Origin of the sequence: Bradyrhizobium sp. McL0616, assembly GCF_049993385.1 — a bacterium.
Classification (GTDB): domain Bacteria; phylum Pseudomonadota; class Alphaproteobacteria; order Rhizobiales; family Xanthobacteraceae; genus Bradyrhizobium.
Map to the genome: position 1 here is coordinate 1,298,273 of NZ_CP188255.1, position 57,364 is coordinate 1,355,636.

Sequence of the window (57,364 nt, forward strand, 5' to 3'; positions counted from 1 at the left end):
CGGAAAGATCGCGGCATCAAGTCGGAGATCGCGGACGCGCTGTGCGAAGCCGGCCGCTTCGGCCAGAAGACCGGCAAGGGCTACTACAAGTACGAAGCCGGCTCGCGCTCGGCGCTGCCCGATCCGGAGGTCGAGAAGCTGATCGACGAGACGCTGCTGCGCCTCGGCCGCAAGAAGCGCGTCGTCAGCGACGACGAGATCCTCGAGCGCATGATGTATCCGATGATCAACGAGGGCGCGAAGATTCTGGAAGAGGGCATCGCGGCGCGCCCGTCCGACATCGACGTGGTCTGGCTCTACGGCTATGGCTGGCCGATCTACCGCGGCGGCCCGATGTTCTGGGCCGACACCGTCGGCCTCAAGCACATCGCCGACCGTCTGGCCTTTTACGCCAAGGAGACCAACGATCCGAGCCTCGAGCCCGCACCGCTGCTGAAGAAGCTCGCGGCAGAAGGCAAGACGTTTGCGTCGCTGGCCGCGGCGTCGAAAGCGGCGTGATCGAATTGGGTGCAGTGGCCGCGATGACTCGTTCTGGGCAATACTCTCTGCGTTCCCTCCCCCCCTGCGGGGGAGGGTCAGGGAGGGGGGTAGCCCCGAGCGAGATCAGTGTTTGTGGCCACCCCCTAACCCTTCCCCGCGAGGGGAAGGGAGCCCAGCCGTCCGTGCCCGCCTTACGTGGAATTGCTGCCTAGGCAGCGCAGAGTAGCTACCTAAATGACCCATCCCGGCGAACAGTTTTATCCTGAGGGCGTGCATTGGGACGACACCATCGTCCAGGGCACGCTGCCCGACCTCTTGGCGCAAGCCGCCGCCGATTACGGCCCGCGCACTGCGCTGGAATTCCGCGATCGTCCGATCAGCTACACCGAGCTCGCCGGGATGGCCGAACGCGCGGCCGCGGCCTTCCTGCGCGCCGGCTATGGCAAGAACACCTCCGTCGCGCTGTTCCTCGGCAACTCGCCCGATCACCCCGTCAATTTCTTTGGCGCGCTGAAGGCCGGTGCCCGCGTCGCGCATCTGTCGCCGCTCGACGGCGAGATCGCGCTGACGCACAAGGTCTCGGATTCCGGCTCGCGCGTGCTGGTCACCTCGAACCTCGCGGCACTGCTGCCGACCGCGCTGAAGTTTCTGGAGAAGGGCCTGATCGACCGTCTCGTCGTCTGCGAGGACGACAATTGGGGCAAGGTCGGCACGCCGCAGGCCGCGATTCCGAACGATCCCCGCATCGTGACCTTCAAGATCTTCGTCGAGGGTGCCACGCTGCCCGCGCAATGGCCGCGGATGACGGCCGACGACGTCGCGCTGCTGCAATATACCGGCGGCACCACGGGCCTGCCCAAGGGCGCAATGCTCACGCACGGCAATCTCTTTTCGGCGGTGTCTATCTACGACGTCTGGGGCAAGCCGGCGCGCGCGACGCGCGGCGACGTCGTCGAACGCGTGATCTGCGTGCTGCCGCTGTTTCATATCTATGCGCTGACCGTCGTGCTGCTGTCTTCGCTCCGCCGCGGCAATCTGATCTCGCTTCATCAGCGCTTCGATGTCGAAGCCGTGATGCGCGACATCGAGACCAAGCGCGCGACCTATTTCCCGGGCGTGCCGACGATGTGGATCGCGATCGCAGCACTTCCCGATCTCGACAAGCGCGACTTCTCCTCGCTCAATTCCATCGGCTCTGGCGGCGCGCCGCTGCCGGTCGAGATCGCGAATTTCTTCGAGCGCAAGATCGGCAAAAAGCTCAAAAGCGGCTGGGGCATGACCGAGACCTGCTCGCCCGGCACCGGTCATCCGCCGGTTGGCCCCGACAAGCCGGGCTCGATCGGCCTGATGCTGCCCGGCATCGAGCTCGACGTCGTCTCGCTGGACGACCCGACCAAGGTGCTGCCATCGGGCGAAGTCGGCGAGATCCGCATCAAGGGCCCGAATGTCACCAAGGGTTACTGGAACAAGCCGAAGGAATCGGCGGAGTCCTTTACCGACGGTCGCTTCCTCACCGGCGACATCGGCTATGTCGACACCGACGGCTATTTCTTCCTGGTCGACCGCAAGAAGGACATGATTATCTCCGGTGGCTTCAACGTCTATCCGCAGATGATCGAGCAGGCGATCTACACCATTCCCGGCGTGCACGAGGTGATCGTGCTCGGCATTCCCGACCAGTATCGTGGTGAGGCCGCAAAGGCCTTCATCAAGCTCAAGCCGGACGCAAAACCGTTCTCGCTCGACGAACTGCGCGCGCAGCTCAGCGGCAAGGTCGGCAAGCATGAATTGCCGGCAGAGGTCGAGTTCGTCGAAGACCTGCCGCGCACGCCGGTCGGAAAGCTGTCGCGCCACGAATTGCGTCAGCAGCAGAAACCATCACAATCCACTCCACACGCATCAGGAGGTCGCTCTTGACCGACGCCGTCATCGTTTCCACCGCCCGCACCCCGATCGGCAAGGCCTATCGCGGCATGCTCAACGCCACCGAGGGCGCGACACTGCTCGGCCACGCCATCGGCGAGGCCGTTGCGCGCGCCAAAGTCGATCCGAAGGAGATCGAGGACGTCGTGATGGGCGCGGCGCTTCAGCAGGGCTCGACCGGCGGCAATATCGCGCGCAAGGCGCTGCTCCGCGCTGGTTTGCCCGTCACCGTCGCCGGCACCACCATCGACCGGCAGTGCGCCTCGGGCCTCCAGGCGATCGCGCTCGCCGCGCGCTCGGTGATCTTTGACGGCGTCGAGATCGCGGTCGGCGGCGGCGGTGAGTCGATCAGCCTCGTGCAGAACGACAAGATGAACGGCTTTCACGCCCAGGACCCGGCACTGCTCAAGATCAAGGGCGAGGTCTACATGCCCATGATCGACACCGCCGAAATCGTCGCCAAGCGCTACAACATCTCGCGCGAGAAGCAGGACGAATATTCGCTGGAGAGCCAGCGTCGCACCGCGGCTGCCCAGCAGGGCGGCAAGTTCAAGGACGAGCTGGCGCCGATCACCACCAAAATGGCCGTGACCGACAAGGCCACCGGCGAGGTCTCGTTCAAGGACGTGACGCTGTCGCAGGACGAGGGTCCGCGCCCCGAGACAACCGCCGAAGGCCTCGCCGGCCTGAAGGCCGTGCGCGGCGAAGGCTTTTCGGTCACCGCCGGCAATGCCAGCCAGCTTTCCGATGGCGCCAGCGCCTCCGTGATCATGAGCGACAAGGAAGCGTCCAAGCGCGGCCTCAAGCCGCTCGGCATCTTCCGCGGTTTCGTCTCCGCCGGCTGCGAGCCGGACGAGATGGGCATCGGCCCGGTCTTCGCCGTGCCGCGGCTCTTGAAGCGTCACGGCCTCAAGGTCGACGACATCGATCTCTGGGAGCTGAACGAAGCCTTCGCGGTGCAGGTGCTCTATTGCCGCGACAAGCTCGGCATCGACCCCGACAAGATCAACGTCGACGGCGGTGCGATTGCGGTCGGCCATCCCTACGGCATGTCCGGCGCGCGCCTGACCGGCCACGCTCTGATCGAAGGCCGCCGCCGCAAGGCCAAGTACGCGGTCGTCACCATGTGCGTCGGCGGCGGCATGGGCGCGGCGGGACTTTTCGAGGTGTTGCAGTAATCGTCGTTCCGGCCTTCGCCGGACCACACATTGACAGGAGGATCCGATGGATCTCGCATTCACGAAGGAAGAGCAGGCGTTTCGCGAGGAAGTGCGATCATTCTTCCGCGGTAACGTGCCGCCGGATACGCGGCGCAAGCTGGTCGAGGGCCGCCACCTCTCGAAGGACGAGATGGTGACGTGGTGGCGCATCCTCAACAAGAAGGGCTGGGGCACCAGCCACTGGCCGACGCAATATGGCGGAACGGGGTGGACCTCCGTGCAGCATTACATCTTCAACGAAGAGCTGCAGTCCTATCCGGCGCCGCAGCCGCTCGCCTTCGGCGTCAGCATGGTCGGCCCCGTCATCTACACCTTCGGCAACGAAGAGCAGAAGAAGCAGTATCTGCCGCGCATCGCCAATGTCGATGATTGGTGGTGCCAGGGATTCTCCGAGCCCGGCTCCGGCTCCGATCTTGCTTCGCTCAAGACCAAGGCCGAGCGCAAGGGCGACAAGTGGATCATCAACGGCCAGAAGACCTGGACCACGCTGGCCCAGCACGCCGACATGATCTTCTGCCTCTGCCGCACCGACAACAATGCGAAGAAGCAGATGGGCATCTCCTTCATCGTGTTCCCGATGAAGTCGAAGGGCGTCACGGTGCGCCCCATCCAGACCATCGACGGCGGCGTCGAGGTCAACGAAGTGTTCTTCGACGACGTCGAAGTGCCCTACGAGAACCTGATCGGCGAGGAGAACAAGGGCTGGGATTACGCAAAATTCCTGCTCGGCAATGAGCGCACCGGCATCGCGCGGGTCGGCGTCTCCAAGGAGCGGCTGCGCCGCATCCGTGATCTCGCCTCCAAGGTCGAGTCGGGCGGCAAGCCGATCATCCAGGACGCTGCGTTCCGCGAGAAGCTGGCGGCCTGCGAGATCGAGCTGAAGGCGCTCGAGCTGACGCAGCTGCGCGTCGTCGCCGACGAAGGCAAGCACGGCAAGGGCAAGCCCAATCCGGCCTCCTCGGTGCTGAAGATCAAGGGCTCCGAGATCCAGCAGACCACCACCGAGCTGCTGATGGAAGTGATCGGCCCGTTCGCCGCTCCCTACGACGTGCACGGCGACGACGGCTCCAACGAAGCCATGGACTGGACCGCCCAGATCGCGCCGAGCTATTTCAACAACCGCAAGGTCTCGATCTACGGCGGCTCCAACGAGATCCAGCGCAACATCATCGCCAAGGCAGTGCTCGGACTCTAGGTGTCATTCCGGGGCGCGACGAAGTCGCGAACCCGGAATCCATCGGGCCGCACAGGCTGAGGCGAAATGGATCCCGGGCTCGCGCGATGCGCGCCTCGGGATGACGAAGCAAAAATTCCGGGTACGAGGAACCTAAGAACATGGATTTTGATTTGACCGAGGAGCAGCGGCTCCTCAAGGACAGCATCGACGGCCTGCTGACCGATTCCTACGATTTCGAGAGCCGCAAGAAGTACATGAAGGAGAAGGGCGGCTGGAGCAAAGCCGTCTGGGGCAAGCTTGCCGAGCAGGGCCTGCTTGGCCTGCCCTTCGCGGAGGCCGATGGCGGCTTCGGCGGCGGCGGCGTCGAGACCATGATCGTGATGGAAGCGCTCGGCAAGGCGCTGGTGCTCGAGCCTTATCTCGCAACGGTCGTGATCGGCGGCGGCTTCCTCCGCCATGCCGGCACCGACGCGCAGAAGGCCGCGCATGTGCCGGGCATCGTCGATGGCAGCAAGACGCTGGCGTTTGCCCAGCTCGAGAAGAACTCGCGTTATGACCTGTTCGACGTCGCGACGACGGCGAAGAAGAAGGGTGACGGCTGGGTCATCGACGGCGAAAAGTTCGTCGTGCTCAACGGCGAGAACGCCGACACGCTTGTAGTGACCGCCCGCACCAAGGGCGATCGCCGCGACACCAGCGGCATCGGCGTGTTCCTGGTGCCCGCGAGTGCCAAGGGCGTCACCAAGAAGTCGTACCCGACGCAGGACGGCCTCCACGCCGCCGACATCACCTTTACTGGTGTCGAGGTCGGCGCGGATGCGGTGCTCGGCAATCCCGAGGACTCGCTCGCGCTGATCGAGCGCGTGGTGGACGAAGCCCGCGTCGCGCTCTGCGCCGAAGCTGTCGGCCTGATGGACGAGTCGCTCAAGACCACGGTCGAGTACATCAAGACGCGCAAGCAGTTCGGCGTCGCGATCGGCTCGTTCCAGTCGCTCCAGCACCGCGCCTCCGACATGTTCGTCGCCGCTGAACAGGCTCGCTCGATGTCGATGTTCGCGACCATGGCGGGCGAATTCGAAGACGCCAGGGAGCGCGCCAACGCCATCGCCGCGGCCAAGGTGCAGATCGGCAAGTCGCTGAAATTCGTCGGCCAGCAGGCGATCCAGCTTCACGGCGGCATCGGCATGACCATGGAGGCGAAGATCGGTCACTACTTCAAGCGCCTCACCATGATCGAGAACAGTTTTGGCGACACCGACTATCACCAGCGCCGCGTCGCGGATGGTGGCGGGTTGATCTGATAGCTCCACCGTCATTGCGAGCGAAGCGAAGCAATCCAGAATCTTTCCGCTGAGACAGTCTGGATTGCTTTGTCGCTTCGCTCCTCGCAATGACGGAGGCTGTTGACGCATCGAGGCAACAATAATGAAAAACACCCCGTTCGATCTCACCGGCAAAGTCGCAGTCGTCACCGGTTCCAGCCGCGGCATCGGCCGCTCTTCCGCCGAACTGTTGGCAAAGCTCGGCGCCAAGGTCGTGGTCTCGTCGCGAAAAGCTGACGCCTGCAAGGAAGTCGCCGACGGCATCATTGCGGCCGGCGGGGACGCCACCGTGATCCCATGCAACATCGCGCGCAAGGCCGAGGTCGAGGCGCTGATCGCCGGCGCCACAAAACATTACGGCAAGATCGACATCCTGGTCTGCAACGCCGCGGTGAACCCGTATTACGGCCCGCTGCTCGACATCACTGACGAGGCCTTCGACAAGATCATGGGCTCGAACGTCAAGAGCAACATCTGGCTCTCGGCGCTGGCGATCCCGCAGATGGCCGAGCGCGGCGGCGGCTCCGTCGTCATCATCTCCTCGATCGGGGGCTTGCGCGGTTCGACCGTGATCGGCGCCTACGGCATTTCGAAAGCCGCCGACTTCGCGCTGTGCCGCTCGCTCGCTGGCGAATGGGGCCCGAAAGGCGTGCGCGTCAACTGCATCGCACCCGGCCTCGTCAAGACCGATTTCGCCCGCGCGCTGTGGGAAGACGAAGCCAACCTCAAGCGCCGCACCGCCACCACCCCCCTTCGCCGCATCGGCGAACCCGACGAAATCGCCGGCGCAGTGGCGTATCTGGCCTCCGATGCATCGAGCTTCATGACGGGCCAGACCATCGTGATCGACGGCGGCGTGACCACCGCGTCGGTGTAGCCGCGACACCACTTGCAATTGCATCGGCGACAGCGCTCCTCTTGCCCTCCAGGGGAGGGTAAGAGAGAGCCACCTTGACCTCTCGGCGGCAATCCCGTTTGTTTGGCGCGACACAATGACCCCTCGCCGGGACACGCCAAGAAAACGTTAAGCAAACGCCAAGGGTGCTTCCATGTCTTTCGTCCTCGCCATCGATCAGGGCACCACCTCCTCGCGCGCCATCGTGTTTCGCAGCGACATCTCGATTGCGGCGCGCGCGCAGCAGGAGTTTCCGCAGCATTTTCCGGCGTCCGGCTGGGTCGAGCACGAGCCCGAGGATATCTGGACCTCGACCGTGATGGTCTGCCGCGATGCGATCGAGCGGGCCGGCATCACCGCCAAGGACATCGCCGCGATCGGCATCACCAACCAGCGCGAGACCACCGTGGTGTGGGATCGCGCCACGGGCCAGGCCGTGCACCGCGCCATCGTCTGGCAGGACCGCCGCACCGCCGATATCTGTGCCAAGCTGAAAGCCGACGGCCGCGAGCCCGTGATCTCGCAGAAGACCGGCCTGATCATCGATCCCTATTTCTCCGGCACCAAGGTGGCCTGGATCCTCGATCATGTCCCCGGCGCGCGGGGACGCGCTGCGCGCGGCGAGCTGATGTTCGGCACCGTCGATTGCTATCTGCTGTGGCGCCTCACCGGCGGCAAGGTGCACGCCACCGACGCCACCAACGCCTCGCGCACGCTGCTGTTCAACATCCATACCGGCCAGTGGGACGACGAGCTCCTGGAGATCATCGGCGTGCCGCGCTCGATGCTGCCCGAGGTGAAGGACTCCTCTGCCCATTTCGGCGAAAGCACGCCGGATCTGTTCGGCGGCACGATTGCGATCTCCGGCATCGCCGGCGACCAGCAGGCCGCTACCATCGGCCAAGCCTGCTTCCGTCCGGGCATGATGAAGTCGACCTACGGCACCGGCTGCTTTGCGCTGCTCAACACCGGCACCACGCCGGTGGCCTCGAAGAACAAGCTGCTCACCACCATCGCCTATCAGCTTGGGGGAAAACGCACCTACGCGCTCGAAGGCTCGATCTTCGTGGCGGGCTCAGCCGTGCAATGGCTGCGCGACGGCCTCGGCATCATCAAGCACGCCGCCGAGACCGGGCCGCTTGCCGACCAGTCCGACTCGATGCAGAGCGTCTATCTGGTGCCGGCCTTCGTCGGCATGGGCGCGCCCTACTGGAATCCGCGCGTGCGCGGTGCGCTGTTCGGCCTCACCCGCAACACCGGGCCGGCCGAGCTTGCGCACGCCGCGCTTGAAAGCGTCTGCTATCAGACCTTCGATCTCTGGGCCGCGATGCGCGCCGACTGGCCGAGCTCGGAAACCGCCAGCGTCGTGCTGCGCGTCGACGGCGGTATGACCGCGTCGGACTGGACCATGCAGCGCCTCGCCGATCTCCTCGACGCGCCGGTCGATCGCCCCGTGATCCAGGAGACGACCGCGCTCGGCGCCGCCTACCTCGCCGGCCTCCAGGCAGGTGTGTATCCCGAGCCGACAAAATTCGCCGACAATTGGCGCCTGGAGCACCGGTTCAAGCCGAACATGAGCCAGGCCACGCGCGATCGAAAGCTCGCCGGCTGGGCGAAGGCGGTGAAGGGCGTGCTGGCGAGCGACGAGGGCGAATAGCGGGCGCGCACGACGCGCCCCAATCAACAACAACGGGAGAAACGACAATGAACGCGGATTTCAACCGGGTCATCCAAAAACTCTTCGGCGCTGCGATCTGTGCCGCGCTGCTCACTTCGACCGCGATCGCGCGCGAGAAGGCGAACCCGCTCGGAAGCGCACGGCAGGTCAAGACCGACGTCGCCGGTCTCAACGCCCCCGCCCAGATCCTGGTCGATGTCTGGGGCATCCCGCATATCTATGCCGGCAATGAGCACGACCTGTTCTTCCTGCAAGGTTTCAATGCCGCGCGCGACCGGCTCTGGCAGATCGACCTCTGGCGCAAGCGCGGCCTCGGCCTGCTCGCCAAGGATTTTGGTTCTGCCTATGCGGAGCAGGACAAGGCGCTGCGGCTGTTCCTCTATCGCGGCGACATGACTGCGGAGTGGGCGGCTTACGGCCCCAAGGCGAAGACCTATGCGGACGCGTTCGTCGCGGGCGTCAACGCCTATGTCGCCGATGTGCGCGCGGGCAAGCGCCCCTTGCCGATCGAGTTCAGGATCGCCGGCACGATGCCGGATGCATGGACGGCGGATGACGTCGTCCGCATCCGCAGCCACGGCCTGACGCGCAACGTCGCCTCCGAGGTCAAGCGCTCGCTGGTCGCCTGTACGGCCGGTCTCGATGCCGATCGTTTTCGCGTCAAGCTGGAGCCTGCCTGGACGACGAAAATCCCCGAGGGTCTCGATCCCTGCAGCGTGCCCAAGGGCGTGCTTGCAGCCTACGATCTCGCCACGCGCCCTGTCGCCTTCGCGGCGCCGAAAGATCGCCAGGCCGCGCTCGCGCATGATCCGGACAAATATCTCACCGAGGCTGACCAGCAGCGCGACACCATCGGCTCCAACAATTGGGTGATCGCGGCCTCGCGCACCGCGACCGGGCGGCCGATCCTCGCCAATGATCCGCATCGCGAGCACACCGTGCCCTCGCTGCGCTACATCGTCGGCCTCAATGCGCCCGGCATCTCCGTGATCGGCGCCGGCGAGCCGGCACTGCCCGGCATCTCGATCGGCCACAACGGCACCATCGCCTTCGGCCTCACCATCTTCAACGTCGACCAGGAAGACCTCTACGTCTACGAACTCAATCCGTAAAATCCCAACCAGTACCGCTACGGCAATGGCTGGGAAGACATGCGCGTCGTCCACGAGACCGAGCAGGTCAAGGGCGAGGCCGATCGCGACATCGAGCTAAAATTCACCCGGCACGGTCCCGTCATCTTCGTCGACGATGCGAACAAGCGCGCCTTCGCGGTGCGCTCGATCTGGTTCGAGCCCGGCACCTCCGCCTATTTCGGCTCGTCGGACTACATGACCGCGAAGGACTGGACCGGTTTCCTCGCCGCGATGCGGCGCTGGGGCGCGCCCTCGGAGAACCAGGTCTATGCCGACACCAAGGGCAATATCGGCTGGGTCGCCGCCGGCAAGACGCCGCGCCGCGTCAATTTCGACGGCCTGATGCCGGTGCCCGGCGACGGCCGTTATGAGTGGCAAGGTTTCCTCTCGCTCGACGAGCTGCCGAAATCCTATCAGCCCAAGCAAGGCTTTTTCGCTACCGCCAACCACATGAACCTGCCGCCCGATTATCCGATTAACGAACGCAAGGTCGGCTTCGAATGGTCCGACAGCGCCCGCTGGCAGCGCATCACCGAAGTGCTCGGCGCCAACACCAAGGTGACGCTCGCCGACGCCATGGATTTGCAGAACGACGACACCACGATGCTGGGGCGCCGGCTGGTCAAGCTGTTGCAGCCGCTGTCGTCCGACGACGCCAACGTGAAGCAGGGGCTTGATCTGCTCAAGCCATGGGACGCGCGCGACGCCGCCGACAGCGCTGGGGCGGCCTTGTTCGAGGTCTGGATATCAAATCATCTGGGGCCGGTGCTGCTGAAGACCACGGCGCCCAAGGCCGCCGAGCTGATCGCGCCCGAGGCGTCCAGCATTTCGGCGCTCGTCGCCGCGCTGGAATCTCCTGATGCGTCGTTCGGCTCCGATCCCGCTGCCGGGCGCGACCAGATTTTGCGCGAGAGCCTGGGGGCTGCTGTTGCCGATGTCGCCAGCAAGCTCGGCCCTGACGCGTCCGCCTGGCGTTGGGGCCGGCTGCACGTCGCAAAGTTCGATCACGCGCTGATGCCGCTCGCCGACAAGGCCACCGCGGCGCAATTGTCGGTGGGCCCGCTCGCTTACGGCGGCGCCGCCAACGTGCCACGCGCCGCCACCTACCGCCGCTCGGACTATCAGCTCACCGCGGGCGCCTCGTTCCGCATGGTGCTCGACGTCGGCAATTGGGATGCGAGCCGCACCATCAACACGCCGGGCCAATCCGGCGATCCCTTCAGCGGCCACTACCGCGACCTCGCCCCGCTCTGGGCCACCGGCCAATACGTCCCGCTGCTCTACAGCCTCTCCGCCGTGGAAGCCGCGACCGCGGAAGCCATCACGCTGACGCCGAGGTAAGCGGGGCGGCGCATCCACAAACACGCTGTCGTCGCGGCCCCCGTGCGCAAGTGCGCACTAGGCCGGGACGACGTAGAATATGTGGCTCGCGCTCGGCTCCATAGGACCCCCCCATGACCCTCCCCGACGGCTACTCCGACATCCCGGCCGGCAAGATCGCCGCCGTTGTCACCCATCTCGAGATGACAGCGCGCCCCTCGCATCGTGACGATCCGCCGGTCGCGTGGACCCTGCGCAAGGTCGATGCGCCTGCGCTCGACTGGTACCGCGATCTCCACCGCCGCGTCGGCGAGGAATGGCTGTGGTTCTCGCGGCTGCGCATGCTTGATGCGGAGCTTGCCGCGATCATCCACTCAGCCGGGATAGAGATCTACGCACTCGTCGTGGACGGCCGCGACGAAGGCCTGCTCGAGCTGGACTTTCGCGAGCCCGGCCAGGGCGAGCTGGTCTATTTCGGCGTCACCGCAAACCTGATCGGCACCGGCGGCGCCCGCTTCCTGATGAACCGCGCGCTGGAGCGCGCATGGTCACGCGACGTGCGCCGTGTCTGGGTGCACACCTGCACCTTCGATCATCCGTCAGCCGTGGCGTTCTATCAGCGCTCCGGCTTCCGCCCGTTCCGCCGCCAGATCGAGATCGCCGACGATCCGCGCCTCGATGGCACGCTGTCGCGGGCGGCGGCGAAGCATGTGCCTGTTATCGAATAGGGCGCGGCCGCCCCACGCCGTCATTGCGTCTTCAGAAATTCCACCAGCGCCTTCCGCTCCCCCGGCGTCAAGAGGCGCCCGATCACGCCGTCCTTTCCATTGTTGAACTCGTGCCCGGTGTTGTGATTGCCCCGGATCTGCGTATCGAGCTCGAATCCGTTCTCCAATCGGTCAGTGCGATATCCGACATTGACCGGGTCATATTCGCGGTTGCCGAGGTAGAACTTCGCCGGCCGCTCGCCAATCGGCGACAACAGAGCATAGAGGTTGGGCACCGAGCCATTGTGCAAGTAGGGCGGCGTTGCCCATATCCCGTTGAGCGGACGCGCCTTGTAGGCCAGGGGCGCCTGGATGCCGTTATCGCGGTATCCGTCCAGTTCATCGCGCTGTTCCGGTCCAACCGGTGGTGTCTGCCCGTCATACCAATGCGTGATGGTCTTTGCGGTGACCTCGCCGAGCGCAAGGCCGAAACTGTCGGAGGCAATATCGAGCTCCCTGGGAATCGTGACCTTGCGATCGGCCATGTCCTGGGCCTGCGCCGGGTCGGTGCCGATCCGCGTGATCGGGACGACCGTGAGGCGGAGATAGCGCTCTCCCGGATAGTGCTCGTCCTTCCGACCGTCCGGCAGCGACCAGCGGTCGGACTTCCAGAACTCCGCACTGCTCACCGGCGGCAAATGGCATCCCTGACAAAGCTCCTTGTAGAGTGCCCCGCCTTGCCCGGCGAGCGTCTTGTCGACAGGAGGAAGCTCGGAAGGCCATTGTGGCGAGTTCAATCCGGTGAAGCCCGTGCTTTCGTTCGGCTGCTTGCCGGCCAGCGATTTCTCGATCCTGTCCAAATTCATCAATTCGATACCGGAGTTGAAAAGGCCTCCCTTCGCGTCCGTCAGATTGATCATCGCGGACACGCCCATGGCTTCACCGGCATTGCGCACCATGGGCTGTTCGATCGATGCGTTGTACTGGACCCAATCGAACCACGAGGAATCCCAGATGCGCGGGAAATGCACGGGCGCCGACGTGGCGGCATAGTTGGCGGGAATCTTGAGGTCGACCGCAAAGACCTCGTTGCCGATGCGATTCAACGCGTCGAGCCTGCCGAACCCTTCGACCACGCTCTGCGGGGCAACCATGGTGTCGAGATCGGCGAGCCCCTTGCCCTGCGCCAGGATCTTGTCGAGCTGCGCCAGCAACTGGCTCTTTTCCACCTCGCTTGGGTTTGCTCCGATCACCTTTTCGGCGAACCGGTCGAAGCGGAAGGGCACGAAGCGGGTGAACGCCAGCGAGAGGCCAAGCGCGGTCCGGAACTTGCCAAGATCGGTGAGTGCCGGGCCGCCGTCGACCAGCAGTTCCGTCCCCTGATAGGTGAAACGTCCGGTGTGGCACGCCGCGCAGGTGAGCCCGATCCGCGTCATGTCATTGTAGGGCGCCCGCGGATTTTTCCAGGGTTTTGCGGTGGCATCGACCATCGCCTTGCCGCGCGCCATGCCGACAGGCAATCCGAGCTTGGGATCGGCCGGATCGGGAATGAAGCCGAAGCGGTCGAGATAAGCGGGGTCGCTCAGAAGTCCCACCGACGTCAGCGATATCTCCGGCTGTTCGAGCGCCATGAACCATTCGTAAGGAATGTGGAACGTCGCCGTGCCCTGATCGGCGTGATGAACCCATTCGCGCTTGTCCGTCCAGTTCTGGTCGAGCCAGCGGGTCTTCTGGGCGGTTGGATATTCCGGCAACTTCACCTTGATCCCGTCATAGGCCTTGGCGACATAGGGGTAGCCCACCACGCCCGCGATCACGACGAGTGCGGCAACAACGACCGAGAAGAGCAGCGCCAGCGCGCCGACAATTGAATTCCGTTTCCCCACCATGTTGTTCTCCTTGGCAGACTGTTGAAGAGCTCAGCCTGAATCAATCATGAGGCCGTGTCCGCCAGTGACCGCAACGCAGCGATACCCGGCAGGAAGAAGTACTCCCCGCCGCGCGTGCTCACGAAAGCCGGCAATCTCGGCAATCGACGCCGCGGCGGCTGGACACGCGGGATCGTGAAGGTCCCGCTCCCGTCATTGCCGCCAATAATCGGATCCTTGTCGTTCTCCAGTCCGGCGAAGTCGCCATCGTTGATCCAGACCTTCTGAACGAATTCGAATTGACGGGCGATGTCGGCGTTCACCAGCACCATGATGGCGCCACGCTCGGCGCCGTCATCGGCGGCCGCATCCGCAGGCAGGTGCGACCCATAGGGCAAACCCTGGCGCAGCAGCCGATGCCGATGCACGGATGCGCCATTCGGGCCCGTCAGCCCCGAGCGCGGATTGACGCGCCGCACGTGCGCCCCGACCGGGCAGCTCGTTCCTTTCAGGTCGTCGAGATATGTAAAATCATTATTCCGCGTCGGATCTCCGGCGAGCACCGGGTCGTCCTTCTCCGCTGTCAAAGCCAGCGGTGCGCCGCTTGGCCAGCGCCCCATCATCTTCGCCGCCACCAGCGCGGCGTCGGCCTGATCCTTGGCGGAGCTCCGCAGAAAATTCCGAAATGCCCAGACATGCTGGTGCAGCTTGCGCAATACGACGAAGCTGCCGTTGCCGCTGAAACTCGCCGGGGTGGGCAAGTCAGGGACTGCACCGGTCTCATCGGGCTGCCCCAGTACGAACTCACCAGCCTTCAGGGCGCGCCAACCGCCTGCGTCCGGAATGCCCGCGCCGGGCAGGGCGGGCTCCCCACTGCCCTCGATAGCAGGCTGCGTAATTCCGTCACGATAGCCAAAGTGCTCGACGGGAACGAGCCTGCCATCTGGCCCGGCCAGCAATTGCGCATCGATGGCACCCGCTGCGGTCAAGCCGTTGTCGCTCAAATCAGACAGCAATGCTGCCGAAGCGGCATCGCGATCCGCGAGCGTCATCGCACTCACTACGACGAGCGCGTGTACACTCGTGTTGAACGGTGCGTCCCACCGTGCCGGAGCGCTATCGCCGACATCGCCGAGCCGATCGGCGCGCGTAGCCATTCCCTGCTGGAATTCCTGCGGAAAACTCGACAGGCTGGCCTCCGGCAGACCTATCGCGGACAGACCTTGCCACGAGAGGGCGACGTTGAAGGCCGGCGAAGGCGATGCGTCCAGATTTGCCACGGTCGTGCATCGCCCGGCAACGCCACCGAACCATCGTCGGGCGCGAGCCGGGTCGCTCACGTTCAGCAGATGATAATGCGCGAACGGGAAGCGATACGGCCGCATCGCCATCCCCTGGATATCATTCCGATCCAGGTCGCCGGCTGCGGGCTGGGCAGCCATTCGCGTCAGCCGATCTGGTCGAGGAACGTGTCGAACTTGCCCTTCCAGTCCAGCGCCTTGTTGATGTCGGTGACGGTGGAATTCGGATAGGCGCAGTAATAGCCGGTGGTCTCGATGGCGCTTCCGAGAATGTAATCGCGCAGCTTGGGATAATCGCGCGCGCCCGGATATCCTTCACAATGGCCCCAGATCGCGTCGATTCCCTCGGGTGCCCGCTCGGCGAAATCGCGCATATAGTCTTCGACGCTGCCATCGAAATTCGTCGCAAACAACAACCGCGTGTCATTGTCGAAAATGACCCAGCGCACGATATGGATCGTCCCCAGAGAAGCGATTTTGCCGCCGTTCGCAGCCGTCAGTCCCTGAAGTGTCTTGCGTAACGCTTCGGCATGATCGGGAAGGATCTTGGTGATGGCGGTCAGCGCGCTGATCTTACCCGTGGTCAGGACAACGCCCATGGCAACTTCTCCCTGTTATCCGCGAGAGCCGTTGCGAACGGCTCATGGCGGCGTGGCTGCATATGTGACCTCAATTGCCTTGCGAATGTATCTTAGCACAATTGCAACTACAGTTGGTGATCTGCTTCACGATCCCGACGGACAATCCGAGCCTCGACGTCACCGCGCCCGCGGCGAAGCACGTACCGATCATCGAATAGTACAGCGCTGCTTCCCCACCGTCATTGCGAGCGCAGCGAAGCAATCCAGAGTCTTTCCGCTGAGGGATTCTGGATTGCTTCGCTGCGCTCGCAATGACGAAGTGTGTGGGCCCGATCGCTCTTCAAATCGGCGCATCATCTCGCGGCTACGCCGTCATTGCGAGGAGCCCTTGCGACGAAGCAATCCAGACTGCCTCCGCGGAAAGATTCTGGATTGCATCGCTGCGCTCGCAATGACGGTCTGAGGCGATCGCGTTCGCCCCACGCTCAATAATTATAGCGCACGCCGAAACTAAAACCCTGCGCCACCAGGTTCGTGGTGTTGAACACTGGAGCGGGCCGGTTCGGCCCGCCGCCGGCCGGCGGCGGCGTGAGGTTCGGATTGACGGTGGTGTCGATCAGGCCGCCTGAACGCTGCACGCCGGTCCAGTACAGCAAATCGTAGCCGACGGTCAGGCGCCAGGCGGGCGCAACCTGATAGCCCGCCTTCAGCGACAGCTCCGGCACCACGGCGAAGCGGGTCTGGTCGTAATGGCCGATATTGCTGGACAGCGCGAGGAAACCGCCCGGGGCCGTCGTGGTGACGCCGCCCACGGTCGAAATCGTCGAGCCCGAAATGTCGGCGCTGTTGAAATTGGCGCCGAGCGCGACCTTGCCGCGCCACTCCAGCGACCACGGGCCATTGCGCCAGTCGCCGGTGAGACCGAGGTCAAGACCGTGGAAGTTGCTCGCCGCCTTGAAATTGTCGGTCGGGCTGAAGGTGCCAAAGGCAGGAATGGTCGCGGTATCCGAGATCGTCAGCGTGTCGGACGATCGCAGATAGCGATAGCCAATTAGCGCGCTGACGCGCTGTCCGCTCCACATGCCGAGATCCTGGCGATAGAGCGCGCCGGCGCCGAGCAGGCGCGATGTCTCGCTTGCGCTGACATTGCCGGTGGCGAGGCCCGGAAAACCTGCGATCAGCGCGTCGGGAAATCCCGTCAGCGCGTTGGTGAAGGGCCGTGTCAGGATCGGATTCGCGTTGGTAGCGGTCGCAAATCCGGTCGAGAGGTTCTCCAGCCCGAAGAACGAAGCCTCGATGCCGCGGCTGCGCTGCGGGTCGAACCAGTAGCCGGCGGTGATGCGTCCGCCCGAGCGCCAGTCATTGTTGACGCTGGAATTGCCGAACAGCACGGTGGTGGTGGGCGCCCCGAGCACGCCGGCCACGCCCAGCGGCGTGCCGACAGGAGCCGTCGTCACCAGCGCCGGCAGCTTGTCGCCGGTCACGCTCCAGGCGAGGTACTCCGCCTCGGCCCAGAACGGATTGAAATCAACAGGTTTTGGTTGCGCCTTCACCGGCAGATCGGCCGCAAGCGCGCCGCCGGTCAGCGAGACCGCGCCAAGCGCCACGCAAACCGCTGCCGCCCCCAACCGCCGATTCATTTGCCTTCCCCAAGGTTCCACGGAATGAACCATGCGACTATTTGTTCGGCAAGGTGGAGTTGAGGCGTGGGGGACGCGAAAACGTCCGGCTGTTGCCATTGGGCACCGCCTTTAGTTTCGTGGCCCAGTTGGTGCGAAGCGAAATCCGCCGGGGTCAAGCCTGGCAATGACGAGAGGTTACCATGTTCCTGATCGGCCAATTCGACTCCCCCTTCGTCCGCCGCGTCGCGATTGCGCTCCGGCTTTACGGCCTCGCCTTCGAGCACAGACCGTGGTCCACCTTCGGCGATGCCGACAAGATCGCGCCGTATAATCCGCTGCGCCGCGTGCCGACCCTGGTGCTCGATGACGGCGAGGTGCTGATCGAGAGCACCATCATCCTCGATTATCTCGACGAGCTCGTCGGTGCAGACAAGGCGATGCTGCCGCGCAGCGGCGCCGAGCGTCGGCGGCACTTGCGCATCTGCGCGCTCGCTTCTGGTCTCGGCGACAAGGCGGTCAGCCTGCTCTACGAGCGCGTGCTGCGGAAGGAGCAGCTTGCGCTGTGGGTCGAGCGTTGCCAGGCGCAGATCGGTGACGTGCTGAGCGTGCTCGAAGCCGAGCGCGCCAAGGTCACGACGTCATACTGGCTGGGTGACCGCATCGGCCACGCCGACATCGCGGTCGCCTGTGTTGTGCGCTTCACCCGCGAAGCGCATCCGCAGCTGTTCGATGCCGCACATTACCCGGAGCTGTCGGCGCATGCCGAACGTTGCGAGGCGCTGGCGCCGTTCGCGGAGATCGTGCAGCCGCTGGCGCCGCCGAAGGGGTGAAGGGCTCACAGTGACAGCGCGGACGCCGTCCGCGTTCAGCGCGCGGGCCTAGAGCTTGTCCTTGCTGCTCTCTGCGCTCGTCTGTTCCTGAACCTCGAGCATCGTCCTCAGTGTGCCGGAGCTCAGCTTGCCGGTGGTTGATGCGATGTGCTGCTCGGCGGCGTTGAATGGTGGCGCGCCTTGCGTCGCGCGGCCGGTGCTACCGGCAAGGGTCGGCTGGGCGGGCGCGCTGCTGTCTTCGGTCTCGTCAGCTTCGTCGGCAGCGAAGATGCCTTGCGCGGATCCGACGCCGCGGCGTCGTCGGGTCTCCCTTGGCTTGGGAGGCGCAGGCGTATGGACGATCGGCGGCAGCGTATGATGGCGCGACACGGCATGGCTCCGTTGGCCTCGTCTCGCGATGGGCTGCTGATTCGCCCGCGAGCGCCACTTACAAATCCGTCATCTCGGGAGTGAAGGCGGAAGCGCGAGCCCGGAATGATGGCGATGGGCGAGGCGGTGAGGACCAAGCGGGCGCGGCTGGCGATCATGCATTGATACAGGTGTTTTGCCCGACGGAGCAAGCCGTTTCGGCAAGACCGAAATTACTCAAACGTTTCAACCCCATTTCTACTGTGTATGGGGTTGTTTTTCGCTTTTTGCGTTGGAGGAGCCCGCTTCCCCTGCCGTCGCCGGGACGACAGCGAGCGCCTACCCCGCGCCCGCGCGTTTCTTCTGCCAAACAAGATGCACCGCGCAGGTGCAGCCCTGCGGATGCGAGGCGAGGTCCTTTGAGGTCTCGTCGTTTGCCGGCGTCGCCGCAAAAGCCTTGTCGGCCTCTTCTCGCGACGGGATGTAGTTCAGCACCGGCGCGAGCCAGCGCTCGGTCTCGGCCACCGTCATGCCCTTGCGCGCGGCGTAGTCTTCGACCTGGTCGCGCTCGATCTTGCCGACGCCGAAATAGTAGCTCGCGGGGTTCGCAAAATAGAGCCCGGACACGGATGAGCCCGGCCACATCGCAAAGCTCTCGGTCAGTTGCACGCCGGCGGTGGCTTCCGCATCGAGCAGCTCGAACAGCGTCGCCTTCTCGGTGTGATCGGGCTGCGCGGGATAGCCGGGCGCGGGGCGGATGCCCTGGTATTTCTCCAGGATCAGGTCATCGGGGGAGAGCGCCTCGTCCGGCGCATAGGCCCAGAACTCGCGGCGCACGCGGGCATGCATGCGCTCGGCGAAGGCTTCGGCCAAGCGGTCGGCCAGCGCCTTGCACAGGATCGAGGAGTAGTCGTCATTGGCCATCTTGAACCGGTCGGCAATCACATCCTCGCCGATTCCCGCGGTGACGACGAAGCTGCCGATATAGTCGGGTACGCCCGTGTCCACCGGCGCGATGAAGTCGGACAGCGCAGCGTTGAAACGGCCCTCCCGCTTCTCGAGCTGCTGGCGCAGCGTGTGCAGCGTCGCGATGCTTTTGGTGCGGCTCTCGTCGGCGTAGAGCACGATATCGTCGCCTTGCGCATTCGCCGGCCAGAAGCCGACGGTCGCGCGCGCCCGGAACCATTTTTCCTTGACGATCAGGTCGAGCATTTTTCGCGCGTCATCATAGAGCGAGCGCGCGACTTCGCCGACCTTGGCATCGTTGAGAATGGCGGGGAAACGGCCAGCGAGCTCCCACGTCTGGAAGAACGGCGTCCAGTCGATATAGGGCACGAGCTCGGCGAGGTCGTATGCGTCAAAGCTCCGGATGCCGAGGAAGGTCGGCTTCACCGGCTTGTTCGCGGCAAAGTCGACCGGCACGCGGTTCTTGCGCGCTACATCCAGCTTCAACCGCTTCTTGTCGGCCTGGGCGCGGAAATGTGCGTCGGAGATCTTTGCGTATTCGGCGCGCACATCAGCAGCGTAAGCCTCGCGCTTCTCGGGGCTCAGCAGCGAGGAGGCGACGCCGACGGCGCGGCTGGCGTCGTTGACATGCACCACGGGGCCGGCGCGATAGCTCGGGTCGATCTTCACGGCGGTATGCACGCGGCTCGTCGTTGCGCCGCCGATCAAGAGCGGCAGCTTCAAGCCTTCGCGCTGCAATTCGCCGGCGAAGAACGCCATCTCGTCGAGCGAGGGCGTGATCAGGCCGGAGAGACCAACGATGTCGGCCTTCTCCGCCTTCACGGTCTCGACGATCTTCGAAGCAGGCACCATGACGCCGAGATCGATCACCTCGTAATTGTTGCACTGGAGCACGATGCCGACGATGTTCTTGCCGATGTCGTGGACGTCGCCCTTGACGGTCGCAAGCACGATCTTGCCGGCCGACGAATTCTTGCCGGTCTCGATGCCGTTCGCGGCGTTGCGCGCCTTCTCCTCCTCCATGAACGGCATCAACCAGGCCACCGCCTGCTTCATCACGCGCGCGGATTTCACCACCTGCGGCAGGAACATCTTGCCGTCGCCGAAGAGATCGCCGACCACGTTCATGCCGGCCATCAGCGGGCCCTCGATCACGTCGAGCGGCCGCGACGATTCCTTGCGAGCTTCTTCCGTATCGGTTTCGATGAATTCGGTGATGCCGTGCACGAGCGCGTGGGACAGCCGCTTCGCCACCGGCCATTCGCGCCAGGCAAGATCGGCTTCCTTGGTCTGGGTCTTGTTGCCGCGGAATTTCTCGGCGAGTGCGAGCAGGCGCTCGGATGCGCCGGGATCGCGGTTGAGGATGACGTCCTCGCAGACCTGGCGTAGCTCCGGATCGATGTCGTCATAGACGATCATCTGCCCGGCGTTGACGATGCCCATGTCCATGCCGGCCTTGATGGCGTGATACAGGAACACCGAGTGCATCGCCTCGCGCACCGGCTCGTTGCCGCGGAACGAGAACGACAGGTTGGACACACCACCAGAAATGTGCGCGCCCGGCAGGTTCTTGCGGATCCAGCGCGTCGCCTCGATGAAGTCGACGCCGTAATTGTTGTGCTCCTCGATGCCGGTCGCGATCGCAAAGATGTTGGGATCGAAGATGATGTCTTCTGGCGGGAAGCCGACGCGGTTCACCAGGATATCGTAGGCGCGCTTGCAGATCTCGGTCTTGCGCTTGAAGGTGTCGGCCTGGCCGACTTCGTCGAACGCCATCACCACCACAGCCGCGCCGTGGCGCCGCGCGATGTTGGCCTCGTGGATAAACTTCTCCTCGCCTTCCTTCATCGAGATCGAATTGACGACCGGCTTGCCCTGCACGCATTTCAGGCCGGCCTCGATCACCGAGAATTTCGAGGAGTCCACCATCACCGGGACGCGGGCGATGTCGGGCTCGGCGGCGACGAGGTTGAGGAAGGTCACCATCGCGGCTTCGGAGTCGAGCAAGCCCTCGTCCATGTTGACGTCGATGATCTGCGCGCCGTTCTCGACCTGGTCGCGGGCGACCTGCAGTGCCGCCGTGTAGTCGCCGGCGGTGATCAGCTTGCGGAAGCGGGCAGAGCCGGTGACATTGGTGCGCTCGCCGACATTCACGAAGGGGATGGCGTCCGTCAGAATAAAGGGTTCGAGGCCGGAGAGCCTTAAGCGCGGCTCGATCTCCGGCACGATGCGCGGCTTGTGCGGAGCGACGGCGGTGGCGATCGCGGCAATATGGTCCGGCGTGGTGCCGCAGCAGCCGCCGACGATGTTGACGAGGCCGGACGCAGCGAACTCGCCGACCAGCCGCGCCATGTATTCCGGCGTCTCGTCATACTGGCCGAACTCGTTGGGCAGGCCGGCATTGGGATAAGCACAGACGAGAGTATCGGCGACGCGGCCGATATCGGCGATATGCGCACGCAGGTCTTCGGCACCGAGCGCGCAGTTGAAGCCGATGGTCACGGGCTTGGCGTGCTGCACCGAATGCCAAAACGCTTCGGGCAACTGTCCTGACAGCAGGCGGCCGGACTTGTCGGTGATGGTGCCCGACACCATCACGGGCATATCGATGCCGCGGGCTTCCGTGATCTCGGCGATCGCATAGAGCGCCGCCTTGGCGTTCAGGGTGTCGAAAATGGTCTCGACCAGGAGAATGTCGACGCCGCCGTCGATCAGGCCGCGGATCTGCTCGCCGTAGGACTTACGCAAATCGTCGAACGTGACGGCGCGGTAGCCGGGGTTGGCGACGTCGGGCGAGATCGAGGCGGTGCGGTTGGTAGGTCCAAGGGCGCCGGCGACGAAGCGCGGCTTTCCATCTTCAGCCTCGACACGCCGCGCGGCATTGCCGGCGAGGCGAGCGCCTTCGCGCGCCATCTCGTAGACGATGTCGGTGAGATCGTAGTCGGCCTGTGCGATCGAGGTCGTGGAGAAGGTGTTGGTCGCGACGATGTCGGCACCGGCGCGCAAGTACGCAGCGTGGATGTCCTCGATCGCCTGCGGCTGGGTCAGGATCAACAGATCGTTGTTGCCGCGGAGGTCGCGGTGGAAATTCTTGAAGCGCTCGCCGCGGAAGGCGGCTTCGTCGAACTGGAGGTTCTGGATCATCGTGCCCATGGCGCCGTCGAGCACGAGGATGCGTTCGCGCGCGGCGTTGAGCAGGGCAGTTCGCTTGGGCGAAACGGGTACTGTCATGTTGTCTTACGCAGCCTTCTGGACGGTCTTGGCGCGAATGCCGAGCAAATGGCTGATCGCGAACACGAGATCGGCGCGGTTCATGGTGTAGAAATGGAAAGTGTCGACGCCGCGCTTCGCCAGCTTCTGCACCTGGCCAGCGGCGACGGTGGCCGCCACCAGCTTGCGGGTCTCCGCATCGTCATCGAGGCCCTCGAACTTTTCGGCGAGCCAGTCCGGCACGCTGGTGCCGGCGCGGGTGACGAAATTGCGGGCCTGCTTGAAATTGTGCATGGGCATGATGCCCGGTACGATCGGGATGTTGATCCCCCGCGCACGCACGCGGTCGAGATAGCGGAAATAGAGGTCGTTATCGAAGAACACCTGGGTGATCGCGCGCGCAGCGCCCGCATCGACCTTGGCCTTCAGCGTGTCGATATCGGCGTCGAAGTCGCGGGCTTCGGGATGCTTCTCGGGGTAGGCCGAGACCGACACCTCGATGTCGCCATGCCGCTTCTTGATCCCGGCGACGAGCTCGGCGGAGCTCTGATAGCCGTCGGGATGGCTGGAATAGGGCGTGCCGATGCCGCCGGGCGGATCGCCGCGCAGGCCGACGATATGGCGGACGCCGACCTCGTGATAGCGGTCGACGATCTCGTCGATCTCGCCGCGCGAAGCGCCAACGCAGGTCAGATGCGCGGCCGGCAGCAGCGCGGTCTCCTTGAGGATGCGCGAGATGGTCGAATGGGTGCGCTCACGGGTCGAGCCGCCGGCGCCATAGGTCACCGAGACGAATTTCGGGTCGAGCGGGGCTAGGCGATTGATTGTGTCCCAGAGATTCCGCTCCATATCTTCGGTCTTGGGCGGAAAGAACTCGAAGGAGATCGCAGGCCGCTTCGAAGCGAGGTGCCCGTCTTGACCATCGGCTTGGGCAGGATTCGTCGGATCGGTCATGGCACCACTTACTCCAGTCTCAGGCGGCCGGCGGGTCGAGCGCGAGAGACGCTAAGATAGGGCAAAGGGGTTTCCTCGACAGCCCATCGATAGTGGGAAGTGGCCCACTTACCGGATTAATATGCCAAATATTGCGCCGCAGTCGGGTTGGGTGGGAATGTCCGAAAATTATAAATAAGTAAATAAAATCAATGTATCGATGAATTTCTGCGATCGATTAATTCGTTTTTCGTTGGTGGGCAATGTGAATCTCCTGGCGACGGACTAGGTGCCTATCCCAACGTCATGCCTCGACCGGGTGGACCGGTTCGCGGCCCGCACACGTCAGATCTGCGCACTCTGCCCATTGCTGCCGCGCGGCCCTTCACTACGTTAGCGCGCCATGATCCCGCTCTCAGTCCTCGACCTCTCCGTCGTCACCACAGGCACAAAGCCCGCCGCGTCGCTGCGCAACAGCATCGATCTGGCGCGCCATGTCGATGGGCTCGGCTATGTCCGCTACTGGCTCGCCGAACATCACAATCTCGCCTCCGTCGCGAGCCCGGCGCCTGACGTGATGATCGGGCAGATCGCGGCGGTGACGAAGCACATCCGCGTCGGCTCAGGCGGCGTGATGCTGCCCAACCACGCGCCGCTGGTGGTGGCCGAGCGCTTCAAGATGCTGGAGGCGCTGTTTCCCGGCCGCATCGATCTCGGCCTCGGCCGTGCGCCGGGTACCGACGGCGCCACGGCCTACGCGCTGCGCAGCCGGCTCGACCGCCGCGAGGGCGATGATTTCCTGGAGCGGCTGCACGAACTGATCCTGTGGCAGACCCGCGAATTCCCCTCGGGACATCCGTACCACAACGTCGTCGCGATGCCCGACGACACGCCACTGCCGCCGATCTGGCTGCTCGGCTCCAGCGACTACTCGTCGGAATTGGCCGCCCAGGTCGGCATGGGCTTCGCCTTCGCCCATCATTTCGCGTCCCACGACGCGATCGACGCGATGGTGCATTACCGTAACCGTTTCCAGCCGTCGGCGTGGAGCGCGAGCCCGCAGGCGATCCTGGCGGTCGCCGCTATCGCGGCGGACACCGACGAGGAGGCCGAGAGGCTCGCGAGTTCTTTCGATCTCAACCGCCTGCGCCGCGACCGCGGCCAGTATCTTCCGCTGCCGAGCGTCGAGGAGGCGCTCGCGTATCCCTATACGGACTCCGAGCGCACCTCGATTGCCCGCAACCGATCGCGCCTGTTCGTCGGCAATCCGGCGACGGTGCAGAAAAAACTTCAGCCGCTGATCGATGCCAGCAAGCCGGACGAGTTGATGGTGATCACGGCGGTGTACGACCACGACGCGCGGAAGAAGTCGTATTCGCTGCTGGGGGATGCGTTCGGGCTGGCGAAGCAGGCGGCGTAAGCCGCTACTCCATCGTCGCGCGGAAAGGATGCCCCGGATACACGCCGACGATGCGGAATTCGCGCGAGAAGAATTTCAGCTCCTCGATCGCGAACGCGAGGCCCTTGTCGTCTGGATGGCCGTCGACATCGGCATAAAACTGCGTGGCGAAGAAATTGCCGTCGACCATGTAGCTCTCGAGCTTGGTCATGTTGACGCCGTTGGTGGCAAAGCCGCCCAGCGCCTTGTAGAGCGCTGCCGGAAGGTTGCGCACCCGGAAGACAAAAGTGGTGACCAGCGCGCTCGAGCCTTGCGCGGCCCATTTCGGCTCGCGCGCCAGCACCACGAAGCGCGTCGTGTTGTGCGCCTCGTCCTCGATGTCCTCGGCCAGGATGTCGAGGCCGTAGATTTTTGCGGCCAGCCGCGAAGCGATCGCTGCGACCGTCTTGTCATTGCGCTCGGAAATGTCGCGGGCGCTGCCGGCGGTGTCGGCGTGCACGATGCCCTTGATGCCGAGCTTGCGGATGATGCGCCGGCACTGGCCGAGCGCATGCACATGGCTCTCGACGCTCTTGATGTCGGACAGCTTCGTCCCCTTCACGGCCATCAGCTGGTGCCGGACCGGCAGAAACCATTCGCCGATGATGAAGAGGCCGGAGGCCGGCAGTAGATGATGAATGTCGGCGACGCGGCCGGCGACCGAATTCTCGATCGGGATCATGCCGAGATCGGCTTCTCCCGACGAAATCGCCGACAGCGCGTCCTCGAAGGTGGCGCAGGGCAACGGCTCGGCGTCGGGATAGGCCTCGACGATGGCGATGTGGGAATTGGCTCCGGGCTCGCCCTGGAATGCGATTTTCAGCTTGCTCATGCTCGGCCTTGTAACAGCGGCTCAGGATTTGGAAAGGATGCTGCGGGCGGTTTCGAGGTCGGGCGGAGTGTCGACGCCGCGCGGCACGCTGTCGACGATCATGATGTCGATCCGCATGCCGTCCTCCACGGCCCGCAGCTGCTCCAGACTCTCCTGACGTTCCAGGGGCGACGGCGGCAGGGACACGAACCGCTCCAGCGCGGCGCGGCGGTAGGCGTAGACGCCGATATGGTGGTAGCGCGGTCCGTCGCCATAAGGTGCGGTGGCGCGGGTGAAATAGAGCGCCCGCAGCCGTCTGGGGCCGATGCGGGTGCCGACGGCCTTGACGACGCTGGGAGCGAGGTCCTCCTCATCGGTGTGGATCTGCGAGGCCAGCGTCACGATGTCGACCGCGGGATCGGCGAAGGGGGGAAGCACCTCGCGGAGGCTCTCGGGCGCAATCGTCGGGAAATCGCCCTGGAGATTGACGACGATCTCGGCCTTGCCGTCCGGATCGAGCTTCAGCATGGCTTCATGGATGCGGTCGGAGCCGGAGGGGTGCTCGGGGCAGGTCATCACTGCCTCGCCGCCATGGGCGGTTACGACCGCGGCGATTTCCACTGTGTCGGTTGCGACTGCGACCCGGCCGATGCCGGCGGCCTCGGCGCGGCGCATCACATGCACGATCATCGGCAGGCCGGCGATATCGGCAAGCGGCTTGCCGGGCAGGCGGGTGGCGGCCATGCGGGCCGGGATCAACACCAGGATGCGAGGATTGGTCATCGGTTCAAGGGCCTGGAAACGGGATGTTTTCCGCGTCGAGAAATGGAATGGGGATGGGGCGAAAGCCGGGTCGCTTATACGGGTTGCCAGACCCCGGGCAAACCGATATCTCAATGGCAAAACTCGGGGAAACAATAAGGAACGATTGATTCTCCTGAGGCTCGTCTGGCGGCCGTTGGGGCCGTTCGATCCTTCTCGCGGTGTGGGGCCTGGCCGGAAATGGACTCCTTCGAACTCAATAAGATCCTCGGTGCCGTTCTCGGCACCTGTCTCATTCTACTGGTGACGAGCTTCACCGCTCAGGCGCTGTTTTCGCCGAAATTTCCGGAAAAGCCGGGCTTCGAGATCGCCGTGAAGGAAGTGGCCGGCGACAAGGGCGGCGCTGCCGCTGCTGCGCCCTCCGAGCCGATCGAAAAGCTGCTCCAGACCGCCTCCGTCGAGAAGGGCGCGGCCGCCGCCAAGAAGTGCGGCGCCTGCCACACCTTCGAAAAGGGCGGCCCGAATCGTGTTGGCCCGAACCTCTTTGGCGTCGTGGGCGACCATGTCGGCGAAGGCCGCGGCGGCTTCAACTTCTCGGCCGGCATGAAGAGCAAGGGCGGCACCTGGGACTTCGAGGCGCTCAACAAGTTCATTTCCAATCCCAAGGCGGCTGTCCCGGGTACTGCGATGGGCTTTGCCGGCATCCCGAAGGACAGCGAGCGCGCCGACGTGATCGCCTACCTGAACAGCCTCTCCGACAGCCCGAAGCCGCTGCCGACCGCAGCCAAGTAACGCTTCTCGGCCATCGATCTTGGAATGCGCGGCCAGGCTGAAAAGCCTGGCCGTTTCCGTATCTAGGCCTCGCGGCCTTGTTATCGGGGCGTTTGGCCGCAGCGAACCGCCCGGCGGGACTTCCAACATGAGGAAAAAGCAACATATTCGGTCGAAACCTCGCCTATATTGAGCCCTTAAAGGGGTAACCTCCTTCAAGACTGGGATGTTGATTTGGCCATTACCCGACGCGATCTTCTGCTCACCGGCGCCGCTGTCGCTGCGCTCCCCGCCCTCGGTTCCGCAGCGGGCGTCTCCTTCATCGGCGCGGCCGAGGCGCAATCCACGGGTGAACTGCCCTGGCGGCATGCTTTGTCGCTGTTCGGCGACGTCAAATATCCCGCTGATTTCAGGCGCTTCGACTACGTCAATCCGGACGCGCCAAAGGGTGGCTCGGCCCGCCTGATCTCGATCGGGACCTTCGACAATTTCAACATCGCGGTTGCCGGCATCAAGGGTTCGCTCGCGCCTGCCTCGGCGCTGATCTACGAAACGCTGATGACCCGCGCCCAGGACGAGGTCGCCACCGAATACGGCGAGCTTGCAGAATCCGCGCAGCACCCGGACGATTTTTCCTGGGTGACCTACCGCCTGCGCAAGGAAGCGCACTGGCACGACGGCAAGCCGGTGACGCCGGAGGACGTGATCTTCTCGCTGGAGACGCTGAAGAAGCAGTCACCGATGTACGCGTCCTACTACCGTCACGTGACCAAGGCCGAAAAGAGCGGCGAGCGCGACGTCAAGTTCACCTTCGACGCGCCGGGAAATCGCGAATTGCCGACCATCGTCGGCGAACTCACGGTGCTGCCGAAGCATTGGTGGGAAGGCACCGATGCACAGGGGCGCAAGCGCGACGTCGGCGCGACCACGCTGGAGCCGCCGCTCGGCTCGGGTGCCTACAAGATCAAGGAGTTCGTCGCCGGACGCTCAATCAAGCTCGAGCGGGTGAAGGATTATTGGGGCGCCAATGTTCCGAGCCAGATCGGTACCAACAATTTCGACGAGCTGCGCTTCGAGTTCTTCCGCGACAACCTCGTCGCACTGGAGGCGTTCAAGGCCGACCAGGCCGACTGGATCGCGGAAAACTCCGCAAAGCAGTGGGCGACGGCCTATGACTTCCCTGCGGTCGCCGACAAGCGAGTGCTCAAGGAAGAGTTTCCGATCAACGATTCCGGCCGCATGCAGGCGTTCGTCTTCAACATCCGCCGCGACCAGTTCAAGGACGCCCGGCTTCGCCGCGCCTTCAACTACGCCTTCGACTTCGAGGAGATGAACAAGCAGCTGTTCTACGGCCAGTACAAGCGCATCAACAGCTATTTCGAGGGATCGGAGCTCGCCTCGTCCGGATTGCCTGAGGGGCTGGAGCTACAGATTCTTCAGACCATGAAGGACAAGGTGCCGGCCGAGGTCTTCACCTCGGCCTACCAGAATCCGGTTGGTGGCAATCCGGAAGCCGTGCGCGCCAACTTACGCGAAGCGGCGAAGCTCCTGAAGGACGCCGGTTTCGAGGTGCGTGACCACAAGCTGGTAGATAGCACCGGCAAGCCGCTGACGGTCGAGATCCTGGTGCAGGATCCGTCGTCCGAGCGCATCGCGCTGTTCTACAAGCCGTCGCTGGAGCGCATCGGCGTCAGCGCCTCGATCCGCGTTGTCGACGACGCACAATACCAGAACCGGCTGCGCAGCTTCGACTTCGACGTGATCATCGATCAATGGGGCGAGTCACTCTCGCCCGGCAACGAGCAGCGCGAGTACTGGGGCTCGCAGGCCGCCGACATGCCCGGTGCGCGCAATACCATCGGCATCAAGAATCCCGCGGTCGATGCGCTGATCGAGAAGGTGATCTACGCCAAGGACCGCGGCGAGCTGGTCGCCGCGACCCACGCGCTCGATCGTGTGCTGCTGTGGAATTTCTATCTCGTTCCGCAATTCACCTACGGCTTCTCGCGCTACGCCCGCTGGGACCGCTTCAGCCATGCCGAACCGCTGCCGAAATACGGCCGGTCCGGCCTACCGACGCTGTGGTGGTACGACACTGAGAAGGCGGCGCGCATCGGAAAACGCTCTTGAGGAAGCATTTGCGCATGGCGCAGCTTTCACGCCGGCATGTGCTGAGCCTCGGTATCGGCGGTGCGATCAGCGCAGCTTGGGTCCGCGGCGTGGGTGCCTCGGAGATGCCCACCGAGATCCACGGCATGTCGGCCTTCGGCGATCTCAAATATCCAGCCGACTTCCGCCAGTTCGACTATGTCAATGTCGAAGCGCCGAAGGGTGGCGCATTCTCGCTGATTCCGTCGGTCAAGGCGTATAACCAGTCCTACCAGACCTTCAACTCGCTCAATGCCTTCATCCTCAAAGGGGATGGCGCGCACGGCATGGACATGACCTTTGCGCCGCTGATGGTGCGAGCAAATGACGAGCCGGACGCTATGTACGGGCTCGCTGCCAGGTCCGTAAATATATCGCCTGACAAACTGGTTTATCGCTTCAAGATGCGGCCCGAAGCGAAATTCCATGACGGCACGAAGCTCACCGCGCACGACGCGGCGTTTTCGCTGACGGCGCTGAAGACGAAGGGCCATCCACTGATCATCGTACAGATGCGCGACATGGTCAGCGCGGAAGCTGTCGACGACGCAACACTCGTCGTCACTTTTGCCAAGGGGCGGGCGCGCGACGTGCCGCTCTATGTCGCCAGTCTGCCGATCTTCTCGAAAGCGTACTATGCCTCTCGCCCGTTCGACGAAACCTCTCTGGAGGTCCCGTTGGGCTCGGGTCCGTACAAGGTCGGGAAGTTCGAGGTCAACCGTTACATCGAATATGAACGCGTCGAGGACTGGTGGGCCGCCGATCTGCCGGTTTGCCGGGGCAGCTACAATTTCGACGTCGTGCGCTATGAGTTCTATCGCGATCGCGATGTCGCCTTCGAAGGCTTCACTGGCAAGAACTATCTCTATCGCGAGGAGTTCACCTCGCGCATCTGGGCGACGCGCTATGATTTTCCTGCTGTGAAGGACGGTCGCGTCAAGATGGAGGTCGTGCCCGACGACACGCCGTCCGGCGCACAAGGCTGGTTCATCAACACGCGACGCGACAAGTTCAGGGATCCTCGGGTGCGCGAGGCCTTGATCAATGCCTTCGACTTCGAGTGGACCAACAAGACCATCATGTACGGTGCTTACGCCCGTACGGTGTCGCCGTTCCAGAACTCGGACCTCATGGCGGGCGACGAGCCTCCGTCGCCGGAAGAGCTGAAGCTGCTGGAGCCATTCCGGGCGCAGGTTCCCGACGACGTGTTCGCGGCACCGTTTGCGCCTCCGGTATCTGACGGCTCCGGGCAAGACCGCAGCCTGTTGCGCAAGGCCCAGCAACTGCTGAGCGAGGCTGGCTTGCCTATCAAGGACGGCAAGCGGACGCTGCCGAACGGCGACGTCTTCAAGATCGAGTTCCTGTTGGACGAACCCTCCTTCCAGCCGCACCATGGGCCCTACATCAAGAACCTCGGGACGCTCGGTATCGAGGCGAGCGTGCGCATCGTCGATGCCGTGCAACACAAGGCGCGCCAGGAAGATTTCGATTTTGACATGACGATCCAGCGCTTCAGCATGTCGGCGACGCCGGGCGATGCGATGCGCGCATTCTTTTCTTCGCAGGTCGCGGCAACCAAGGGCTCATACAATCTCGCGGGTGTCGCCAGTCCGGCCATCGACGCCATGATCGAGAAGATCATGGCGGCCGACAGCCGCGAAGAATTGACCATCGCCTGCCGCGCCTTCGACCGCCTTTTTCGCGCCGGCCGCTATTGGGTGCCGCAATGGTACAACAAGACGCACCGACTGGCTTACTGGGATCAATTCGGTCATCCGCAGAAGCTGCCGCGTTATGCCAACGGCGTCGGCGCTCCCGACATTTGGTGGCATGATGGTGCCAAGGCGGCCAAGCTCGAGCAGGCGAAGTAATCATGAGCGCCTATCTCGCCCGTCGTGTCCTCCTGATGATCCCGACTTTGCTCGGGATCCTCTTCGTGTCCTTCGTTGTCGTGCAATTCGCGCCCGGTGGGCCGGTCGAGCGCGTGATCGCGCAGCTCTCCGGTGCGGACACCGGCGGCAGCTCGCGCATTTCGGGCGGCGGTGATTTCGCGCAGCGTGCGCCGGGACAGTTGGGAGCCGGCGGCGACGCCATCAACTCGAAATATCGCGGCGCGCAGGGGCTCGACCCCGATTTCATCAAGAAGCTGGAGGTGCAATTCGGCTTCGACAAGCCGGCGCCGGAACGCTTCGCGCTGATGGTCTGGAACTTCGCCCGCTTCGATTTCGGCAAGAGTTATTTCCGCGATGTCAGCGTGATACAGCTGATCAAGGAGAAACTGCCGGTCTCGATCTCGCTTGGTATCTGGCTGACGCTGATCACCTACCTGATCTCGATCCCGCTCGGCATCCGCAAGGCGGTCAAGGACGGCACGCGCTTCGATACCTGGACGTCGGCGATTATTATTGTCGGCTTCGCGATTCCAGGCTTCCTGTTCGCGATTCTCCTGATCATCCTGTTCGCTGGCGGCTCCTTCTTCAATCTGTTCCCGTTGCGCGGGCTGACCTCGGACGGTTGGTCGCAATTCCCCTGGTACTGGAAGATCATCGACTATTTCTGGCACCTGACTCTGCCGCTGATCTCGATGGGACTGAGCGCGTTCGCGACCATGACGCTACTCACCAAGAACTCGTTCCTTGACGAGATTCGCAAGCAATATGTCATGACCGCGCGGGCCAAGGGCTGTAGCGAGAACCAGGTGCTCTATGGCCACATCTTCCGCAACGCGATGCTGATCGTGATCGCCGGCTTCCCCGGCGCCTTCATCCACGCCTTCTTCTCGGGCTCGCTTCTGATCGAGACCATCTTCTCGCTGGACGGGCTCGGGCTGCTCAGTTTCGAGAGCGTGCTCAACCGCGATTATCCAGTCGTGTTCGGCACGCTCTACATCTTTTCGCTCGTTGGCCTCGTGGTTAATCTGATCTCCGATCTGACCTATATGTGGATCGATCCGCGGATCGACTTTGAAGCGCGGGAGGTCTGATGACGCTGACCGCCCCGACCCCGATCGAGACCACCACAGGCACACCGCTCGGCGAGGCCGTGCCGATCACGCGCAAGCCGTTCGCGCCGTCGCCGCTCAACAGGCGGCGCTGGGAGAATTTCAAGGCGAACCGGCGCGGCTACTGGTCGTTCTGGATCTTCTTGGTCCTGTTCGTGGTGTCGCTGTTCGCCGAGCTGATCGCCAACGATCGGCCGTTCCTGATCAAATATGACGGCCATCTCTACTGGCCGGCCTTCGTCACCTATTCGGAGACGACTTTTGGCGGCGACTTCGAGACCGCCGCCGACTATCGCGATCCCTATTTGCAGAAGCTCATCAAGGACAAGGGCGGCAGCATCGTCTGGCCCCTGATCCGCTACTCCTACGACACCCATAATCTCGATTTGCCGACGCCCGCGCCGTCCCCGCCGACCTGGATGCTGACGGAGGCGCAGTGCAAGCCGGTGGTCGAGAAAAAGGGGCTGAAGAGCTGCCGCGACCTCGAATACAACTGGCTCGGCACCGACGATCAGGGCCGCGACGTGGTGGCGCGGCTGATCTACGGTTTCCGTATCTCGGTGTTGTTCGGCCTCTGCCTCACGATTTTTTCCTCGATCGTCGGCGTCGCCGCCGGCGGCATCCAGGGCTACTTCGGCGGCTGGGTCGACCTGTTGTTCCAGCGTTTCATCGAGATCTGGACTGCCATCCCGTCGCTCTATCTGCTGCTGATCCTGTCGTCAGTGCTCGTGCCCGGCTTCTTCGTGCTTCTCGGCATCCTGCTCCTGTTTTCCTGGGTATCGCTGGTGGGACTCGTGCGCGCGGAATTTTTGCGCGGACGCAATTTCGAGTACATCCAGGCGGCGCGGGCGCTTGGCGTGTCGAATGCCGTGATCATGTTCAAGCATTTGCTGCCGAACGCGATGGTCGCGACGATGACGTTCCTGCCATTCATTGTCTCCTCGTCGGTCATGACGCTCACGGCCCTCGACTTCCTCGGCTTTGGGCTGCCGCCCGGCTCGCCGTCGCTCGGCGAGTTACTGTCTCAGGGCAAGTCCAACGTCCAGGCACCTTGGCTCGGTTTCTCCGGCTTCTTCTCGGTCGCGATCATGCTGTCGCTTCTGATCTTCATCGGCGAAGCCGTGCGCGACGCCTTCGATCCGCGCAAGACGTTCAAGTGAGGGCGTGATGGACGCGATCAACCAGCCCCTGCTTGCCGTCCGCGACCTCTCGGTGGCCTTCCACCAGGGCGGCGCCACCACGCTTGCGGTCGACAAGGTGTCGTTCCAGATCAAGCGCGGCGAGTGCGTGGCGCTGGTCGGCGAATCCGGATCCGGCAAGTCGGTCAGTGCGCTCTCGATCCTGAAACTTCTGCCGTATCCGAATGCCTCGCACCCTTCGGGCAGCATCCGCTTCAAGGGACAGGAGCTGATCGATCGGTCCGAGCAACAGATGCGTGAGGTTCGCGGCAGCGACATCTCCATCATCTTCCAGGAGCCGATGACCTCGCTCAATCCGCTGCACACGATCGAGGCGCAGATCGGCGAGATCATCCAGCTGCACAATCCGACCAGCAATGCGCGGGCACGTGAGCGGACGCTGGAATTGCTGACGCAGGTCGGTATTCCCGAGCCGGAGACGCGGCTGAGGAGCTATCCGCACCAGCTCTCCGGCGGCCAGCGCCAGCGCGTGATGATCGCAATGGCGCTTGCCAATGAGCCTGATCTGCTGATCGCGGACGAGCCGACCACGGCGCTCGACGTCACCGTGCAGGCGCAGATCCTGACGCTGCTGGCTGAAATCCGTGCCCGGCTCGGCATGAGCCTGCTCTTCATCACCCACGATCTCGGCATCGTGCGCCGCATCGCCGACACCGTTTGTGTGATGAAGGGCGGCGTGATTGTCGAGCAGGGGCCGGTCGAGCAGGTCTTCACCGGTCCGAAGCATCCTTATACGCGCGACCTGCTCGCCGCGGAGCCGAAGCCGGATCCGGCGCCGCCGCAGCCGAACGCGCCGGTCGTGATGTCCGCCGATGATCTGAAAGTGTGGTTTCCGATCAAGCGCGGACTGATGCGTAAGACGGTCGGTCACATCAAGGCGGTTGACGGCGTCAGCGTTGCCGTGCGCAAGGGCGAGACGCTCGGCGTTGTCGGCGAATCCGGCTCGGGCAAGACCACGCTCGGGCTGGCGCTGATGCGGCTGATCTCCTCGAACGGGCGCATTGTGTTTCTGGGGAAAGACATCCAGGGCCTGCGTTTCAAGGAGATGCGCCCCTTCCGGCGCGACATGCAGATCGTGTTCCAGGATCCATTCGGTTCGCTCAGTCCGCGCATGTCGGTCGCCGACATCGTCGGCGAAGGCCTCTCCGTGCATCAACCAAAACTGTCGCGCGAGGAGCGCGAGGCGCGCGTCGTCAAGGCGCTCGAGGATGTCGGGCTGAAGCCGGATATCCGCTACCGCTATCCGCATGAGTTCTCCGGCGGCCAGCGCCAGCGCATCAGCATTGCGCGCGCGGTGGTGCTGGAGCCGGATTTCGTGGTGCTGGACGAGCCCACCAGCGCGCTCGACATGCTCATCCAGGCGCAGATGGTCGACCTGCTGCGTGAATTGCAGCGCAGGCGCGACCTCACCTACATGTTCATCTCGCACGATCTGCGCGTCGTCGCCTCGCTTGCAAGCCATCTGATCGTGATGCGCGGTGGTAAGGTGGTCGAGGAAGGGCAGGCGGCCGAGCTGTTCAAGAATCCGAAGACGGATTATACGCGCGCGCTGTTTGCGGCCGCGTTCCGGCTGGAGACGGCGGGAAATGGGTCGGTCGCGACGTAGCCTCGGTCAGAGCCGCTTGATCGCGACGACCTCGCTGCCCGCCCGCTTGATCCGCGCAATCGCCGGCTCGATCGGCTCGATCACCGTCGCCATGTGATGCGCATTGGCGTGAACCATGGTGCCGCTGTCGCGGACGATGGCGACGTGGCCCTTCCAGAAGATCAAATCGCCGCGCTGCAGAATGCTCCGTTCATGCGGCTCCAGCGCGCGGCCGAGGCCCGCCTGCTGCATGTCGCTGTCGCGCGGGCAGCCGATGCCCGCGGCGGTCAGCGAGACCTGCACCAGGCCCGAACAATCGATGCCGAGGCTGCTCTTGCCGCCCCAGAGATAGGGCGTGCCGACGAAGCGCTCGGCGACCGCGGCGAAGTCCGGCTCGCGATGATCGAGCGCTGCGAGATGCGCCTTGGGCAGATATTTTCCATCGCGCGTTACGGCGAAGGTGCCATCCTCGCGCGCCGCTGCGAGCTTCGATCCCAGCACGAGCGTATCGGTCGGCGGCAGCTTGATCGAGGGGCCGGGGAAGGCAAATGTTCGGAGCGCGCTCACCTTGTGCGTCGGCGCAGCCGCCGGCTTCATGAGCGCGGCATCAGGCAGCCAGCCGACATAGCCGTCGCCGGCAAGCTGGCCCCAGACCCAGCCTTGGCCGTTGCGGTCGTAGACCGTGACGCGCTCGCCGCGCAGCGCTTCCGTCATCAGCATCGCATTCGACGACGGCTGCTCGCGCACGGCCGCGATCGCCTCAACCACCTCGAACTCCTCGCCGGCGACGAAGCGGTCCGCCTTCACCTTGCCTTCGAGATATTTCGCGGCGAGGTCGCCCCGCGCCGGCGTCAGCCGCGGATCATGCATAGCGCTCGCTCAGCAATGTGTAGATGGCGCGTGCGGCCTGACACTCGCCGCCTTCGGGGCGCGCCGGCCTTGCCGATGGCGTCCAGCCGTAGATGTCGACATGCAGCCAGCTCTTCGCCTGCTCGACGAAGCGTTGCAGGAACAGCGCGCAAATGATCGAGCCGGCAAAGCCGCCCGAAGGGGCGTTGGTGATGGTGGCTGTCTTGGAGTCCAGCCACGCATCGTAAGCGGGCCACAGCGGCATGCGCCACAACGGATCGTTCTCCTTCACTGCGCAGCGCGCGATGTCTCCCGCAAGCGTCTCATCATTGGTGTAAAAGGGCGGTAAATCCGGCCCGAGCGCGACGCGCGCGGCACCCGTCAGCGTGCCGAGGTCGATCAGCAGGTCCGGCTTCTCCTCGTCGGCCAGCGCCAACGCGTCGGCGAGTACGAGCCGGCCTTCCGCGTCGGTATTGCCGATCTCGACCGTGATGCCCTTGCGCGAGGTGAAGATGTCGAGCGGGCGGAAAGCGTTGCTGGAGACGGCGTTCTCCACCGCCGGAATCAGCACGCGCAGCCGGACCTTCAGCTTGGCGTCCATCACCATGCGTGCCAGCGCCAGCACATTGGCGGCGCCGCCCATGTCCTTCTTCATGATCAGCATGCCGCTCGACGGCTTCAGATCGAGCCCGCCGGTGTCGAAGCAGACGCCTTTACCGACCAGCGTCACCTTGGGATGAGCAGGATTACCCCAGACGATGTCGATCAGCCGCGGCGCGCGATCCGAAGCCATGCCGACCGCATGGATCAGCGGAAAACTCGTCTTCAGGTCCTCGCCGATCGTGCAGGCAAAGCTGGCACCGAACTCGGTCGCGAGCGCCTGCGCGGCTGCGGCCAGTTCCGCCGGGCCCATGTCGTTGGACGGCGTGTTGATGAGGTCGCGCGCCAGCATCGCAGCATCCGCGATGCGGCTGATCTCGACGGCGTCGACGCCATCCGGCGGCACCAGCCGGACGTCGGGGCTATCAGCCTTGCGGTAACGGGCGAAGCGGTAGCATCCCAGAGCAAAAGCGAGCGTGGCCAGCCGCGCATCGTGCGGTGCATTGGCAAAGCGATAGGTGCCCGCCGGCAGCAGGCCGGGCAGGGCGCCCGGCCGGAACAGGTCGCGCATTCTGATGCCGTCGTCCTCGAGGCCGAACAGGACCTGCGCGATGGCTCCGTCGGGCGTGGGCAGCGCGAGATAGCCGCCCGGCTTGGCGGCAAAGGCGCTCGCAATGGCGAATTGGCGTTGCGCCGGCGGCAGCGTTTCGCGCACCGCATCCCAGCTCGACTTGGTGACGAAAGTGATCGGGGTGGCGGTCGAGGACGTCTCGAAGACGGAAGGCATTGGCGGGTCCGGGTCATTCGGTTGGAGAAGACTTCGCAGAGTTTTGCCATAGCTGCAATCGGCTTTGCCGTCACCGTTCAGCGAGCCGCTACTCGCGGATCAGGAGCCATGCTAGGTTCCGGACAACGGTCCGCCAGATGCGCAGAGAACGCCGGTGACCGTAGACGAAGCGTGCCGGGAGGAATGCAATGGAATTTGTGTGGAGTGTGGTCACATTCATTGGCCAGGCCATCGAGGCTGTCTTTGGCTATGTCGAGCATCACCACTGGGTCTTCGCATTCCTTGCCGGCGGCTACGTGTTCTATCTCCACGACCGTTCGGTCCACGCGCGGTTCGATGCGCTCGACAAGCGCATTGACGAAATCCGCAAGCGTCTCGCCATCGAATATTGATCGGTCTCGCGAAACCGGGTTTGGGCTGCCCTCGTAGCTCCGTTGAGAACTGCCGTTCACGAGAGTGCTGCCGCAGGGCTTTACTAGCGCTGCGGGTGTGGCATTATTACAGAATATTTTAGATTGTGCCGTGCGTCTCTGCATGTACCGAGCGCAGGCACGCGCGTGCATCCCGGCTGATGCCGATCTGGATTGATACTGGCCTGAATCTCTTCGTCGAAGGCATTTCTCTCAATCGTTTGGGCGACGCAGCATTCGCAATGAGCGGCGCAATATGGATAGATCGTTTGTCGTTGCGCAAATATCCGACCTGCATCTGGACGGGTCAGGACGGCTGCTTGCGACAGTTGAGGCCCTCACCGGCGCGATCCGCGAGGCGATGGCAGAGTTCGCGGATGTTCCCGATCGAATCCTGCTGATCACGGGCGATCTCGTGAACGACCCGACGCCGCGGGCGCTCGACGAGGCGCTCGCGGTCATCGCGTCGTTCCGGCAGAGCGGCCTGTTCACCGACATCCAGGCGGTCGCCGGCAATCACGATGTCAAGCGTCCGAGCCAGCGCGGCGGCCGGCACGACGCCTACGACTATCTGCATCTGCCGCGGACCTCGAAGAGCGTCTACTACCGCCAGGCCGGTCTCGACCTGGTGCTGCTCGATTCCAACAGCGCAAGCCTGACGATGCTTGCGAGCGGCAATATCGATGAGGGGGCCTACAACGCGCTGGTCGCGGATTCCGCCCGGCTGAGCATCGAGCTCGCGGGCAGCCTTGGCTCGGGTGGACGCGCCGATTATGCCGAGCCGGTGGAAAATCTGGTGCGGTTGCTGGCGCTGCACCATCATCCGCTGCCGCAGGCGACCGGCGAGGGAAAGCGGTTTCTCGGCGCCCCGGACGAGCCGCTGATGTATCTCGCCGCGCCCGCGACCTTTCTCGAAGCGGCCACCTCGCTCAACGTCAATCTGGTCCTGCACGGACACCGGCATGTCGAGGGTCTTACCCGCTATTCGATCCCCGATCCGCGTGCGACCCGGAGCGGCGCAGGTGAGGATTTCTGGCGCACGATCTATGTGCTCTGCTGTCCGTCCTCGACCGGGCAGGCCGGCGATGATGCCGGCTTCAACATCATTCATTTCGGCCCAATGTCCGGGGACGAGCGGCCCGGGTACCGGTTCGCGATCGCCCGGTATTCACGGCCGCGCAACGATGGCGGCTTCAGGGTGCTCGATTCGAACCTGCCGGGCGGCGTCATCATGCTCCCGGTGGGGCGGGATTTCTCCCGCGACCCGGCTATCCAGTCGGCGATCGAGATCGCCTCATGCGCGTCGTTGAAGCGGGAGCAGTTCCTGGAATTGGCCCGCCGGCTGCTGTCGCGCCGCGCCTTCTACGATGACGGCGGGCAGAGCTGGGCGGACACGCTCTACACCCATCTCGTCACCTCCCGTGTCTGGGCGGATCTCGACGGCAAGTTCGCAAGGTCCGGGCCCAATACGGAGATCGAGGCGCTGGCAGCAGTGGGGGCGCTGCTCCGTCAACTGATCGGGCAATCCGCCGATGTGCTCGGCATCGATCGCGTTCAGCTCGACGAGCTCCGCGCCGATCGCCTGATCAATCGTGACGACTTCCTGCGCCGATGGCCGAGCTTGCCGCGTGAGGGTGTCGATAGTCAGGGCCAAGCCCGCGAGAGACTGCAATTGCTGCGGGACTTGAACCGGCAAGCGAGTGCGCTCGGCCTCGATCTGGGCCTCGGCGGTGAGGTGCGACCGGATACCCTGCCGTAAGGCAGCGGGACCCCTGCGTTAACCGGCCATTAGGGTTAACAGTTTATTGCTGGCGCGTTCGGCTCGATCAATCGGCTCGAGAGTCAAAGCGCCATGCGTCAACGGTTCAGTCCTGCCCGGCTTCTTGCGTCTGCCTCGCTGATCGCGGTGGTGGCCGTCAGCCTCGGCGGCTGCACGGCAATGTCAAAACTCTCTGATGTCACCGGCTCGATCGGATCGAAGGCGGAAGCCGCCGCACCCACCGATCCCACGCGCGCCGTCGAGGTCTATGGCGAGCGCTACCGCGCCAATCCCAAGGATGCGGAGGCTGCCCTCGGCTATGGCCAGGCCTTGCGCGCCAACGGCCAGCGCGCCCAGGCCGCCGCCGTCCTCGAGCAGGCGACCATTGCCAATCCCGGCAACAAGGCGCTGCTCGCCCAATACGGCCGCGCGCTCGCCGACAATGGTAATTTCCAGCAGGCGTTTGACGTGCTGTCCAAGGCGCATTCGCCCGACAATCCGGATTGGCGCCTGCTCTCGGTGCAGGGCGCCGCGCTCGACCAGATGGGTCGCCACGACGAGGCGCGCTCCTACTATGCGAGCGCGCTGAAGATCGCGCCCGGCGATCCCGGCGTGCTCTCCAATGTCGGCCTGTCCTACATGCTGTCGCGGGACCTGCCCAAGGCGGAAGATGCGCTGCGGCAGGCCTATGCTTCGCCGCGCGCGAGCGCCCGGGTGCGACAGAATCTTGGCCTGGTGGTCGGTCTCCAGGGTCGCTTCACTGAGGCCGAGACCATCGTGAAGGCGGACCTGCCGCCGGATCAGGCCGCAGCCAACGTCGCCTATCTCAAGGAAATGCTGAGCCGCAACGATTCCCCGCGCGGTGCGCCGAAGCGGACGCCGGTCGCCTCGCTCAGCCAGCCCGACTGATCTTCATAATCGATCCTGAAGCCGCCCATGCGGACCGCGTGCGGTCCGCGCTCCGCGTCAGTGCAACTCGGAGATCTTGATGCCGGTCGGCCCGAGAATAACGACGAACAGCACCGGCAGGAAGAACACGATCATCGGCACCGTCAGCTTCGGCGGCAGCGCGGCGGCCTTCTTCTCGGCCTCGTTCATGCGCATGTCGCGGTTTTCCTGAGCCATGACGCGCAAGGATTGGCCGAGCGGGGTGCCGTACCGCTCCGCCTGTTGAAGTGCGAGACACACCGATTTGACGCCTTCGAGCCCTGTGCGTCGTGCCAGGTTCTCATAGGCCACTTTGCGGTCCTGCAAATAGGACAGCTCGGCGGTGGTCAGCGTGAACTCTTCCGACAGCGCGATCGACTGGCCGACGATTTCGGTGGCGACTTTCCGAAACGCCATTTCCACCGACATGCCGGATTCGATGCAGATCAGCAGCAGGTCGAGCGCATCGGGAAAGGCTCGCTTGATCGAGAGCTGGCGCTTGGAGATCCTGTTCTTGAGGAACAGCATCGGCGCCTGGAGGCCGGCATAGGCGGCGCCGACGCACATGCCGATCTTGATCGGCATCGATTTCTCCATATGCGCGATCAGGAACACGTAGACGATCGAGCCGACGAACAGCACGAGCGGGGCCACCATGCGGGCGAACAGGAACGTGACGTAAGGCGCATGGCCGCGATAGCCCGCCATGATGAGCTTGTCGCGCGCGGCCTCCTGCGCCAGCCATTTGGTGAGGTTGAAGTCCTCGACGACCCTGGAGACGAGTTGCTTTGGCGTCTGGCGCAGCGAGACCTTCTCGCTCTTGTTGAGGCGTTCGCGCTCGCGCTGCCGGATGCGCTCACGCTCGCTTGCCACCGCCTTCATGCGCTTGGAGAGCCCTTCGCCAGCGAACAGCGGCATCACCAGCGTATACACGGTGGCGCTGGCGGCGATGGCCGCCATCAGCATGGTCATGAAGTGGACGTCGTGCAGCTTTGTGACGAGTAAATCAACCATACGGCACCATCAGAAATCGAAGTTGATCATCTTCTTCATCACCATGATGCCGACCGACATCCAGACGACGCAGCCAACCAGCATGAGCTGGCCGGTAGGATGGGTCCACAGCAGCGAGATGTAGCCGGGCGTCGTGAGATAGACGAGGAACATCACGATCGGCGGCAGCGAACCGATGATGCCAGCCGAGGCCTTGGCTTCCATCGACATCGCCTGGATCTTTTCCTTCATCTTCTTGCGGTCGCGCAGAACCTTGGAGAGGTTGCCCAACGCTTCGGAGAGGTTGCCGCCCGACTTCTGCTGGATCGACACAACGATGCCGAAGAAATTTGCCTCTGGCAGCGGCATGCGATCGTAGAGCCGGGCGCAGGCCTCGCCGAGCGGCATGCCGATCGCCTGCGTCTCGATAATTTGCAGGAACTCGCTGCGCAGCGGCTCCGGCGCGTCGGCGGCGACGACCTTGATCGATTCGAACAGCGGCAGGCCGGCCTTGATGCCGCGAACGATCACGTCAACCGCGTCGGGCAGCGCCGCCAGGAACTTGTTCTCGCGACGCGTCTTCAGGAAACCCAGCGCCCAGCGCGGCAGGCCGAAGCCGCCTGCAAAGGCCAGACCGGCGGCGCCGAGCAGGCCGCCACCGCCGAACAAGGCACCGAAGAAAAACACGCCGGCCACGACCGCGGACGCGATCCAGAATTTTTGCGGCGTCCAGTCGAGTCCCGCCTGCGACAGGCGGATGTGGAGCGGAACGCTCTTTTCCTGCGCCCGCCTCGCCTCGAGATCCTTGAGCGAACTCTCGACCTGCTCGCGGCGCGTGCGCTGGCTCTTCTCCGCCTGCTTGGCCGCGGGCGCTTCGGCGCGCCCGATCGAGGCGCGGCGGCTCTCGGCCTTCCGCTCCCCGGACAGCAATGGATAGAGGAAGACCCAGGTAATGCCACCTACGGCGGCGGTGGCGAGGAAGGCGAGGGCGAGAACCTGCATGTTCATGGCTGTACAGACCTGCTCACGTCGTCGGCGCCACTTCCGCGGCGTCGAGCGCAGCGGCAAGACGTTTCTCTTCGCCGTAATAGCGCGCGCGTTCCCAGAATTTCGGACGGCCGATGCCGGTCGAGCGGTGCTTGCCGATGATCTTGCCGTTGGCGTCCTCACCAACCAGGTCGTAGAGGAAGATGTCCTGGGTGATGATGGTATCGCCTTCCATGCCCATCACCTCGGTGATGTGGGTGATGCGGCGCGAGCCATCGCGCAGGCGCGCGGCCTGCACGATGACGTCGATCGAGGCGCAGATCATCTCGCGAATGGTGCGTGAGGGCAGGGAAAAGCCGCCCATGGTGATCATCGATTCGCAGCGCGAAAGGGCTTCGCGGGGATTGTTGGCGTGCAGCGTGCCCATCGAGCCGTCATGGCCGGTGTTCATGGCCTGGAGCAAGTCGAAGGCCTCGGGGCCGCGGACTTCGCCGACGATGATGCGTTCGGGACGCATACGCAGGCAGTTTCGCACCAGTTCGCGCATGGTGACCTGGCCTTCGCCCTCGATGTTGGGCGGGCGGGTTTCGAGCCGCACCACGTGGGGCTGCTGGAGCTGAAGCTCGGCGGCGTCCTCGCAGGTGATGACGCGCTCGTCGTGCTCGATGTAATTGGTCAGACAGTTCAGCAGCGTGGTCTTGCCCGAGCCGGTACCGCCGGAGATCAGCACGTTGCAGCGGACGCGGCCGATGATCTGGAGGATCTCCGCGCCCTCCGGCGAGATTGCGCCGAACTTGACCAGCTGATCCAGCGTCAGCTTGTCCTTCCTGAATTTGCGGATGGTGAGCGCAGGACCATCGATCGCGAGCGGCGGCACGATGGCGTTGACGCGGGAGCCGTCGGCGAGGCGCGCGTCGCAGATCGGTGAAGATTCGTCGACGCGCCGGCCGACCTGGCTGACGATGCGCTGGCAGATGTTGAGGAGCTGCTGGTTGTCGCGGAAGCGGATGCCGGTTTTCTGGATCTTGCCGTTGACTTCGATGAAAACGGTGCCGGCGCCGTTCACCATGATGTCGGCGATATCGTCGCGCGCCAGCAGCGGCTCGAGCGGACCATAGCCGAGCACGTCATTGCAGATGTCGTCGAGCAGCTCTTCCTGCTCGGCGATCGACATCACGATGTTCTTGATCGCGATGATCTCGTTGACGATGTCGCGGATTTCCTCACGCGCAGACTCGGAATCCAGCTTGGCGAGCTGAGCGAGGTCGATGGCCTCGATCAGCGCGCCGAAGATGGTCGCCTTGACCTCGTAGTAATTGTCCGAGCGGCGGTTCTCCATGGCCGGCGCGGGCCGGGCAGGGGCGAGTGGCGGCGAAGCGACGGCCGGCGGGGGCGGCGCGCGCGACACCGTCGGCGCCGGAGCCGGGGCAGGCTCTGGCGACACGGCGCCGGGCTTGGGAGCCCGAGGGTCGGTGTCTGTTCCGCTACGCTTACCGAACACTTAACAACTCCATGGGGCGGCTTATTTTCCCCGAAATTTCTCAATCAGCGGTGAAAGTAGGGACGATTTTTGCTTCTTCGTCTCGCTGCGGCCGGTCAGCCGCTGGGCGATCTGGAGGAACATCTCGATCGACTTGTGGTTGGCGGAGATCTCCGCGATCATCTGGCCGTTGTTGGCGGCCGAGCCGAAGATCTGGGGCTCGAACGGGATCGAGACGACCGGCTGGCTCTCGATCGCCTTGGCGAATTCGGCGGCGGCGATCTCCGGCCGCTTGGGAATGCCGACCTGGTTCAGGCAGTAGAGCGGCGGCCGATCGTTGGGCCGCGCGGCCTTCAGGAGGTCGAACAGGTTCTTGGTGTTGCGCAAATTGGCGAGATCCGGTGCCGCAACGATCAGGATGTCGTCGGCGCCGATCAGGGCGCGCTTGGTCCAGCCCGTCCATTGATGGGGGATGTCGAGCACGATACAGGGCATTGTGGAGCGCAACGTGTCGAACACGGAATCGAAGGCGTCACTGCCGAAATCGTAGACCCGGTCGAGCGTCGCCGGCGCCGCCAGCAGGCTGAGATGATCGGTGCACTTCGACAGCAGGCGGTCGATGAAGGCGGTATCGACGCGATCAGGCGAGAACACGGCGTCCGCGATGCCCTGCGGCGGGTCCTGGTTGTAGTCGAGCCCGGCAGTGCCGAAGGCGAGGTCGAGATCGGCAACCACCGCGTCCATCGCGAGGTCCCGTGCGATCGCCCAGGCGACGTTGTGGGAGATGGTGGAAGCGCCGACGCCGCCCTTGGCGCCGACCACGGCGATGATGCGGCCGACTGCCTTGGCTTCCGGCGCCGAAAACAGGTTGCAGATCGAGCGCACGACGTCGATCGCGCTGACCGGCCCAAGCACGTAGTCGCTGACGCCGCGGCGCACGAGCTCGCGATAGAGCATGACGTCGTTGATGCGGCCGACCACGACGACGCGGGTGCCGGCGTCACAGACGGTGGCGAGCTGGTCGAGCCCGGCCAACAGATCGTTGCGGGCGTCGCTCTCGAGCACGATCACGTTCGGCGTGGGCGCCGATCGATAGGCTTCGATCGCAGCCGCCATGCCGCCCATCTGGATCTTCAGATGGGCCTTGCCGAGACGGCGATCCTCGCCGGCCGATTGCACGGCGGCGGCGGTCTCGACGGTCTCGCAGAAGGCCTGCACCGAGACGCGCGGTGCGGGCGCGATATGCTCCTCGACCGGCGGCGGAGGGAGGGCTCCCGGCTGCTCTTCTTGAGTCTGGCGAGCGTAGCTGATCATTTGCCGGTGTCGCTGAGTTTGGCCTTTTCGGCTTCGGGATAGGTGACCGCCGTCGGAATTCCCTTGCGATACTTCTCGAAGGCGGCGGTGCGCCGCGCCGTGTAGGCCGGTGTTTCAGGCCGCGGCTGCTCGAGGTCCGACGGATTGTCGACCATCGCCGCGAGGTTGCGCTGATAGGCGCAGCCGAAATTGTAGTAGTCCTTGTTCTCAAACCAGCTCTTGTTCTTCATCGAGGGGCCGATGTCCTCCGGCCACAGGCCGCAGGGGCCCGCGACCGCGGCGATCTTGGAATAGGTCATCCGGATCGGCGGCAGGAAGCGCTTGTCTTCCGGCTGGTAGGGGCGGGCGATGACGCCGCGCGGGGGAACGCCCGCCGCCGCCAGCATCGCCTGAATTTCACGCATCGATTCGGCGACCGGACGCGCATTGGGCTTTCCGGATGGCACGTCGATATGGATGGCGCCGGTGCCCTCGTGCAGCCAGGTCGACGCCAGGCCCATCACGTCGGCGCGCTGGGCCGCGGTCAGGCCGCCGCGGGCGTGGCCGACGAAGACGACGATCGATCGGTTCTGCTCCTCGATCGCGATCGGATGACGCTGCTTGTAGTCGTCGGGAATGGACGCGATCGCCGCTTCGTCATGCTGGCAGCCGCCGAGCGCAAACGCGATGCCGACCAGCGCGCCACCGAGGCCGATGGCGCGTTTGCGAATCTGGGGTGGTCTCGTGATCATAACTAAGTCCCCGTTCCGCTTCAGTCGGTGATGAAGCCGTAAGTGCCGCGGTAGTTCTTTGCCGGCTCGGTTTTTCCGGGCACGCCGTAGATGCGGTTGATGTTGCCGATCAGCTCGGCCTGCGGGTCCGCGGGCGCCGAGAAACCGTCATCCGGTCGCGACAGGTCCTTCTGCGCCACCGCGCGCACGATATAGGGCGTCACGATCACGACCAGCTCGGTCGTGTTGTTGACGAAGTCGCGGCTGCGAAACAGCGAGCCGAGGATCGGGAGCTGCATCAGGCCGGGCAATCCGCTGACCGCCTGCTTGGTCTGCTGCTGGATCAGGCCGGCCATCGCCATTGCGCCACCGGAGGGAATTTCGAGCGAGGTCTCGGCGCGGCGGGTCCTGATCGAGGGCACCGTCAGCGAGTTCACCGATGTCGAGGTGACGGCCTGCGACAGCGTGATCGCGTTGTCGTTGGAGAGCTCCGACACCTCGGTCATCACGCGCAGGCTGATCTTGCCTTCGCTCAGCACCACCGGCGTGAAATTGAGCGAGATGCCGAACTTCTTGAAGCTGATCTGGGTCGTGCAGACGTGCGTGGTGGGGTCGCAGGCATAGCCTGCCGGCACCGGGAATTCGCCGCCGGCGATGAAGGTCGCCGATTCACCCGAGATCGCGGTCAGGTTCGGTTCGGCCAGCGTGCGGATCACACCCGCGGTTTCCATCGCGCGCAGGGTGGCCTGTACGGACGGGGCCGCGCCAAACTTGGTGGTCAGAGCGTTGCCGTCCACGAGATTGTGGCCAAGCGCCGTGAACGGGTTGGAGTTGGAGAAGCTCACCACCGACGTGCCGTAATTGAGGTTGGCGGTGAGGTCGATGCCGAGCTGCTTGACGATATTGCGTGCGACTTCGGCGACCGTCACCTTCAGCATGACCTGGTCGCGGCCACGGACCACAATCGAGTTCACCACCTTGTCGGCGCCGCCGGCGAGGCGGGCGGCGAGATCGTTGGCCTGCTGCGCCTCGACCGGGTTGGCGGCCGAGCCGCTCAGGACGACGCCGTCGCCGAGGCCGTCGATCTGGATGTCGGAATTGGGCAGGATTTGCTTCAGCGCGGCACGCACGCCGTTGAGGTCGCGCTTGACCGCGATGTCATAGGCCGCGATCTGCTGGCCGGCGGAATCGAAGAAGACGATGTTGGTCTGGCCGACCGAGGCGCCGATGATGTAGGCGCGCTGAGACGAGCGCACCACCGCATTGGCGATCTTGGGATCGGCGACCAGCACATCCTTGATGTCGCGCGGCAGGTCGATCACGATCGACTTGCCGACGCCGAGCGAGAGGAAGCGCGCGTTCATCTGGCCGTCGGCCGCAACCGGCGCCACGGGACGGTAGTCTGCGGCGATCACAGGGGTCAGCACAGGGTTGAGCGTCAGCGCGACAGCGGCCGAAAACGACAGGGCGCGGACCATTGGGGTTCGCATCGTCGCCAGATCCGCCCTGTATTTCATATCGCCGGTCCTCATTGTGCCTTCGCCGCCTGGCTTGGAATGCCGTAGCGAATGATCGAAACGCCGTCGCGCTTCTGCGCGGAATCATCGAGCGTGATCTCGCTCATCTTGACGTCGGCAATGCTGCGCAGTGCCAGCGACAGCGTTCCGGCCTGGCGGGACGAGGAAAGCGTCTGGGTCTGAGCGGGATTGAGTTCCAGGGTTACCGTCTTGCCGACCACAGTGTTCTGGCCGTCCTTCTCTTTCGGCGCCTGGTCGATCGCCAGCACGCGGACATTGGCCAGGATGATCTCGGACTTGACGATGTCCGGGGCGCCGGCGCTCTGGTCCGGGTTCTTGAGGCGGCGCGTGAGCAGCACGTCGACGCGGTCGTTCGGCAGGATGAAGCCGCCGGCGCCGGTCTCCGGCGAGATTTCGGTGGAGATCGCGCGCATGCCGGTCGGCAGGATCGCGGCCATGAAACCGGAACCATCGGCCTTGACCAGCTTCTGGTCGCGGATCGGCTCACCCTGGATGAACGGGGCGCGCGCAATCGAGCCCACGACCTGGGTCGCGCCGTCGGGGCGCTCGCTGCGGCGGATGAAAGTGGAGCTGGCGGTCGCGGTCGGCCAGGTCTGCCACTGCACGTCTTCTGGCTTCACGGTCTGCCCGAGGCCGATGTCGTTCTTGGCGACCAGCACGTCAGTGGTGGGAAGCTGCGCGACCGGAGCCGTCGGAGGCGGCGCAGAGTTCGAGCCGCTCGCCAGGTACGCAGCGATGCCGCCGGCGCAGATGGCGACCGTCAGGACGACAATGCGTGCCCTATTCATACGCTTCACTTTCCAACAAAACGCCGCGACGCTGCCGCCGCCGTAATCGGCAGTTGACCAGCTATTCGTCAAAGCATGGTTAATGAGGCGTATCTAAATCGGCTTGGCGCCGGGTTGATCCGGTGCTGTCAGCGCAGTGCGAGGTGAGCGAGGTCGATCGCTTTCACCCATTCGGTCTCCGGGTAGACCATCAGCGCGCTCATCGCGAGCGCGATGCCGTAGGGAATGCCGCTCTCCTTGGCGTGCAGCCGCGCGAGCCAGGCCTGGCCGGCGAGCCCGTAGGGCAACGGCCATTGCCGGAACTGGAGCAGCAGCAGCGTCAGCGCGCCGCCGAACAGCGAGGCGTAGAGCAGGAAGTTCATCAATTGTGCGAAACCGAACCAGAGCGCCACGGAGGCCGCGATCTTCGCGTCGCCGCCGCCGACCCAGCCCATCGCAAAGCAGGTGAACGCCACGACCAGGAGAAGCGCGCCGGCGCCGACATGGCTCAGCATGCCATAAGGTGCCATGCCACCGGCAATGGCGAGCAGGAAAAAGCCTGCAACCAGCGCCAGCGAAACGCGGTTCGAGATGGTCATGGTGAAGAGATCGCTGGCCGCGGCGAACGCGATCAGGGCCGGGAAGAGCAGAAGGCGCGCGAGGTCGAGGATCATGGGCTGCGTCTTGAGGCCAGGGTCTGTCGCCGGATCGGGCGTCGCCGCATGCTAGCCGGCAGTGCTAAATAAACCGACAACGGAGGCAGCGCTTCGGAACCGGCGATCCGCGCCGACGGTCTCACCAGATGCTGGCGATGCGCGTTGCGAGCGTGACGACCGCGAGCAGCAGCGCAAGGCAGACCCAATAGGCCGACGCGTCGGCTCGCGCCGCTTCCGCCTCGTTCGCCGCAACTGCGGCATCGGTTCTGTGCTTGCGCAACGCCACTGGAACTCGCCGTGTCCAAAAAAAACAAAGGCCCCGGAAGTCCGGGGCTTTTGCAGTCGCTTGCCGGTCGCTTACTTCAGCGAGGAGCTGATCGAACCGAACTTGGTGTTCAGCGTGCTGCCGAGGTTGTTGACGACGGTGATGATGGCCAGCGCGATGCCGGCGGCGATCAGACCGTATTCGATGGCGGTAGCGCCGGATTCATCCTTCACGAAACGCGAAATCAGGTTTTTCATGAACTAAACTCCATCTGAGTTGGGCCGCCTCGTTCGGCGCTGTCTTGACACGACGACCATGTGAGCCGAGCTCTTTCGGTAGCGTTAATTCGACCGGGCAAACGCGGCCGCGACGCGATGCTTTTTGCCAGAGTGAATTTCACCTTAAGGCGGCCCTCGCAATTCGCTCCAGTTGCAAACGCGCCGTCAACTTCATCCTCCCTTAAATTTCGCGGAGTAGGCGTAGTGGGATCAGCAGCCTGGAAGAGAAGCGATGATGTCGAGCCTGCCCATGCAAGTCGCCCTGATGCTCGGCGAGACCATCGAGAAGGTGATCCCCGTCACTTTCATGCTCGCGGTCGTTTTCACGGTGCTCGAACATTTCTGGGCCTGTAATTCCGGTCCGTCGTGGTGGCGCAAGCGGGAGATCGTGACCGACATCTGCTACTGGTTCTTCGTTCCGGTGTTCGCTCGCACCATGCGGATCGGCCTCCTGATCGTCACCGCCGGCGTGGTCTTCAACATTCACGACGCCGACGAGCTGATCGCCTTCTACGACAATGGCCACGGCCCGCTGGCGCAACTGCCGCTATGGGTGCAGGGCGTGCTGTTCCTGGTGCTGGCCGACTTCATGCTGTACTGGCTGCACCGGCTGTTCCATGGCGGCGGGTTCTGGAAATACCATGCGATCCACCACTCCTCGGAGGAGATCAGCTGGATTTCGGCGGCCCGCTTTCATCCGGTCAATCTGATGCTCGGCACGATCGGTGTCGACGTCGTGCTGCTGATGGCTGGCATTTCGCCGAACGTCATGATCTGGGTTGGCCCGTTCACCACCTTCCACTCGGCCTTCGTGCATGCCAATTTGAACTGGTCGTTCGGGCCGCTCAGATATGTGCTGGCGACGCCGGTGTTCCATCGCTGGCACCACACCTCGCTCAAAGAGGGCGGCGACACCAATTTTGCCGGTACCTTCCCGATCTGGGACGTGCTGTTCGGCACATTCCGCATGCCGAAGGGTGAGCTGCCGCAGGATTACGGCAAGGACGAAGCGACCATGCCGAAGGAGATCGCGGGCCAGCTCGCCTATCCGTTCCGCCAATAGGACGGCATCCGGGGACGGGGGCCGCAAAGCGTCAGTCTGTTCAAACAATAGTCGACGAATTTGCGGAACGTTCACGAATTGCGGGCAGGTTAGCCAGTGTCGGGCGCCGGCTCCGCTTTTCGAATCGCTTCTGCCGGCTTGTACGTCCCGGGGTAAGAGTATGCGTAAAGAGTTCCTGCGCCGTCATGCGCGCGTCTGTCTTCTGGCTGCGGCCGCCGTGCTGGCTTCGCCGGCTGCTGGCCTTGCCGAACCCACCGCCGACACCATCGCCGTCAATGTCGACCAGGCCAAGCTCGTGCGGCTGCCCGGCAAGGTGGCAACGATCGTGGTCGGAAATCCCCTGATCGCCGACGTCACGCTTCAGCCCGGCGGGATGATCGTCGTGACCGGCAAAGGCTACGGCGCCACCAACTTCATTGCGCTCGACCGTGGCGGCGAGATCCTGGTCGACCGTCAGATCCAGGTCGAAGGCCCGAGCGACCGGCTCGTCACCGTCTTTCGCGGGGTCGAGCGGGAATCCTATAGCTGCATGCCGGTCTGCCAGCGCCGCGTGACGCTTGGCGACAGCGAAGGCTACTTCAACACCACGATGGGTCAGGCCGGCATGCTCAGCAACAATGCCAGCGGCAACGGCGGCGCGGCCGCCAAGACCAACTAACAAACGAACGAGCAAGACCGGCCGGGAAGCCAAAGCGCGGGACCATCCGGTCCCGCGCGGCGCTGCCGTTTGCGGCGGGATTTCTGGGCCTGTACGACATACTGAGCGCTTCCGCTTGGCACAAAAAAAGGCCGTGCATCTCGCACGGCCTTTTCCTTTGGTCTGTTGGCGCGATCCGGGCCGGGGCCCGGAGGGCTCAGCCTGCGTCGCGCAGGTTGTCGGCAGCTGACTTGCCCGACCGGCGATCTGCAACGATCTCGTAGGAGATCTTCTGGCCTTCGCGCAGCGTGCCAAGGCCGGCACGTTCAACGGCGCTGATGTGGACGAACACGTCCTGTCCGCCTTCGTCGGGCTGGATGAAGCCAAAGCCCTTGGTCGCGTTAAACCACTTCACGGTTCCCATGCTCACGGGGGTAGTTCCTTCTCAGATAACACAATGTAAGAGCCCGCTCGCGCAGGCAGGTTAGATCGAATTTCTGGAAGGGTCGTCAGCGTGTCTGAACCGGCTGTACCGGTGGATGCCAATGTCGTCCGGCCGAAAATCGATGAGCTGATTTTATTGGAAATAAGGCAGCAAAACAATCCTGACGCGCACGATTTTTTGATCCGCCGTGATGTCCACGGCGGATCAGCATACAGGTCAGAATTTTACTTCCGCACTGGCGTGCCTGAAGCGGATCAACGGCGGCGGAACTGGCCACCGCGCTGTCCGGGACGCGGAGGTCCACCCGCCCCACTGGGACGTTCGTCCTTGTGACGGAAAATCAGCCGGCCCTTTTCGAGGTCATAGGGCGACATTTCCACCGTCACGCGGTCTCCCGCCAGCGTCTTGATGCGGTTCTTCTTCATCTTGCCGGCGGTGTAGGCAACGATCTCATGCCCGGCGTCGAGCTGCACGCGGTAGCGCGCGTCGGGGAGGATTTCGGTGACCAGTCCTTCGAACTGGATCAGCTCTTCCTTAGCCATGAATTTCTCCAGGTCGTGGACGGCTAGTGCGAATAGGGTTTGCGGGTCGGTTGGCCCATCGGCCGACTGTCGCGGCGCAAAAAGGCAACGCCTTGTATCCCATCAGGCTTGCCGGCGCTATGCGCAGAACGCTGCTCCGGTCGGTCGTTTGACGAAGAATGCGGCTTGCCACCGGACGGGCGACGGCGAGACCCCTTCGAAGCCTTCTGGCTACCGCCAGGCCGTCCCTCGGCATGCCTGCCGTCACCGTGCCGACCTTCGCCGGGCCTTCCGTCGCTCGGCTTGCCGGCGCTGTGCCGTCCGTCACTACGCCTGTCGTCACGCCGTCCGTCACCTTGCCTTGCGCCTTGCGGGCGCTGGCCCGGGCGGCCGGAGCGACCCTGCCGTTGCTGTGACGGGGGCGCGCCCGCATCGTTGCGGCCGGCGTCCGTGCGGTTGTCTTCCCGCGGCAGCGCCACCTTGATCAGCCGCTCGATGTCGCGGAGGTAGCCGAGCTCCTCACCACCTGCGACCAGCGAGATCGCGGTGCCCTCGGCGCCGGCGCGCGCGGTGCGGCCGATGCGGTGGACATAGGTCTCGGGCACATTCGGTATGTCGAAATTGATGACGTGGGTGATGCCGTCGACATCGATGCCGCGGGCGGCGATGTCGGTGGCGACCAGCGTGCGGATTTCGCCGGAGCGGAACAGCGCCAGCGTCCGCTCGCGATGGTTCTGCGACTTGTTGCCATGGATGGCGCTGGCGGCGATGCCGGCCCTCTCAAGCGTCTTCACGACCTTGTCGGCGCCGTGCTTGGTGCGTGTGAACACCAGTGCGCGGTTGATTGGCTCGTCTTTCAGGAGCTTGGTCAGGACGGCGGGCTTGGCCGAGAAGTCGACCTGGATGATGCGCTGATTGATCCGCTCGGCGGTCGAGGACACCGGAGTGACCGCGACGCGGGCGGGATCACGCAGCATGGCGTCGGCGAGCTCGGCGATGTCCTTGGGCATTGTGGCCGAGAAGAACAGCGTCTGTCGCTTGATTGGCAGCTTGGCGACAATCTTCCGGATATCGTTGATGAAGCCCATGTCGAGCATGCGGTCGGCTTCGTCGAGCACCAGGAATTCGACGCTTCCAAGCTTGAGCCCGTTGCTCTGGACGAGATCGAGCAGGCGGCCGGGGGTTGCGACCAACACGTCGACGCCCGGCATGAGCGCGCGGACCTGGCGCCCCATCGGCACGCCGCCGATGGCCAGCGTAGAGGCGAGGCGGACGTGGCGGCCATAGGCGTTGAAGCTGTCGAGGATCTGGCCGGACAATTCTCGGGTCGGCGAGAGCACCAGCACGCGGCAGGTTTTGGGCTGCGGCTTGATGCGGTTCTCGAGCAGGCGGTGCAGGATCGGCAGCGCGAACGCCGCGGTCTTGCCGGTTCCGGTCTGGGCGATGCCGACCACATCGCGGCCGGTCAATGCCAGCGGGATGGTCTGTGCCTGGATGGGGGTGGGTGTGACGTACTTCTCTTCGGTGAGAGCGCGCGCGATCGGTTCGGCGAGGCCGAAATCCTGAAACGAAGTCAAAAGATGGGTTCTTTCCATGTCAAATACGAGCGCCCGGCGCAGTCGGCGGGGCACGCGCGAGAGGGTGTCGAGAAGACACCTGCGTGTTTGGGGTGTCGGATGGCTTGATGGGATGGGGCAAGCCAAACGCCCGTAAGGGCTTAAGAACACGCGGCTCGCAGCGACCACTCGATTCGCGAGCGATCTCAAGTCCTATATGGAACATCGGCGCGGCGCTTTCAAGGCGGGCGTTCTACTGGCGTCGACTGCGGTGCAAAAATACTTATGCCGGATTTTTAGCCAGAAGCAGCGTTTTGCTTACAAAATAGACTGGCTGCCACATAAGCATACATTTTATTCGCCCAAATCTTGAGCAGTCAGACTGCGGCGAAACTTTGATTGCGACCAGATTATCCAGCTTTAACAATGGCTTGTAAGGTATCCAGCCCATGGCATGGTTCTTGCGATTCCGTTAATCGCAGGCGGCCGTGGGGCCGTTTCGCAGCGTCTTTTTTCACGTCTGCGTCAGGGAGATGATAAACTCATGCTTAACAAATCCACTCACGATATAGCGGCGTCATTTAGCCGCCGCGGCGTGCTCGCCGCGACCGCCGGGCTAATGCTCGGCCTGGCTTCCATTTCCGGCGCGAAGGCCGCGGACGACACCATCAAGGTCGGCGTGCTTCATTCTCTCTCCGGCACCATGGCCATCAGCGAAACCACGCTGAAGGACACGATTCTCTTCCTGATCGACGAGCAGAACAAGAAGGGCGGCGTGCTCGGCAAGAAGCTCGAGGCCGTCGTCGTCGACCCCGCTTCGAACTGGCCGCTGTTCGCCGAGAAGGCGCGTGAGCTGATCACCAAGGACAAGGTCTCGGTCGTGTTCGGCTGCTGGACCTCGGTGTCGCGCAAGTCGGTGCTCCCGGTGTTCAAGGAGCTCAACAACATCCTGTTCTACCCCGTGCAGTACGAGGGCGAGGAGAGCGAGCGCAACGTGTTCTACACGGGAGCGGCGCCGAACCAGCAGGCGATCCCTGCCGTCGATTACCTGATGAAGGAAGAGAAGGTGAAGCGCTGGGTGCTCGCGGGCACCGACTACGTCTATCCGCGCACCACCAACAAGATCCTGGAAGCCTATCTGAAGTCGAAGGGTGTCGCCCAGGAAGACATTATGATCAACTACACGCCGTTCGGTCACTCCGACTGGCAGACGATCGTGGCCGACATCAAGAAGTTCGGCTCGGCCGGCAAGAAGACCGCGGTGGTCTCGACCATCAACGGCGACGCCAACGTTCCCTTCTACAAGGAGCTCGGCAACCAGGGGATCAAGGCGAAGGACATCCCGGTGGTCGCGTTCTCGGTGGGTGAGGAAGAACTCGCCGGCATCGACACCAAGCCGCTGCTCGGCCATCTCGCCGCCTGGAACTACTTCGAGTCGATCAAGACCCCGGCGAACGAGAAGTTCATCAAGGATTGGCAGGCCTACACCAAGAACCCGAAGCGCACGACCAACGACCCGATGGAAGCGCACGTGATCGGCTTCAATATGTGGGTGAAGGCGGTCGAGAAGGTGAAGTCGACTGATCCGGACAAGGTGATCGCTGCCCTTCCCGGCACCGAAGCGCCGAACCTGACCGGCGGCGTGTCGAAGATGCTGCCGAACCACCACATCACCAAGCCGGTGTTCATCGGCGAGATCAAGGCGAACGGTCAGTTCGACGTGGTCTGGAAGACGCCGGGTCTCGTTGCTGGCGACGCCTGGTCGAAGGAGCTCGACGGCTCCAAGGACCTGATTGGTGACTGGGTCGAGAAGAAGTGCGGCAACTACAACGTCAAGACCAACAAGTGCCTCGGTTCGGGCTCCTGATCCGGATCTGACGGCCTGTTACACGACCGGAGAAGGCGGCGATCCCGCCGCCTTCTCCACCCATTTCTGCCGGGGTCATTCACAGTGCCAGCCAATTTGTCTGCCCGTCTCTGTTCGCTTGTGCTCTCCTTGTTCCTGATCGCGTTCGCATTGCCGGCTTTCGCCGGTCCGTTCGAGGACGCGGTCGCCAAATTCGCCAACGACGATTTTTCCGACACGGAAGAGGCGATCGGCGTGGTCGCGAGCAGCGGCAATCCGCTGGCTTTCCCCATCATCAGCGCGCTCCAGGACGGCCGTCTGATGGCCGATCCGGACAGCAAGAAGGTTTACGTCACCGGCGCCGACGGCAAGTCGATCGATGCCGCGACCGGCCAGCCCGTTGCCAGCGTGCCTGACAGTGCAAGCGCCGTCCGTCTCAACAATCGCCTGCGCCGCAGCGTCGACGCCGCAGTCGGTGGTCTCACACTCCAGTCGCCGGATCTGACCACGCGCCTCCAGGCCGCGCAATCCGTCTTCAAATCGCATGAGGAGACTGCGCTCGAGGCCGTCGAGGGTGCGCTCGCCAAGGAAACCAACAAATCGGTCAAGAGCGCGCTGGGTGACGCCCGCGCGGCCATCCTGCTGTTCAAGTCGGACGCCACCGAGGTCGATAAGCTCGAGGCTGTCGCGACCCTCAAGGCCCGCGGCGACCAGGAAGCGCTGGCGCTGCTCACCGGCATGGGTGACCAGCCGGCCTCGGTGACCAAGGCGGCGGCGAGCGCGATCGGCTCGATCCAGAGTTCGCTTGCGGTCTGGTCCACGGTGCAGAATGCCTGGTACGGCCTCTCGCTCGGCTCGGTGCTGCTGCTCGCCGCGATCGGGCTTGCCATCACCTTCGGCGTAATGGGCGTCATCAACATGGCGCATGGCGAGATGGTGATGATCGGCGCTTACACGACTTTCGTGGTGCAGGAGGTGATCCGCACCCGCTATCCCGGCCTGTTCGACTATTCGTTGCTGATCGCCGTGCCGCTCGCCTTCCTCGTCGCAGGCGCGATTGGCGTGCTGATCGAGCGCAGCATCATCCGCTTCCTCTATGGCCGTCCGCTGGAGACGCTGCTCGCGACCTGGGGCCTGTCGCTGGTGCTCCAGCAGGCGGTGCGTACCATGTTCGGCCCGACCAACCGCGAGGTCGGCAACCCCTCCTGGATGAGCGGTGCGTTCGAGCTCGGCCAGATCACCATCACCTATAACCGGCTCTGGATCCTTGTCTTCACGCTTGCGGTGTTCGCGATCCTGCTCGCGATGCTGCGCTATACCGCGCTCGGCCTCGAGATGCGCGCCGTGACGCAGAACCGCCGCATGGCGGCCTCGATGGGCATAGCCACCTCGCGCGTCGATGCGCTGACCTTCGGCCTCGGCTCGGGCATCGCCGGCATTGCCGGCGTGGCGCTGTCGCAGATCGACAATGTCAGCCCCAATCTCGGCCAGAGCTACATCATCGACAGTTTCATGGTCGTGGTGTTCGGCGGGGTCGGCAATCTCTGGGGCACGCTGGTCGGCGCCTTCACGCTCGGCATCGCCAACAAGTTCCTGGAGCCGATGGCCGGTGCCGTGCTTGGCAAGATCGCCATCCTGGTCCTCATCATCCTGTTCATTCAGAAGCGCCCGCGCGGCCTGTTCGCGCTCAAGGGCCGTGCGGTGGAAGCATGACCCCTCACATGCTGACGCGATCGCTGGACCGCGG

At 64.0% G+C, this 57,364-nt stretch carries 48 protein-coding genes and 1 pseudogene (2 of these 49 cut by a window edge); 25 read left to right on the forward strand and 24 right to left on the reverse strand.

Annotated elements, in window-relative coordinates:
• The 9 genes and pseudogenes from ACPPVR_RS06275 to ACPPVR_RS06315 form a co-directional block, all read left to right on the forward strand.
• Positions 1 to 498, forward strand: partial view of a 3-hydroxyacyl-CoA dehydrogenase NAD-binding domain-containing protein gene (locus ACPPVR_RS06275; RefSeq protein ID WP_426613379.1) — the end only. The gene continues 1,599 nt to the left of window position 1, outside the view; only the last 498 of its 2,097 coding nucleotides appear in the window; the start codon falls outside the window, past its left edge; its stop codon occupies positions 496 to 498.
• A 216-nt stretch (positions 499 to 714) separates the two neighbouring features.
• Positions 715 to 2,397, forward strand: coding sequence for a dicarboxylate--CoA ligase PimA (gene pimA / locus ACPPVR_RS06280; RefSeq protein ID WP_426613380.1), 1,683 nt, complete (start codon positions 715 to 717; stop codon positions 2,395 to 2,397).
• Positions 2,394 to 3,581, forward strand: a complete 1,188-nt coding sequence (locus tag ACPPVR_RS06285) for an acetyl-CoA C-acyltransferase (RefSeq protein WP_426613381.1) — start codon at positions 2,394 to 2,396, stop codon at positions 3,579 to 3,581. The genes pimA and ACPPVR_RS06285 overlap by 4 nt, the downstream gene beginning before the upstream one ends.
• A 46-nt stretch (positions 3,582 to 3,627) precedes the next feature.
• A complete protein-coding gene (gene pimC, locus ACPPVR_RS06290; protein WP_426613382.1) occupies positions 3,628 to 4,818 on the forward strand; it encodes a pimeloyl-CoA dehydrogenase large subunit in 1,191 nt (396 codons plus the stop codon).
• Between the two features lie 140 nt (positions 4,819 to 4,958).
• Positions 4,959 to 6,101, forward strand: coding sequence for a pimeloyl-CoA dehydrogenase small subunit (gene pimD, locus ACPPVR_RS06295; protein ID WP_426613383.1), 1,143 nt, complete (start codon positions 4,959 to 4,961; stop codon positions 6,099 to 6,101).
• A gap of 124 nt (positions 6,102 to 6,225) precedes the next feature.
• Positions 6,226 to 6,999 carry an SDR family NAD(P)-dependent oxidoreductase gene (locus tag ACPPVR_RS06300; RefSeq protein ID WP_426613384.1) on the forward strand — a complete coding sequence of 258 codons (774 nt, stop codon included), beginning with the start codon at positions 6,226 to 6,228 and terminating at the stop codon, positions 6,997 to 6,999.
• 172 nt (positions 7,000 to 7,171) lie between these two features.
• Complete coding sequence (gene glpK, locus ACPPVR_RS06305; RefSeq protein ID WP_426613385.1) at positions 7,172 to 8,674, forward strand: glycerol kinase GlpK; 1,503 nt, start codon at positions 7,172 to 7,174, stop codon at positions 8,672 to 8,674.
• A 47-nt stretch (positions 8,675 to 8,721) separates the two neighbouring features.
• A pseudogene (locus tag ACPPVR_RS06310) lies at positions 8,722 to 11,169 on the forward strand (penicillin acylase family protein).
• 113 nt (positions 11,170 to 11,282) lie between these two features.
• Complete coding sequence (locus tag ACPPVR_RS06315) at positions 11,283 to 11,876, forward strand: GNAT family N-acetyltransferase (protein ID WP_426613386.1); 594 nt, start codon at positions 11,283 to 11,285, stop codon at positions 11,874 to 11,876.
• A 20-nt stretch (positions 11,877 to 11,896) separates the two neighbouring features.
• Here ACPPVR_RS06315 and ACPPVR_RS06320 read toward each other — a convergent pair whose 3' ends face one another.
• The 4 genes from ACPPVR_RS06320 to ACPPVR_RS06335 form a co-directional block, all read right to left on the reverse strand.
• On the reverse strand, positions 11,897 to 13,744 hold the full coding sequence (locus ACPPVR_RS06320) for a di-heme-cytochrome C peroxidase (RefSeq protein ID WP_426613387.1): 1,848 nt from the start codon (positions 13,742 to 13,744) through the stop codon (positions 11,897 to 11,899).
• 44 nt (positions 13,745 to 13,788) lie between these two features.
• Positions 13,789 to 15,165, reverse strand: coding sequence for a Dyp-type peroxidase (locus tag ACPPVR_RS06325; RefSeq protein WP_426613388.1), 1,377 nt, complete (start codon positions 15,163 to 15,165; stop codon positions 13,789 to 13,791).
• Between the two features lie 5 nt (positions 15,166 to 15,170).
• Entirely contained in the window at positions 15,171 to 15,623 is a 453-nt protein-coding gene (locus ACPPVR_RS06330) for a hypothetical protein (protein WP_426613389.1), read from the reverse strand.
• A 467-nt stretch (positions 15,624 to 16,090) separates the two neighbouring features.
• Positions 16,091 to 17,245 carry a BBP7 family outer membrane beta-barrel protein gene (locus ACPPVR_RS06335; RefSeq protein WP_426613390.1) on the reverse strand — a complete coding sequence of 385 codons (1,155 nt, stop codon included), beginning with the start codon at positions 17,243 to 17,245 and terminating at the stop codon, positions 16,091 to 16,093.
• A gap of 182 nt (positions 17,246 to 17,427) precedes the next feature.
• On the opposite strand from ACPPVR_RS06335, the gene ACPPVR_RS06340 reads away from it, so the two are divergent.
• Positions 17,428 to 18,057, forward strand: a complete 630-nt coding sequence (locus ACPPVR_RS06340) for a glutathione S-transferase family protein (RefSeq protein WP_426613391.1) — start codon at positions 17,428 to 17,430, stop codon at positions 18,055 to 18,057.
• 48 nt (positions 18,058 to 18,105) lie between these two features.
• On the opposite strand, the gene ACPPVR_RS06345 is transcribed toward ACPPVR_RS06340, so the two are convergent.
• From ACPPVR_RS06345 to metF, 3 genes are all read right to left on the reverse strand, one after another.
• Positions 18,106 to 18,426, reverse strand: coding sequence for a hypothetical protein (locus ACPPVR_RS06345; protein WP_426613392.1), 321 nt, complete (start codon positions 18,424 to 18,426; stop codon positions 18,106 to 18,108).
• A 318-nt stretch (positions 18,427 to 18,744) separates the two neighbouring features.
• Positions 18,745 to 22,602, reverse strand: coding sequence for a methionine synthase (gene metH / locus ACPPVR_RS06350; RefSeq protein ID WP_426613393.1), 3,858 nt, complete (start codon positions 22,600 to 22,602; stop codon positions 18,745 to 18,747).
• A gap of 6 nt (positions 22,603 to 22,608) precedes the next feature.
• The gene (gene metF, locus ACPPVR_RS06355) at positions 22,609 to 23,535 is read right to left on the reverse strand and encodes a methylenetetrahydrofolate reductase [NAD(P)H] (protein WP_426613394.1); all 927 of its coding nucleotides are present in this window, start codon (positions 23,533 to 23,535) and stop codon (positions 22,609 to 22,611) included.
• 382 nt (positions 23,536 to 23,917) lie between these two features.
• Between metF and ACPPVR_RS06360 the strand changes: the two genes are divergently transcribed.
• Complete coding sequence (locus tag ACPPVR_RS06360; RefSeq protein ID WP_426613395.1) at positions 23,918 to 24,934, forward strand: LLM class flavin-dependent oxidoreductase; 1,017 nt, start codon at positions 23,918 to 23,920, stop codon at positions 24,932 to 24,934.
• 4 nt (positions 24,935 to 24,938) lie between these two features.
• Here the strand turns inward: ACPPVR_RS06360 and ACPPVR_RS06365 are convergent, their stop codons facing one another.
• Together ACPPVR_RS06365 and ACPPVR_RS06370 are read right to left on the reverse strand one after the other, a co-directional pair.
• On the reverse strand, positions 24,939 to 25,784 hold the full coding sequence (locus ACPPVR_RS06365; protein WP_426613396.1) for a prephenate dehydratase: 846 nt from the start codon (positions 25,782 to 25,784) through the stop codon (positions 24,939 to 24,941).
• Between the two features lie 21 nt (positions 25,785 to 25,805).
• Positions 25,806 to 26,546: a 3-deoxy-manno-octulosonate cytidylyltransferase gene (locus ACPPVR_RS06370; RefSeq protein WP_426613397.1), complete on the reverse strand. Its 741-nt coding sequence runs from the start codon at positions 26,544 to 26,546 to the stop codon at positions 25,806 to 25,808.
• Between the two features lie 219 nt (positions 26,547 to 26,765).
• Here ACPPVR_RS06370 and ACPPVR_RS06375 point away from each other — a divergent pair, with 219 nt between their 5' ends.
• From ACPPVR_RS06375 to ACPPVR_RS06400, 6 genes are all read left to right on the forward strand, one after another.
• A complete protein-coding gene (locus tag ACPPVR_RS06375) occupies positions 26,766 to 27,317 on the forward strand; it encodes a c-type cytochrome (protein WP_426613398.1) in 552 nt (183 codons plus the stop codon).
• 213 nt (positions 27,318 to 27,530) lie between these two features.
• The gene (locus ACPPVR_RS06380) at positions 27,531 to 29,426 is read left to right on the forward strand and encodes an ABC transporter substrate-binding protein (protein ID WP_426613399.1); all 1,896 of its coding nucleotides are present in this window, start codon (positions 27,531 to 27,533) and stop codon (positions 29,424 to 29,426) included.
• Between the two features lie 14 nt (positions 29,427 to 29,440).
• Positions 29,441 to 31,315, forward strand: a complete 1,875-nt coding sequence (locus ACPPVR_RS06385) for an extracellular solute-binding protein (RefSeq protein WP_426613400.1) — start codon at positions 29,441 to 29,443, stop codon at positions 31,313 to 31,315.
• A gap of 2 nt (positions 31,316 to 31,317) precedes the next feature.
• Entirely contained in the window at positions 31,318 to 32,427 is a 1,110-nt protein-coding gene (locus ACPPVR_RS06390; RefSeq protein WP_426613401.1) for a microcin C ABC transporter permease YejB, read from the forward strand.
• The gene (locus ACPPVR_RS06395; RefSeq protein ID WP_426613402.1) at positions 32,427 to 33,605 is read left to right on the forward strand and encodes an ABC transporter permease; all 1,179 of its coding nucleotides are present in this window, start codon (positions 32,427 to 32,429) and stop codon (positions 33,603 to 33,605) included. Before ACPPVR_RS06390 ends, ACPPVR_RS06395 begins: the two co-directional genes overlap by 1 nt.
• A 7-nt stretch (positions 33,606 to 33,612) precedes the next feature.
• Positions 33,613 to 35,250, forward strand: coding sequence for an ABC transporter ATP-binding protein (locus ACPPVR_RS06400; RefSeq protein ID WP_426613403.1), 1,638 nt, complete (start codon positions 33,613 to 33,615; stop codon positions 35,248 to 35,250).
• A 6-nt stretch (positions 35,251 to 35,256) separates the two neighbouring features.
• Here the strand turns inward: ACPPVR_RS06400 and ACPPVR_RS06405 are convergent, their stop codons facing one another.
• Positions 35,257 to 36,099, reverse strand: coding sequence for a C40 family peptidase (locus ACPPVR_RS06405; protein WP_426613404.1), 843 nt, complete (start codon positions 36,097 to 36,099; stop codon positions 35,257 to 35,259).
• Complete coding sequence (locus tag ACPPVR_RS06410; protein ID WP_426613405.1) at positions 36,092 to 37,465, reverse strand: leucyl aminopeptidase family protein; 1,374 nt, start codon at positions 37,463 to 37,465, stop codon at positions 36,092 to 36,094. Before ACPPVR_RS06410 ends, ACPPVR_RS06405 begins: the two co-directional genes overlap by 8 nt.
• A gap of 188 nt (positions 37,466 to 37,653) precedes the next feature.
• Here ACPPVR_RS06410 and ACPPVR_RS06415 point away from each other — a divergent pair, with 188 nt between their 5' ends.
• From ACPPVR_RS06415 to ACPPVR_RS06425, 3 genes are all read left to right on the forward strand, one after another.
• Positions 37,654 to 37,857 (forward strand): hypothetical protein, encoded by a 204-nt coding sequence (locus ACPPVR_RS06415; RefSeq protein WP_045002497.1) that lies wholly within the window; start codon positions 37,654 to 37,656, stop codon positions 37,855 to 37,857.
• A 274-nt stretch (positions 37,858 to 38,131) separates the two neighbouring features.
• A complete protein-coding gene (locus tag ACPPVR_RS06420; protein ID WP_426613406.1) occupies positions 38,132 to 39,634 on the forward strand; it encodes a metallophosphoesterase family protein in 1,503 nt (500 codons plus the stop codon).
• 93 nt (positions 39,635 to 39,727) lie between these two features.
• Complete coding sequence (locus ACPPVR_RS06425; protein ID WP_426613407.1) at positions 39,728 to 40,543, forward strand: tetratricopeptide repeat protein; 816 nt, start codon at positions 39,728 to 39,730, stop codon at positions 40,541 to 40,543.
• Positions 40,544 to 40,600: 57 nt separating this feature from the next.
• On the opposite strand, the gene ACPPVR_RS06430 is transcribed toward ACPPVR_RS06425, so the two are convergent.
• The 10 genes from ACPPVR_RS06430 to ACPPVR_RS06475 form a co-directional block, all read right to left on the reverse strand.
• Positions 40,601 to 41,575: a type II secretion system F family protein gene (locus tag ACPPVR_RS06430; RefSeq protein ID WP_426613408.1), complete on the reverse strand. Its 975-nt coding sequence runs from the start codon at positions 41,573 to 41,575 to the stop codon at positions 40,601 to 40,603.
• Between the two features lie 9 nt (positions 41,576 to 41,584).
• Complete coding sequence (locus tag ACPPVR_RS06435; protein ID WP_426613409.1) at positions 41,585 to 42,562, reverse strand: type II secretion system F family protein; 978 nt, start codon at positions 42,560 to 42,562, stop codon at positions 41,585 to 41,587.
• A gap of 16 nt (positions 42,563 to 42,578) precedes the next feature.
• Positions 42,579 to 44,042: a CpaF family protein gene (locus ACPPVR_RS06440; RefSeq protein ID WP_426613410.1), complete on the reverse strand. Its 1,464-nt coding sequence runs from the start codon at positions 44,040 to 44,042 to the stop codon at positions 42,579 to 42,581.
• 21 nt (positions 44,043 to 44,063) lie between these two features.
• Positions 44,064 to 45,335, reverse strand: coding sequence for an AAA family ATPase (locus tag ACPPVR_RS06445; RefSeq protein WP_426613411.1), 1,272 nt, complete (start codon positions 45,333 to 45,335; stop codon positions 44,064 to 44,066).
• Complete coding sequence (locus ACPPVR_RS06450) at positions 45,332 to 46,066, reverse strand: CpaD family pilus assembly protein (RefSeq protein WP_426613412.1); 735 nt, start codon at positions 46,064 to 46,066, stop codon at positions 45,332 to 45,334. The genes ACPPVR_RS06445 and ACPPVR_RS06450 overlap by 4 nt, the downstream gene beginning before the upstream one ends.
• A gap of 20 nt (positions 46,067 to 46,086) precedes the next feature.
• The gene (locus ACPPVR_RS06455) at positions 46,087 to 47,562 is read right to left on the reverse strand and encodes a type II and III secretion system protein family protein (protein WP_426613413.1); all 1,476 of its coding nucleotides are present in this window, start codon (positions 47,560 to 47,562) and stop codon (positions 46,087 to 46,089) included.
• Between the two features lie 11 nt (positions 47,563 to 47,573).
• Positions 47,574 to 48,371, reverse strand: a complete 798-nt coding sequence (gene cpaB, locus ACPPVR_RS06460; RefSeq protein WP_426613414.1) for a Flp pilus assembly protein CpaB — start codon at positions 48,369 to 48,371, stop codon at positions 47,574 to 47,576.
• Positions 48,372 to 48,499: 128 nt separating this feature from the next.
• On the reverse strand, positions 48,500 to 49,024 hold the full coding sequence (locus tag ACPPVR_RS06465) for an A24 family peptidase (RefSeq protein WP_426613415.1): 525 nt from the start codon (positions 49,022 to 49,024) through the stop codon (positions 48,500 to 48,502).
• Positions 49,025 to 49,145: 121 nt separating this feature from the next.
• Positions 49,146 to 49,286 (reverse strand): hypothetical protein, encoded by a 141-nt coding sequence (locus ACPPVR_RS06470; protein WP_426616347.1) that lies wholly within the window; start codon positions 49,284 to 49,286, stop codon positions 49,146 to 49,148.
• Positions 49,287 to 49,363: 77 nt separating this feature from the next.
• Positions 49,364 to 49,528: a Flp family type IVb pilin gene (locus tag ACPPVR_RS06475; protein WP_211392586.1), complete on the reverse strand. Its 165-nt coding sequence runs from the start codon at positions 49,526 to 49,528 to the stop codon at positions 49,364 to 49,366.
• A gap of 256 nt (positions 49,529 to 49,784) precedes the next feature.
• Between ACPPVR_RS06475 and ACPPVR_RS06480 the strand changes: the two genes are divergently transcribed.
• The gene (locus ACPPVR_RS06480; RefSeq protein ID WP_426613416.1) at positions 49,785 to 50,612 is read left to right on the forward strand and encodes a sterol desaturase family protein; all 828 of its coding nucleotides are present in this window, start codon (positions 49,785 to 49,787) and stop codon (positions 50,610 to 50,612) included.
• A 160-nt stretch (positions 50,613 to 50,772) separates the two neighbouring features.
• Complete coding sequence (locus ACPPVR_RS06485; protein ID WP_426613417.1) at positions 50,773 to 51,270, forward strand: pilus assembly protein N-terminal domain-containing protein; 498 nt, start codon at positions 50,773 to 50,775, stop codon at positions 51,268 to 51,270.
• A gap of 196 nt (positions 51,271 to 51,466) precedes the next feature.
• Here the strand turns inward: ACPPVR_RS06485 and ACPPVR_RS06490 are convergent, their stop codons facing one another.
• From ACPPVR_RS06490 to ACPPVR_RS06500, 3 genes are all read right to left on the reverse strand, one after another.
• The gene (locus ACPPVR_RS06490) at positions 51,467 to 51,679 is read right to left on the reverse strand and encodes a cold-shock protein (protein ID WP_045002509.1); all 213 of its coding nucleotides are present in this window, start codon (positions 51,677 to 51,679) and stop codon (positions 51,467 to 51,469) included.
• A gap of 269 nt (positions 51,680 to 51,948) precedes the next feature.
• Positions 51,949 to 52,236, reverse strand: a complete 288-nt coding sequence (gene infA, locus ACPPVR_RS06495) for a translation initiation factor IF-1 (RefSeq protein WP_148755275.1) — start codon at positions 52,234 to 52,236, stop codon at positions 51,949 to 51,951.
• 23 nt (positions 52,237 to 52,259) lie between these two features.
• Positions 52,260 to 53,810, reverse strand: coding sequence for a DEAD/DEAH box helicase (locus tag ACPPVR_RS06500; RefSeq protein WP_426613418.1), 1,551 nt, complete (start codon positions 53,808 to 53,810; stop codon positions 52,260 to 52,262).
• A 505-nt stretch (positions 53,811 to 54,315) separates the two neighbouring features.
• Here ACPPVR_RS06500 and urtA point away from each other — a divergent pair.
• The 3 genes from urtA to urtC all read left to right on the forward strand — a co-directional run.
• A complete protein-coding gene (gene urtA, locus ACPPVR_RS06505) occupies positions 54,316 to 55,638 on the forward strand; it encodes an urea ABC transporter substrate-binding protein (protein ID WP_426613419.1) in 1,323 nt (440 codons plus the stop codon).
• Positions 55,639 to 55,722: 84 nt separating this feature from the next.
• The gene (urtB, locus tag ACPPVR_RS06510; protein ID WP_426613420.1) at positions 55,723 to 57,330 is read left to right on the forward strand and encodes an urea ABC transporter permease subunit UrtB; all 1,608 of its coding nucleotides are present in this window, start codon (positions 55,723 to 55,725) and stop codon (positions 57,328 to 57,330) included.
• Positions 57,327 to 57,364 carry the 5' end (the start) of an urea ABC transporter permease subunit UrtC gene (urtC, locus tag ACPPVR_RS06515; RefSeq protein WP_426613421.1) on the forward strand. 1,132 nt of this gene lie beyond the right edge of the window, so the window shows 38 of its 1,170 coding nt (coding positions 1–38); the start codon lies at positions 57,327 to 57,329; its stop codon lies off the right edge, out of view. The genes urtB and urtC overlap by 4 nt, the downstream gene beginning before the upstream one ends.

What these genes read in the sequence shown, in the direction of transcription:
- pimA (WP_426613380.1), top strand. Translation starts at nt 715, where the DNA reads ATGACCCATCCCGGCGAACAGTTTTATCCTGAGGGCGTGCATTGGGAC.
- pimC (WP_426613382.1), top strand. Translation starts at nt 3,628, where the DNA reads ATGGATCTCGCATTCACGAAGGAAGAGCAGGCGTTTCGCGAGGAAGTG.
- pimD (WP_426613383.1), top strand. Translation starts at nt 4,959, where the DNA reads ATGGATTTTGATTTGACCGAGGAGCAGCGGCTCCTCAAGGACAGCATC.
- ACPPVR_RS06300 (WP_426613384.1), top strand. Translation starts at nt 6,226, where the DNA reads ATGAAAAACACCCCGTTCGATCTCACCGGCAAAGTCGCAGTCGTCACC.
- glpK (WP_426613385.1), top strand. Translation starts at nt 7,172, where the DNA reads ATGTCTTTCGTCCTCGCCATCGATCAGGGCACCACCTCCTCGCGCGCC.
- ACPPVR_RS06315 (WP_426613386.1), top strand. Translation starts at nt 11,283, where the DNA reads ATGACCCTCCCCGACGGCTACTCCGACATCCCGGCCGGCAAGATCGCC.
- ACPPVR_RS06320 (WP_426613387.1), bottom strand. Translation starts at nt 13,744, where the DNA reads ATGGTGGGGAAACGGAATTCAATTGTCGGCGCGCTGGCGCTGCTCTTC.
- ACPPVR_RS06325 (WP_426613388.1), bottom strand. Translation starts at nt 15,165, where the DNA reads ATGGCTGCCCAGCCCGCAGCCGGCGACCTGGATCGGAATGATATCCAG.
- ACPPVR_RS06330 (WP_426613389.1), bottom strand. Translation starts at nt 15,623, where the DNA reads ATGGGCGTTGTCCTGACCACGGGTAAGATCAGCGCGCTGACCGCCATC.
- ACPPVR_RS06335 (WP_426613390.1), bottom strand. Translation starts at nt 17,245, where the DNA reads ATGAATCGGCGGTTGGGGGCGGCAGCGGTTTGCGTGGCGCTTGGCGCG.
- ACPPVR_RS06340 (WP_426613391.1), top strand. Translation starts at nt 17,428, where the DNA reads ATGTTCCTGATCGGCCAATTCGACTCCCCCTTCGTCCGCCGCGTCGCG.
- metH (WP_426613393.1), bottom strand. Translation starts at nt 22,602, where the DNA reads ATGACAGTACCCGTTTCGCCCAAGCGAACTGCCCTGCTCAACGCCGCG.
- metF (WP_426613394.1), bottom strand. Translation starts at nt 23,535, where the DNA reads ATGACCGATCCGACGAATCCTGCCCAAGCCGATGGTCAAGACGGGCAC.
- ACPPVR_RS06360 (WP_426613395.1), top strand. Translation starts at nt 23,918, where the DNA reads ATGATCCCGCTCTCAGTCCTCGACCTCTCCGTCGTCACCACAGGCACA.
- ACPPVR_RS06365 (WP_426613396.1), bottom strand. Translation starts at nt 25,784, where the DNA reads ATGAGCAAGCTGAAAATCGCATTCCAGGGCGAGCCCGGAGCCAATTCC.
- ACPPVR_RS06370 (WP_426613397.1), bottom strand. Translation starts at nt 26,546, where the DNA reads ATGACCAATCCTCGCATCCTGGTGTTGATCCCGGCCCGCATGGCCGCC.
- ACPPVR_RS06375 (WP_426613398.1), top strand. Translation starts at nt 26,766, where the DNA reads ATGGACTCCTTCGAACTCAATAAGATCCTCGGTGCCGTTCTCGGCACC.
- ACPPVR_RS06385 (WP_426613400.1), top strand. Translation starts at nt 29,441, where the DNA reads ATGGCGCAGCTTTCACGCCGGCATGTGCTGAGCCTCGGTATCGGCGGT.
- ACPPVR_RS06390 (WP_426613401.1), top strand. Translation starts at nt 31,318, where the DNA reads ATGAGCGCCTATCTCGCCCGTCGTGTCCTCCTGATGATCCCGACTTTG.
- ACPPVR_RS06395 (WP_426613402.1), top strand. Translation starts at nt 32,427, where the DNA reads ATGACGCTGACCGCCCCGACCCCGATCGAGACCACCACAGGCACACCG.
- ACPPVR_RS06400 (WP_426613403.1), top strand. Translation starts at nt 33,613, where the DNA reads ATGGACGCGATCAACCAGCCCCTGCTTGCCGTCCGCGACCTCTCGGTG.
- ACPPVR_RS06405 (WP_426613404.1), bottom strand. Translation starts at nt 36,099, where the DNA reads ATGCATGATCCGCGGCTGACGCCGGCGCGGGGCGACCTCGCCGCGAAA.
- ACPPVR_RS06410 (WP_426613405.1), bottom strand. Translation starts at nt 37,465, where the DNA reads ATGCCTTCCGTCTTCGAGACGTCCTCGACCGCCACCCCGATCACTTTC.
- ACPPVR_RS06415 (WP_045002497.1), top strand. Translation starts at nt 37,654, where the DNA reads ATGGAATTTGTGTGGAGTGTGGTCACATTCATTGGCCAGGCCATCGAG.
- ACPPVR_RS06420 (WP_426613406.1), top strand. Translation starts at nt 38,132, where the DNA reads ATGGATAGATCGTTTGTCGTTGCGCAAATATCCGACCTGCATCTGGAC.
- ACPPVR_RS06425 (WP_426613407.1), top strand. Translation starts at nt 39,728, where the DNA reads ATGCGTCAACGGTTCAGTCCTGCCCGGCTTCTTGCGTCTGCCTCGCTG.
- ACPPVR_RS06430 (WP_426613408.1), bottom strand. Translation starts at nt 41,575, where the DNA reads ATGGTTGATTTACTCGTCACAAAGCTGCACGACGTCCACTTCATGACC.
- ACPPVR_RS06435 (WP_426613409.1), bottom strand. Translation starts at nt 42,562, where the DNA reads ATGAACATGCAGGTTCTCGCCCTCGCCTTCCTCGCCACCGCCGCCGTA.
- ACPPVR_RS06445 (WP_426613411.1), bottom strand. Translation starts at nt 45,335, where the DNA reads ATGATCAGCTACGCTCGCCAGACTCAAGAAGAGCAGCCGGGAGCCCTC.
- ACPPVR_RS06450 (WP_426613412.1), bottom strand. Translation starts at nt 46,066, where the DNA reads ATGATCACGAGACCACCCCAGATTCGCAAACGCGCCATCGGCCTCGGT.
- ACPPVR_RS06455 (WP_426613413.1), bottom strand. Translation starts at nt 47,562, where the DNA reads ATGAAATACAGGGCGGATCTGGCGACGATGCGAACCCCAATGGTCCGC.
- cpaB (WP_426613414.1), bottom strand. Translation starts at nt 48,371, where the DNA reads ATGAATAGGGCACGCATTGTCGTCCTGACGGTCGCCATCTGCGCCGGC.
- ACPPVR_RS06465 (WP_426613415.1), bottom strand. Translation starts at nt 49,024, where the DNA reads ATGATCCTCGACCTCGCGCGCCTTCTGCTCTTCCCGGCCCTGATCGCG.
- ACPPVR_RS06475 (WP_211392586.1), bottom strand. Translation starts at nt 49,528, where the DNA reads ATGAAAAACCTGATTTCGCGTTTCGTGAAGGATGAATCCGGCGCTACC.
- ACPPVR_RS06480 (WP_426613416.1), top strand. Translation starts at nt 49,785, where the DNA reads ATGTCGAGCCTGCCCATGCAAGTCGCCCTGATGCTCGGCGAGACCATC.
- ACPPVR_RS06485 (WP_426613417.1), top strand. Translation starts at nt 50,773, where the DNA reads ATGCGTAAAGAGTTCCTGCGCCGTCATGCGCGCGTCTGTCTTCTGGCT.
- infA (WP_148755275.1), bottom strand. Translation starts at nt 52,236, where the DNA reads ATGGCTAAGGAAGAGCTGATCCAGTTCGAAGGACTGGTCACCGAAATC.
- ACPPVR_RS06500 (WP_426613418.1), bottom strand. Translation starts at nt 53,810, where the DNA reads ATGGAAAGAACCCATCTTTTGACTTCGTTTCAGGATTTCGGCCTCGCC.
- urtA (WP_426613419.1), top strand. Translation starts at nt 54,316, where the DNA reads ATGCTTAACAAATCCACTCACGATATAGCGGCGTCATTTAGCCGCCGC.